Genomic DNA, 48,091 nt, shown 5'->3' on the forward strand with positions numbered 1-48,091 from the left:
CCGCCTTGGGGCGGCCCGGCGGCGGACCAGGCCCCCACGCTCCCCCACTTCGCGTGGGTCGCTGCCCCCCGAGGGGTGCGGTCCGCCTTGGGGCGGCCCGGCGGCGGACCAGGCCCCCACGCTCCCCCACTTCGYGTGGGTCGCTGCCCCCCGAGGGGGTGCGGTCCGCCTTGGGGCGGCCCGGCGGCGGACCAGGCCTTGGTTTCGGCCCGCCCACCGCCATCCGCGCCGCCCGCATCAAATAGGGCCAAAAATATCAACAATCCCGGTCCCCGGGTCGCCGACGCCGCTCACGGCTTTTGGGTACATTTTCTGCCATGACAACCACTTCCCAGCCGCTCAGCATCCAGCGGGTGCTCATCTGCGGCGCCCTCATCGTCACCCTGTCGATGGGCGTTCGCCATGGCTTCGGGCTGTGGCTGCAACCGATCACCCAGGACCAGGGCTGGACCCGCCAGGCCTTCTCGCTGGCGCTCGCGATCCAGAACCTTTCATGGGGCATCGTCGGCGTCTTCGCCGGCATGCTGGCCGACAAGTTCGGCGCGCTCAAGGTCATGGTCGCCGGTGCCGTCTTCTATGCGCTGGGGCTGGCCGGCATGGCGCTCTCGCACACGCCGCTGATGTTCGCCCTGACCGCCGGCGTCCTGATCGGCGCCGCCCAGGCCGGTACCACCTACGCGGTGATCTACGGCGTCATCGGGCGCCAGATCCCGGCCGAGCGCCGCTCCTGGGCGATGGGCGTCGCGGCCGCGGCCGGCTCCTTCGGCCAGTTCCTCATGGTGCCGGTCGAGGGCCAGCTGATCGCCCGGCTCGGCTGGCAGACCGCCCTGCTGGCGCTGGCGGCCCTGGCGCTGCTGATCATCCCGCTGGCCTTCTCCCTGCGCGAGCCGCGGCTCGCCGCCGCCAGCGGCAAGCGCGACCAGACCATCCTGCAGGCGGTGCAGGAAGCCTTCAAATACCCGAGCTTCGTGCTGCTGATGGCGGGCTACTTCGTCTGCGGCTTCCAGCTGGCGTTCATCGGCATCCACATGCCGAGCTACCTGCGCGACAAGGGGCTCTCGCCCGAGGTCGCCAGCTACGCGCTGGCCCTGATCGGCCTGTTCAACATCTTCGGCACCTACACCGCCGGCGCGCTCGGCGCCCGGCTGGCCAAGCGCAAGCTGCTGGCGGCCATCTATCTGAGCCGGGCAGCAGCCATCGCGCTGTTCCTGCTGGTGCCGCTGTCGCCGCTCACGGTCTATGTGTTCGCCGCGGCGATGGGCTTCCTGTGGCTCTCGACCGTGCCGTTGACCAGCGGCATCGTGGCCCAGATCTTCGGTGTCGCCCACCTCTCGATGCTGGGCGGCTTCGTCTTCCTGAGCCACCAGGTCGGCTCCTTCCTCGGCGTCTGGCTCGGCGGCTACCTGTACGACCGCCTGGGCAGCTACAACCTGGTCTGGTACCTCGCGATCGCGTTCGGCGTCATGGCGGCGCTGGTCAACCTGCCGGTCAAGGAAAGCGCGATCGCGCGGCCCCGGCTCCAGCCCGCCTGAGCCATGTCCAGGTCCACCCGCGATCGTCTGGTCCATGCCGCCTGGCTGGGCGCCGCTGCGCTGGCGCTGGCCGGCGTCTTCGCGCTCTATGTGCGCCCGACCTTCCTGGTCACGCTGGTCGACCAGATCTGGGCCTGCTTTTGAATCACGCCAGCCTCACCCCCTCGCCCTGGATCGTCCGCTGGTCTCACCTGCTGGCGCCCGGCGCCGGCGTGCTCGACGTGGCCTGCGGCAGCGGCCGCCACATGCGCTGGTTCGCCGAACGGGGCCATGCGGTGACCGGCGTCGACCGGTCGCCGGATGCGGTCGATGCCGCGGCGGCCTTCGGCCATGCCGTGCTGGCCGACATCGAGTCGGGGCCCTGGCCTTTCGAGGGCCAGCGCTTCGGCGCGGTGGTCGTCACCAACTACCTCTGGCGCCCGCGACTGGCGGACATCGTCGCGGCGGTCGCGCCCGGCGGCGTTTTGCTCTATGAAACCTTCGCCGCGGGCAACGAGCAGGTGGGAAAGCCCTCCCGGCCCGATTTCCTGCTCCAGCCCGGCGAATTGCCGGCCGCCTGCGCCGGGCTGCGGGTGGTGGCGTACGAGGACGGCTTCCTGTGCGATCCCGAGCGTTTCGTCCAGCGGATCGCCGCCGTCCGCCCGCAGGCCGCCTCTGCAATGCCGCCCCGACATCTCCTCCAAGCCCCCTAGCGGGGCCCGCCCGTACCGGAGGACGGGCCCAGGTCAGTAGAATGGCTGCTTTTCGGGCAACCCACAAAGAGATTCCCTTGGAGCAACTGACAGGTAGCATCGTTGCGCTCGTCACGCCGATGCATGACGACGGCAGTGTCGACTATCCCGCCCTGCGCCGGCTGATCGACTGGCACATCGACGAAGGCACCGATTGTCTCGGCGTCGTCGGCACCACCGGCGAATCGCCGACGGTCGACGTCGAAGAGCACTGCGAGATCATCCGCGTCTCGGTCGAGCAGGCGCGCGGCCGCGTGCCCGTGATGGCCGGCTGCGGCGCGAACTCCACCAAGGAAGCGATCGAGCTCGCCAAATACGCCCGCGGCGTGGGCGCCGATTGCCAGCTCCAGGTCGTGCCCTACTACAACAAGCCGACCCAGGAAGGCCAGTACCAGCACTTCAAGGCGATCGCCGAAGCGGTGGGCGACCTGCCGACGGTGCTCTACAACGTGCCCGGGCGGACCGTCGCGGACATGGCGCACGACACCGTGCTGCGTCTGGCGCAGGTGCCCGGCATCATCGGCATCAAGGAAGCCACCGGCAACATCGAACGGGCCCAGTGGCTGATCCGCGAACTGCCGAAGAATTTCGCCGTCTATTCCGGTGACGACCCGACCGCGGTCGCGCTGATGCTGTGCGGCGGCCAGGGCAACATCAGCGTCACCGCCAACGTCGCGCCGCGCAAGATGCACGAGCTGTGCGTCGCGGCGATCGCCGGCGACGTCCGGCGGGCCATGCAGATCCAGTTCGAACTGATGCCGCTGCACCGCAACCTGTTCGTCGAACCGAATCCGATTCCCGTCAAGTGGGCGATGGCACGGCTGGGGCTGTGCGGCGGCGCGCTGCGGCTGCCGCTCACCGAACTCGCCGAAGGCGGCCGGCCGGCGGTCGAAGCCGCGCTGCGCGCCAGCGGCCTGCTCAAGGATTGACCCCACCTTTACAAGCCGGCGTTCGCGGACGCCGGCAACCTTTTGCCCGGAGCCCGCTCAGAGAGAGCGGGCGCGTGCCCACCGATAGAGCTCAACATTCCAAAAGGAAGTAGACGTTGAAAACAATTTCGCGATTCGCATTGCTGGCCCTGGTCGCCGGTCTCGCCGCCTGCTCGGCCCTCGAGAGCGAAAAAATCGACTACAAGAGCGCCGGCAAGGCCCCGACGCTCGAAGTCCCGCCCGATCTCACCCAGCTGTCGCGAGACAACCGCTACGCAGTGCCGGGCGGCGCGGTCACGGCCAACGCCTACCAGGCCGGCCTGGCCAATGCGCCCGGCCTGCCGACCGCGGTCAGCTCGGTCGGCGACGTCAAGATGGAGCGCGCCGGCACGCAGCGCTGGCTGGTCATCAACCGCCCGGCCGACCAGCTCTGGGAACCGGTGCGCGACTTCTGGCAAGAAAGCGGCTTCCTGCTGACCACCGACCAGCGCAATCTCGGCATCATGGAAACCGACTGGGCCGAGAACCGCGCCAAGCTGCCGCAGGACATCATCCGCGGCACCATCGGCAAGCTCATGGACTCGCTCTACTCGACCGGTGAACTCGACCGCTTCCGCACCCGCCTCGAACGCACCCCCAACGGCACCGAGATCTTCATCAGCCACCGCGGCATGGAAGAGGTCTACAGCAGCTCGCGCAAGGACCAGACGGTCTGGCAGCCGCGCGCCAGCGACCCCGAACTCGAAGCCGAATTCCTGCGCCGCCTGATGGTCAAGCTCGGCGTCTCGCAAGAACAGTCGAAGGTCATCGCCGCCGCCGGCGCCGCGCCGCAGACCGCCAAGGTCGCCAATGTCGGCGGCCAGCCGATGGTGCAGATCAACGACAACTTCGAGCGCGCATGGCGCCGCGTCGGCCTGGCGCTCGACCGCACCGGCTTCACGGTCGAAGACCGCGACCGCACCGCCGGCACCTACTTCGTGCGCTACGTGCCGCCGAATCCGAACAAGTCGGACCCGAGCTTCTTCTCCAAGCTGTTCAGCTCGGGCAAGACCGAGGCGCCGCTCAAGTTCCGCATCCTGGTCAAGGGCCAGGGCGAAACCAGCACGGTCTCGGTGCTGAACGAAGCCGGCGCGCCGGACAGCACGGCCAATGCGCAGCGCATCGTGCAGGTCATCGCCGACGACCTGAAGTAAGCCGGACCCGATGCTGCGCTTCCGCAGTCTGGGCAGCGGCAGCACCGGCAACGCCACGCTGGTCGAGGCGACGAGCGGCGGCCGCGTCACGCGGCTGCTGATCGACTGCGGCTTCGCGCTGCGCCACCTCGACGCGCGGCTGGCCGCCGCCGGCCTCGCGGCCGCCGACATCGACGCCGTCTTCATCACCCACGAGCATGGCGACCACATCGGCTGCGCGCGGGCCTTGTCGCGCCGTGAGCGGATCCCCGTGTGGATGAGCGAAGGCACCTGGCTGGCGACCGGCGGGCACGACTACGAGGGCCTGCTGCAGCTGGCGCGCGACGGCATCGACATCGAGGTCGGCGACCTCTGCATCCAGCCCTTCACGGTGCCGCACGACGCGCGCGAGCCGCTGCAGCTGCGCTGCACCGACGGCGCGCGCCACCTCGGCGTGCTCACCGACCTCGGCCATGCCACCCCGCACGTGCTGGCCCGCCTGATGGGCCTGGATGCCCTGCTGCTGGAGTTCAACCACGACAGCGACCTGCTGGCCGGTTCCGCCTATCCGCCTTTCCTCAAGCAGCGTGTCGGCGGCAACTACGGGCATCTGTCGAACAGCGCTGCCGGCGCCATCGCGCGCGCAGTGCACCACGGTGGCCTGCGCCACCTGCTGGCGGCGCACCTGAGCGAGCAGAACAACCGGCCCGACATCGTGCGCGAGGCGATGGCGGCGGCGCTGGGCGCCAGCGCCGACGAGATGCTCACGGCCACGGCAGCCGAAGGATCGCCCTGGCTCGACCTCTGAGCCCATGAAAAAGGCCGCCCGAGGGCGGCCCGCAACGAAATGCGCCCTGCCCTCAGGGCTTGGCCGGTGGCGTCTCGGCGTTCTTCTTCGCAGCCTCGGTCGCCGCATTGGCGGCATCGAGCGCGGACTGCGCATTGGGCGCCGGTGCCGGCGCAGGTGCGGGTGCCGGCGCGGCCGGCGGCGTCACGACGACGGGTGCCGGCGCGACGACCGCGGGCGGCTCATCCTTCTTTCCGCAGGCCGTCAGCGCGGCGGCAGCCATCAGGGCAGCGATCAACAGGGACTTCTTCATTGGGGACTCCTTTGGATGAAGACAGCAAGGAAAAAATTCTAGACCTGTCCTCCGGTCCCGCGCCCCGATCCGGTGCGATTCGCGGCTTTGGCTTACAAGCCCAGCGTGCTCGCCGGAAAGGCCGGCCGCGCATGCCGCAGGCATTCGTCGATCCGCTCGCGCAGTGCGCGCCGCGCCTCGGGCGTGCGCCCGCAGGTGCCGCGCACTTGTTCGAGGTCGACGCGATGCAGGAACCAGCCCGGCGTCCAGATAGCGCTGGGCACCGGCGGCAAGCCCGGACCCTGGCAGGCCCGAGCATCGATGATGTGGCTCCACATGCGCCGCCAGTGCACGAAGCGTGCATGTTCGCGCGCGAAGATGTCGAAACGCTGCGCCAGCAAGACCATGCTTCGGCCGGCCGCGGACCACGCCTGCAGCGCCTCGACGGTGCTGCGCTCGCCCAGCGGCCAGTCGACGAAGTCGGGGTCGGACAGCACGATCTCACGCCAGTTCTGGCGCGCCGCGGCGCCGAGCGCGGCCTGCAGATGGTCATGAAAAGCTCGGCGGCCGTCGAAGGCGCCGTCGGGCAGGTCGACCGCGGTCACGTCATCCGGCATGCAGCCACCCCGCTTCGCACCAGTCGCTCAGCAGGGCCAGCGCATCGTCGCTGGCCCCGGCCAGTTCGCGCGGCCCGAGTGCACGTTGGTCCGCGAGCTTGCGCATCAGCGTGGCGTCGCGGCCGCCGGCACGAAAGCTCTCGCCGTTGATGTAGAGGTGGCGCGCGTCGTAGAGCATGCGGGTGCGGCGATCCAGCATGACGGCGTTCCACTGCCCGGGCGCCTCGCCGGCATCGAACCAGACCGTCGGCTTCGGCTCGGTCATCGACTCGCCGAGCGCGCGGTCGATCACCTCGCCGTCGCGCACCGCGGCCAGCACCGCTTCGCGCGCAAAGGCCTGCAGCGCCGGCGGCATCGCGGCCGGGTTCGCGAGCGCGTCCTGCGTGGGGTCGCGGTAGTGCACGGCGGCCCTCGCCGGTTCGTCCTGGAGCGCGTCGGCATGGGCCTCGGCGATGCGCGCCAACAGGTCGGCCCCGAGCGGAGCGGCAGCCGGCGAGCGCAGGCCGATCGAGCAGGTCATGCAGTCGTCGCCGACCGCCACGCCGTCGTGCGCATAGCGCGGCGGCAGGTAGAGCATGTCGCCGGGCTCGAGCACGAAGCTCTGCTCGGCCTCGAAGTTCGAGAGGATCTTGAGCGGCACGCCGGGCTGCAGGCTCAAGTCGCGCTGTTTGCCGATCGACCAGCGGCGGCGCCCCTGAGCCTGGAGCAGGAACACGTCGTAGCTGTCGAAATGCGGACCGACGCCTCCGCCGTCGCTGGCGTAGCTGATCATCAGATCGTCGAGCCGGGCGTCGGGCACGAAACGGAACTGTTGCAACAGATCGTGAACCCCCTGATCATGCAGGTCGACGCCTTGCACCAGCAGGGTCCAGCCGGGTTGGTGCAGGCCCGGTAGCGCACGGCGCGCGAAGGGCCCGTGTTTCAGGGCCCAGCCGGACTTGCGATGGCGGACCAGGCGCGACTCGACCTCGTCGCGCGCCGCCAGGTCGAACAGCGCGGGCCGTGCGATCGGTGGCACCATGCCGGGCACGGCCTGGCGAACGAGCAGCGGCTTCTTCTGCCAGTGGCGTCGCATGAACTGGCGGGCGCTGAGGCCGCCGAGCAGAGGCAGGGGTAGATCAATCTCCATGGGAGAATTGTCCAATGGAAATCACTGAACAATGCGTGGTGGGACTGACCTGGACGCTGAAAGATACGCTGGGCGAAGTCCTTGACGTGCTAGACGACCCGGTGGAGTTCCTGGTCGGCGGCGGCGACCTCTTCGATGCCATCGAAGCCGCCCTGCTCGGCCACGAACCCGGCGCCCGGGTGCAATTGCAGCTCGAACCCGAACAGGCCTTCGGGGACTTCAACGACCAGTTGCTGTTCCTCGAGCCGCGCTCGCTGTTCCCGCCCGAAACCGAAGAAGGCATGACCTTCGACGGCGCGGCGCTGCCCAAGGGCGTCAACCCCGACATGCCCAAGGACGTGCTCTACACCGTGAGCGAGATCTACCCCGAGCACCTGGTGCTGGACGGCAACCATCCGCTGGCCGGCATCGCGATACGGCTCGACATGACCGTGAAATCGGTGCGCGACGCCACCGAGGACGAGGTCGGCCGCGGCACCGCAGGCACCGGCTTCTTCAAGATCCCGCCCTCCGCTCCGGGCAACGACCTGCTCCACTGAAGCTGTTTGCGGACGACAAAAAGCCGGGCATGCCCGGCTTTCTGCTTGGTCGCGCGGTCGCTCAGAAGCGGGAGATCTGGCCGTTGTCGATCCGCACGCGGTCGCCGATGCGCAGGTCGCCCGGGCTCGGCACGTCGAAGGCGCGGTAGCCGCCGTTGTCGGTCTGGACCGAGACACGATAGCTCTGGTAGGCGCGCGGCGCTCTGTTGTTCGACTCGACCGCATTGCCGATCAGGGCACCGCCCACGGCACCGGCAATGGTCGCGGCGGTGTTGCCGCGGCCGCTGCCGACCTGGTGGCCGAGCACGCCGCCGACCACGCCACCGGCCACCGCGCCGACGCCGCTCGGGGCCGCGCCCGCACTCTGGCTTTGGACGACCTCGATGTTGGCAACCCGGCCGTATTCCACATAGGGACCCTGCTGCACCGGCTGCGGCGCCTGATAGGGGTAGCTGGAGGTCTGGTAGACCGGCGCCGGCGCGACGCAGGCGGTCAAGGTGGCGAGTGCCAGCATCGAAGCGCTGACGGAAATGAATCGAAATGGGATCTTCATGATGTTGTGCTCCTCAAGCAAATCTATCTGTTCAACGCGGCACAGGCGCGCCGGATGACCTGAAACCGATCGTCGCCGATTGGAGCGCCGCGGCCATGGCCGGTTCCGGTCTTTACGTGTGAGCAACAAATGCCAATCGTTGAAGGCGCCGCCCTACAAGGCGGTGCAGGCGTCAATGCTTGCCGGTCGAACCGTAGCCGCCCTCGCCCCGCTCGCTGGGCGCGAACTCGGCCACCACCTCGAACGTCGCCTGCACCACCGGCACGATCACCAGTTGCGCCAGCCGTTCCATGGGCTGCAGCACGAAGGGCGTGTCGCTGCGGTTCCAGGCGCTGATCTTCAGCTCGCCCTGGTAGTCGCTGTCGATCAGGCCGACCAGGTTGCCGAGCACGATGCCGTGCTTGTGGCCCAAGCCCGAGCGCGGCAGGATCAGCGCCGCGAAACCCGGGTCGGCCAGGTGGATGGCGATGCCGGTGCCCACCAGTTGCCAGCCATTGGGCTCCAGCGTGACCGGCGCGTCGAGGCAGGCCCGCAGGTCCAGCCCGGCGCTGCCGGGGGTGGCGTAGGCGGGCAGTTGGTCCTGCATGCGGGGATCGAGGATGCGAACGTCGACTTTCAATTCGTGTGACCTGTTGCATGAGATGAAAACGAGCCGGCTCAACGCGAGCCGGCGGAAGGAAGGCGGGCCGCGATCTCGGCCACCAGGTCGCGCGCCAGCGTCAGCTTGGGGGCGCGCGGCAGTTCGCGCACACCCTGGGCGTCGACCAGCAGCAGGCTGTTGTCGTCCTGGCCGAAGGTGAGCGGGCCGATGTTGCCGACCAAGAGCGGGATGCCCTTGCGTTCGCGCTTGGCCTTGGCATGGGCCTCGAGATTCTCGCTCTCGGCGGCGAAGCCGACGCAGAACAGCTGGCCGGCCTTGGCGCGTGCGCCCTGGGCCACGGTCAGCAGGATGTCGTCGTTCTCGACGAAATGCAGCACCGGCGGCTTGCCGCTGCCGTCCTTCTTGATCTTCTGCGCGCTGTGCGACGCCGGGCGCCAGTCGGCGACCGCCGCGGTGGCGACGAAGACCGAAGCCGATTGCGTGGCCTGCAGCGTGGCGTCGAGCATGTCTCGGGCCGATTGAACGTCGACCCGGCGCACGCCGCGCGGCGTCGGCAGGTGCACCGGGCCAGCCACCAGCGTGACCTCGGCGCCGGCATCGTGCGCGGCCCGGGCGATGGCGAAGCCCATCTTCCCGGACGAATGGTTGGTGATGCCGCGGATCGGATCGAGCGCCTCGAAGGTCGGCCCGGCGGTGACCACGACCTGCTGGCCGGCCAGCACCTTGGGCTGGAATTGCGAGATCACTTCCTCGAGCAACTGCTGTGCCTCCAGCATGCGGCCGTCGCCGGTCTCGCCGCAGGCCTGCCAGCCGTTGCCGACGCCGAGCACGCGCGCGCCGTCTGCATCGACTTGGCGCAGATTGCGCTGGGTCGCGGGATGAACCCACATCTCCCGGTTCATGGCCGGAGCGATCAAGAGCGGCACCCGCTCGGCCGGCCGTGCGAGGCACAGCAGGCTCAGCAGTTCGTCCGAGCGCCCCTGCACCAGGCGGGCGATGAAATCGGCACTGGCGGGCGCCAGCAGGATCGCATCGGCCTCGCGGCTCAGGTTGATGTGCGGCATGTTGTTGGGTTCGCGCGCATCCCACTGCGAGCCGTAGACCGGGCGCCCCGAGAGCGCCTGCATCGTGACCGGCGTGATGAACTGCTCCGCCGCCTCGGTCATGACCACCTGCACCGTGGCGCCGGCCTTGACCAGCAGCCGGCACAACTCGGCCGACTTGTAGCAGGCGATGCCCCCCGTGAGCCCCAGAACGATGTGTTTTCCGCCAAGTTCTTCCATGGCCGGCAGTGTATCTGTCGCCCCCTGGCTGCGTCACTGCGTGACTTGCTGCCCCCCAAGGGGGTCGGCCGCTTGGGGCGGCCCTGCGCCGGCCGGGGGCACGGGGCGCCACCTATAATCCCTATTTCCCACTTCCCGGATCTGCGTCCGGAACTGGCATGACCAAATTCGTCTTCGTCACCGGCGGTGTGGTGTCTTCCCTGGGCAAGGGAATCGCCTCCGCCTCGCTCGCCGCCATCCTTGAATCGCGCGGCCTCAAAGTCACCCTCATCAAGCTCGATCCGTACATCAATGTCGACCCCGGCACGATGTCGCCGTTCCAGCATGGCGAGGTGTTCGTCACCGACGACGGCGCCGAAACCGACCTCGACCTCGGCCACTACGAGCGCTTCATCACGACGCGCATGCGCCGTGCCAACAATTTCACCACCGGCCAGATCTACAAGTCCGTGCTCGAGAAAGAGCGCCGCGGCGACTACCTCGGCAAGACGGTGCAGGTGATCCCGCACATCACCAACGAGATCCAGGAGTACGTCAAGCGCGGTGCCGGCATCGGCACCGCCCACGAGGTCGACGTCGCGATCGTCGAGATCGGCGGCACGGTCGGCGACATCGAGTCGCTGCCCTTCCTCGAGGCGGTGCGCCAGATGAGCCTGCGCATGGGCCCGAACAACTCGGCCTTCGTGCACCTGAGCTACGTGCCGTGGATCGCCGCGGCCGGCGAGCTCAAGACCAAGCCGACCCAGCACACGGCCAAGGAGCTGCGTGCCATCGGCATCCAGGCCGACGCCCTGCTGTGCCGCGCCGACCGCCCGATCCCCGACGACGAGCGGGCCAAGATCTCGCTGTTCTCGAACGTGCCCGAATGGGGCGTGATCTCGATGTGGGACGTCGACACCATCTACAAGGTGCCGCGCATGCTGCACGAGCAGGGCCTCGACGGGCTCATCTGCGACAAGCTGCGCATCAACACGCCGCCGGCCAAGCTCAAGCGCTGGGACGACCTGGTCTACGAGGTCGAGCACCCGAAGAAGGAAGTCACCATCGCGATGGTCGGCAAGTACGTCGACCTGTCGGACAGCTACAAGTCGCTCAACGAGGCGCTGCGCCACGCCGGCATGAAGAACCATGCCCGCGTCAAGATCGACTACATCGACTCCGAGACCATCACGCCGCAAGACGTGGCCCGGCTCGGCAAGTACGACGCCATCCTGGTGCCGGGCGGTTTCGGCCAGCGCGGCGTCGAGGGCAAGATCGCTGCCGCCCGCTTCGCCCGCGAGACCAAAGTGCCCTACCTGGGCATCTGCCTGGGCATGCAGGTCGCGACCATCGAATACGCACGCAACGTGGCCGGACTCAAGGGCGCCAACAGCACCGAATTCGACCCCGAGACCCCGACCCCCGTGATCGCCCTGATCACCGAGTGGAAGGACAACGACGGCACGGTCAAGACCCGCGACGAGAAGTCCGACCTGGGCGGCACCATGCGCCTGGGCGCGCAGAGCTCCGATGTCGCGCCCGGCACGCTGGCCCACAGCATCTACGGCGACGTCGTGACCGAGCGCCACCGCCATCGCTACGAGGCCAACGTCAACTACCTGGACGAGCTGCGTCGCGCCGGCCTGGTGATCTCGGCGCTGACCCAGCGCGAGCACCTGACCGAGATCGTCGAGTTGCCGAACGACGTGCACCCCTGGTTCATGGGCGTGCAGTTCCACCCCGAGTTCAAGTCCACGCCCTGGGGCGGTCATCCGTTGTTCAATGCATTCATCGCCGCGGCGCTCGAGCATCAAGGCGCGGACAAGAAGGCACTGAAGGTGGTCGCATGAGCGCAGCGCAGGGCCGCCCCAAGCAAGCTCGCACCCCCTCGGGGGGCAGCGCAGTACACGAAGTGACCAGCGAGGGGGTCGTATGAAACTCTGCGGATTCGACATCGGGTTGGACAAGCCCTTCTTCCTGATCGCGGGACCCTGCGTCGTCGAGTCCGAGCAGCTTCAGATGGATACGGCCGGCACGCTCAAGGAGATCACCGCCGCGCTCGGCATCCCGTTCATCTTCAAGAGCAGCTTCGACAAGGCCAACCGCTCGTCGGGCACCAGCTTCCGCGGCCCGGGCCGCGACAAGGGCCTCGAGATCCTGGCCAAGGTCAAGCGCGAACTCGGCCTGCCGGTGCTGACCGACGTCCACACCGAAGAAGACATCACGGCGGCGGCGAAGGTGGTCGATGTGCTGCAGACGCCGGCCTTCCTGTGCCGCCAGACCGACTTCATCCGCGCAGTGGCGCAGTCGGGCAAGCCGGTCAACATCAAGAAGGGCCAGTTCCTCGCGCCGCACGACATGAAGAATGTCATCGACAAGGCGCGCGCGGCCGCCAAGGAAAAGGGCCTGCCCGAAGACAGCTTCACGGCCTGCGAACGCGGCGCCAGCTTCGGCTACAACAACCTGGTGTCGGACATGCGCTCGCTGGCGATCATGCGCGAGACCGGCGCCCCGGTGGTGTTCGATGCCACGCACTCGGTGCAGCTGCCGGGCGGCCAGGGCACCAGCTCGGGCGGCCAGCGCGAGATGGTGCCTGTGCTGTCGCGGGCCGCGGTCGCGGTCGGCGTCGCGGGACTCTTCATGGAGACCCATCCGGATCCCGCCAAGGCGCTGAGCGACGGCCCCAACGCCGTGCCGCTCAAGCACATGAAGGCGCTGCTCGAGACGCTGCTGGCGCTCGACCGCGTCACCAAGAAAAACGCATTCCTGGAGGACATCTTCCAACAATGAGCAGTGCTTACATCATCGCCAACGTCGAGGTGACCAACCCGACGCAATACGAGGACTACAAGAAGTGGTCCTCCGAAGCCATGAAGGTCCATGGCGCCGAAGTCTGCGTGCGCGGCGGCCAGGTCGAGGTGCTCGAGGGCGACTGGCATCCCGAGCGCATCGTGATCCTCAAGTTTCCGAGCGTCGAGCAAGCGAAGAAATTCAACGACTCGCCCGAGTACGGCAAGGCGCGCGCGGCGCGTCAGGGCGCGGCGATCATGCGCATGATCGTCGTCCAAGGTATCTGAACCTAGAGAAAGAGCAAAGATGAGTGCAATCGTAGACATCGTCGGGCGCGAAATCCTCGACAGCCGCGGCAACCCCACCGTCGAATGCGACGTGCTGCTCGAATCGGGCACCATGGGCCGCGCGGCCGTGCCCTCGGGCGCATCGACCGGCTCGCGCGAAGCGATCGAGCTGCGCGACGGCGACAAGGGCCGCTACCTGGGCAAGGGCGTCCTCAAGGCGGTCGAGAACATCAACACCGAGATCTCCGAGTCGGTGCTCGGCCTGGACGCCAGCGAGCAGGCCTTCCTGGACCGCACGCTGCTCGACCTCGACGGCACCGAGAACAAGGCCCGCCTGGGCGCCAACGCCACCCTCGCGGTGTCGATGGCCGTGGCCCGCGCCGCGGCCGAAGAATCCGGCCTGCCGCTGTACCGCTATTTCGGCGGCATGGGCGGCATGCAGCTGCCGGTGCCGATGATGAACGTCATCAACGGCGGCGCCCACGCCAACAACAGCCTCGACCTGCAGGAGTTCATGATCATCCCCGTGGGCGCCAAGAGCTTCCGCGAATCGGTGCGCTATGGCGCCGAGGTGTTCCATGCGCTCAAGAAGATCCTCGGCGACCGCGGCATCAGCACGGCGGTCGGCGACGAAGGCGGCTTCGCCCCCAGCGTCGAAAGCCACGAGGCGGCCATCCAGCTGATCCTCGAGGCCATCGACAAGGCCGGCTATGTGGCCGGCGAGCAAATCGCCCTGGGCCTCGACTGCGCGGCCAGCGAGTTCTACAAGGACGGCAAGTACGTGCTGGCCGGCGAGAACCTCAGCCTCACGGCCGAGAGCTGGACCGACATGCTCGCAAGCTGGGTCGACAAGTACCCGATCATCAGCATCGAAGACGGCATGCACGAAGGCGACTGGGACGGCTGGAAGCACCTGACCGAGCGCCTCGGCAAGCGCGTGCAGCTGGTCGGCGACGACCTGTTCGTCACCAACACCAAGATCCTGCAAGAGGGCATCGACAAGGGCATCGCCAACTCGATCCTGATCAAGATCAACCAGATCGGCACCCTGACCGAGACCTTCGCCGCGATCGAGATGGCCAAGCGCGCCGGCTACACCGCCGTCATCAGCCACCGCTCGGGCGAGACCGAGGACAGCACCATCGCCGACATCGCGGTGGGCACCAATGCCGGCCAGATCAAGACCGGCTCGCTGTCGCGTTCGGACCGCATCGCCAAGTACAACCAGCTGCTGCGCATCGAGGAAGACCTCGGTGATGTCGCTTCGTACCCGGGCCGCGGCGCCTTCTACAACCTGCGCTGATCCTCCGGCGGACCGGCGCCATGCGCTCACGCATCGTACCGATCATCCTGGTCCTGCTGCTGCTGATCCTTCAGTGGCAGCTCTGGACCGGGCGCGGCAGCGTGCGCGACGTGGCGCAGCTGCAAGAGAAGCTGGCCGACCAGAAGGAGGCCAACGCCAAGGCGGCGATCAACAACGAGCGGCTCTCCGCCGAGGTCAACGACCTCAAGGAAGGGCTCGAGATGGTCGAGGAGCGGGCCCGCCAGGAGCTCGGCATGGTCAAGCCCAACGAAGTGTTCGTACAGATCACGCACTGAGGGCCGGCGCGGCCGACCGCATGACGCCCAACCTCCCCGCAGGCAGCACGATCGCCCTGATCGGCGCCGACGGCACCGGCAAGACAGCGCTGGCGGATGCGCTCGCGCAACGGCTGCGACAGCGAGGCATCGCGGTCGTCGACGGCCCGTCGATCCCCATGGCGCTGCCGCGCGGTTGCGCCTTCACGCTGCTGATGGGGCTGGATCTCCCTGTGGCCGACGCCGAAACCCTGCAGCGACGGGAGCAGGCGGACGCGCTGCTGCGCGCTGCGCTGGCCGCGGCCCGACTGCCTTTCGCCGTCGTTCACGGCCGCGGGCCCGAGCGCCTCGCCAGCGCCCTTCGGGCGCTCGGCCTCGGCAGCGCGGAGCCAAGCCGCAGCGCGGCCGCCTGGTCGTGCGAAAAGTGCTCCGACCCGGCGTGCGAGCATCGGCTGTTCACCGACCTGCTTCGCCGGCGGGCCGAAGCCGGCACCGATTCATGAAGACAACGGGGAAGACGCAATGAGTGACAAGATCCTGGTGTTCTACGGCTCGTACCGTTCGGACCGGATGGGCATCCGCCTGGCCGACTACCTGGTCGCCGGCCTCCGGGCGCGGGGCGCCGAGGCCGAACTGGTCGACGCCATGCAAGTCGGTCTGCCCATGCTCGACCGCATGTACAAGGAATACCCGAAAGGCAGCGCGCCGGCGCCCATGGAGGCCCTGGCCGAAAAGATCCGCAATGCCGACGCCTTCGTCTTCGTGACCGGCGAATACAACTGGGGCCCGCAACCCGGCCTCAAGAACCTGACGGACCACTTCCTCGAAGAGTGGTTCTGGCGCCCGGCCGCGGTCGCCAGCTATTCGGCCGGGCGCTTCTCGGGCGTTCGCTCGGGCACCGTGTGGCATTCGATCCTGTCCGAGATGGGCATGGTCGTCGTGTCGAGCACCCTCGCGGTCGGTCCGATCTCGCAGACGCTCGATGCCGACGCCAGGCCGACCGGCGGCGCGGGCGAAGCGCTCGATCGGTCGTTCGTGCGTTTCGCCGACGACCTGGCGTGGTGGACCGAGGCGGCGCGCGCGCAGCGGGCGAAGAAGGCGCCGCCGTACTAGCTGCCACCGGCCGCTGCAGCCGCTCCCGCACGTGACAGGATGTCAACGCTGTCCACCGGGGCCGCCGCCGGGACGTTAGGACTAACATGGGCGTTTTCGCGCCCCTTCCGGAGACTTCCTTGATCTTTCATCGCGCCGCATTCGCCAACCGGGTCGCTTCGGCCGCCGTCGTGGCCGCCGCCCTGTCGCTGGCCGCGGCCGCCCATGCCGAAGTCAATTTTTCGATCGGCGTCGGCGGCCCCGTCTATGAACAACCGGCGCCGGTCTACGTGAATCCGCCGCCGGTCTACTACCAGCCCGCCCCGCCCGTGTACTACCAGCCCGCGCCGCCGGTGTATTACCAGCCGGCGCCCCCGGCGTACTACCAGCCGCCGCCGCCGGCCTACTACCGCCCGGCGCAGCCCTACTATCCGCCGGCGTCCGCGGGACGTCCGAGGCTCAGCGACATGCAGCAGCGCGCGCTGGACAACTGCAGCCTGCTGGCCCCGCGCGAGCAGGGAAGGTGCCGGGCCACGGTCCTGTCGACCACCCGCTAGCGCCCTACTGAACCACCGCGCTTCCCGGCATCTGGTCGCCCGGCGCCGTGAAGATCTGCGCCGCATCGACCGCGTCGAAGCGGTACTGCTTGCCGCAGAAGTCGCATCCGACCTCGATCTCGCCGCGCTCGGCCAGGATGCCCTCGGCCTCCTCGATGCCGAGCCCGCGGATCATGTTGGCGACCCGCCCACGGCCGCAGGTGCAGGCGAAATGCGGTCCCAGCAGGCCGGCCTGCGGTTCGAAGCGCAGCAGTTTTTCTTCCCAGAACAGCCGCCGCAGGATGGTGTCGACATCGAGCGTGAGCAGTTCTTCGCGGGTCAGGCTGGACGCCAGGATCGAGATCCGGTTGTAGTCCTCGTTGCGCCCGATCTGGTCCTCGTTGGCCTGGTCGTGGTCGCTGGCCGAAGTGCCTTCGAGATTGCCCTCGCCCTTGACCGGCAGGCGCTGGATGAGCAAGCCCGCGGCCACCTTGTCGTCAGCGGCCAGCACCAGCGTGGTGTCGAGCTGCTCGCTTTGCAGCATGTAGTGCTGCAGCACCTCGCTCAGGCGCCCGAGCTTCTCGCCCTGGTCGCCGAACAGCGGCACCACGCCCTGGTAGGGGGTGGCGCCCGGCAGCTTGTCCTTGGGGTCCAGCGTGATCGCGCAGCGCCCCTTATTGCTGGCGTTCACCATCTCGGGCAGCCGGGCATCGGCCGGCAGGTCGCCGACCACCTTGGCGGTGGCGCGCAGGCTCAGGTCGGGCTTGGCCTCGGCCACCGCGATCTTGACCGGGCCGTCGCCGAAGATCTGCAGGATCAGCGCCCCGTTGAACTTGATGTTGGACTGCATCAGCGCAGCCGCCGCCGTCATCTCGCCCAGCAGTTCGGCCACCGGCGGCGGATAGGCGCCGGTGGTGGTGTTCGACGCCCGCCGCGCCAGGATTTCCTGCCAGGCGTCGGTCAGGCGGACGATCATGCCGCGCACCGGCATGCCGTCGAACAGGAACTTGTGCAACTCAGACATTGCGTGACACCCCCATGCGCCTTCGGCGCTCCCCCTCAAGGGGGCGCACCCAGTGGCCCGGCGAAGCCGGTTCCACGGGTGCCCTGGCCAGGGAAACGGGGAAGGAACAGGGAGTGAGCTTCATTCAGGCGATCTTCTTCAGGCCCTTCGCGAAGCGATGGGCGTTTTCAACATAGTGCTCGGCGCTCTGCCGCAGCTTGGCGGCGGCCGCATCGTCGAGCGTGCGAACCACCTTGGCCGGCGAGCCGATGATCAGCGAGTTGTCCGGAAACTCCTTGCCCTCGGTCACAACGCTGCCGGCGCCAACGATCGAATTGCGGCCGATCTTCGCGTTATTCAAGACCACCGCCTGGATCCCGATCAGCGAGTTGTCGCCGACGGTGCAGCCGTGCAGCATGACCTGGTGCCCCACCGTCACGTTGTCGCCGATGGTCAGCGGGCAGCCGACGTCGGCATGCAGCACCGACAGGTCCTGGATGTTGCTGTTGCGCCCGATGCTGAGCACCTCGGTGTCGCCACGTATCACGGCGCCGAACCAGACGCTGGCGTTCTCGGCCAGCTTGACGTTGCCGATGACCTGGGCGCTGTCGGCGACCCAGGCGCCGTCGGCCAGTTGCGGCGCCACGCCGTCGAGTTCGTAGAGGGCCATCGCGAGTGTCTCCAAATGAACGAAAACTAGAATTGTAGGGATGCATCCCCGTCTTGGCGCCCTGGCCGCGCTGCGCCTCACCGATCCAGAAGCCAAGGTGGCAGCCACGCGCGCGACCTTCGCCGGCCTCGGCGCGCAGCCGCTGGATCTGCGAGCGCTGCGCACCGGCAACGACGAGGGCGGCGTGCCCGGGCGGCCCGAGCGCCCGCTGCGAGTCTCGGCCACCGCGGTCGGGAAGCGCTCGCCGTTCACGCCCGAGGGGCGCGCCGCGCTGATCCATTCGATCTGCCACATCGAATTCAATGCGATCAACCTGGCGCTCGATGCGGCCTGGCGCTTCGACGGCATGCCCGAGGATTTCTACCGCGACTGGCTGCGCGTGGCCGACGAGGAGGCGCAGCACTTCACGCTGCTGCATGACCACCTGCAGGCGATGGGCCACCGCTACGGCGACTTCACCGGCCACGACGGGCTGTGGTCCATGTGCGAGAAAACCAGCGACGACATCGTGGCCCGGATGGCGCTCGTGCCGCGAACGCTCGAAGCGCGCGGCCTCGATGCCACGCCGCTGATCCAGGCCAAGCTGCGTCGCGTGAACACACCCGACGCGCTGGCGGCCTGCGCCATCCTCGACATCATCCTGCGCGACGAGATCGGCCACGTGGCGGTCGGCAATCGCTGGTACCGCTGGCTCTGCGAGCGCGACGGGCTCGATCCGATCGCGCACTACCGCGCGCTGTATCGCCGCCACGAGGCGCCGCGCCTGAAGGCACCCTTCAATCTCGAGGCCCGGGCCCTCGCGGGGTTCAGCGACGAAGAACTCGGCGCGCTTCAGCAGCCTTGAAGGCGCTCAGGCCGGCCGCCGCGACACCACCAGCTTGGGCGAGAAGCGCTGCACCACTTCGCCCCGCTGGTTGAGGGTGTCGCAGCGCATCTGCACCATGCCGCGCTCGGGCTTCGAGCGCGATGGCGTCACCTCGACCACTTCGCTTTCGACATGCAGCACGTCACCCGGCCGGGTCGGCCGCGGCCAGCTCAGTTCGCCGCCCGAGCCGATCACGCCGTCGGCCAGCGGGATGCCGCTGTCGACCAGCAGCCGCATCGTGATCGCGGCCGTGTGCCAGCCACTGGCCGCCAAGCCCTGGAAGAAGGTGCGCTTGGCCGCCTCGGGGTCCAGGTGGAAGGGCTGCGGGTCGAAGCGGGTCGCGAAGTCGATGATCTGCGCCTCGTCCAGCGCATGCTCGCCGCTGGTGAAGCGGTCGCCGGGCTTCAGGTCTTCGAGGTACAGCTTCGGGGCGTCGGTGGCGGGCATGTCGGTCTCCAATGTCGTTGCAGCGGCCGGTGTTCAGACCCGTTCGAGCACGGTCGCGATGCCCTGCCCGCCGCCGATGCACTGGGTGGCCAGCGCATAGCGGCCATTTTCACGCACCAGCAGCGATGCCGCCTTGCCGGTGATCCGGGCGCCGGTGGCACCCAGCGGATGGCCGATCGAGAGGCCGCCGCCGTCGAGGTTGACCTTGGCCGGGTCGAGCCCGAGATCGCGGATGCAGGCCAGCGCCTGGGACGAGAAGGCCTCGTTGATCTCGATCACGTCGAGGTCCGCCACCGCGAGACCGGCGCGCGCCAGCGCCTTGCGCGTGGCCGGGATGGGGCCGATGCCCATCACCGCCGGATCGACGCCGACCGACGCGAACGACCGGATCCGCGCCAGCGCCTGCAGGCCATGCCGGGCGGCGAAGGTGTCGCTCGTGACCAGCACCACGGCGGCGCCATCGGTCAGCGGCGACGAGGTGCCGGCCGTGACCACGCCGTCGGGCCGGAACGCCGGACGCAAGGCAGCCAGCGCCTCGGCCGAGGTCGTGGGCCGGATGCAGCCGTCGACCGTGACGCTGTCGCCGTTCGGCAGGGCGATGGCGACGATTTCGCCGGCCAGCCGGCCCTGCTCGCGCGCCTCGGCAGCCTTGCGGTGCGACTGCACAGCCAGCGCCTCCTGGTCGCCACGGCTCACGTTCCAGCGCTGTGCCACGTTCTCGGCGGTCTCGCCCATCGAGATATAGGCGTCGCTGCCGGCCAGCAGTTCGGGGTTGGGCGAGAAGTTGAAGCCGCCCTGGGGCACCATCGTCATCGATTCGACCCCGACGCACAGGAAGGCGTCGCCCATGCCGGCCTCGATCTGCGCGGCCGCGATGTGCACCGCCTGCATCGACGAGCCGCAGAAGCGGTTGACCGTCATGCCGCCGACTTCGTGCGGCAAGCCGGCCAGCAGTCCGACGATGCGCGCCAGGTTGTTGCCCTGGGCCGCTTCGGGGTAGGCACAGCCGAGGATCACGTCCTCGATCAGCGCCGGGTCGAGATCGGTGCGCGCGAGCAGGCCGCCCACCACCTGCGCGGCCAGGGTGTCGGGCCGGACCTCCGCCAGCGCACCCTTGCGGGCGAAATGAAAGGGGGAACGGGCATATCCGGCGATGACGGCTTTCATGGACTTTTCTCCGATTTACTACCAACCAATAGGTAGTTTTGATTGACAAAAAAGAGGCACGCCTGGCGTGCCGCGACCCACGCTCGCGGCTCAGGCCGCCAGCAGTGACACCCTCAGTTGCTCGATGGCCTCGTCGAATTCGTCGACCCGCCCGGTCATGCGCGCCGAGAGCAGCGCCCCCTGGCAGACGGCGAACACGTAGGCCGCCGACGCCGCCGCGCGGCCGCCCGGCGACAAGGCACCCAGCACGCCGCTGAGCCACAGGATCTGCGTGCCGCGCAAGTCGCGCACGGCGCCCCGCAGTTCCTCGTCGATGCAGTCCCAGCCCGGCGCCAACGCGCCCGCCGGGCAGACACTCTCGCCGGCGCGCAGGCCGTTGCGGTACATCCGGAAGTAGGCCTCCAGCGCAGCCTGCGGCGTGCGCGGCTTGGCGGCCGTCCAATCCTTGAAGGCCTGGGTCGCGGTGCGCAGCACCTCGACGCCGAGCGCCTCCTTGGTCGGGAAGTGGTGATACAGGCTCGCCTTGCGGATGCCAACCTGGTCGGCCACGTCCTGGAAGCTGAAGCCGAGGTAGGAACGGGTCTGGATCAGCTCCCGCGCGACCTGCAGGATCTGCTCGCGGGTGGTGGCACCGGCCAGGGTATTTGCTGCGATCATCTACCTACTATAAGGTAGGCGATCCAGGAAATCAAGCCGCGCCGGGAAAGGCTCAGTCCGACCGGATGCCCGCCGCCTTCACGATCTTGCCGTTGTTCGCGTACTCGCTCGCGATCTCGTCGGCGAAGGTGTCGGCCCGGCCACCGGTCGGCACGTTGTCGGTCGCCAGCAGCTTGGCGCGCAGGTCGGGGCTGGCCAGTGCCTTGTTGATCTCGACGTTGTACTTCTCGATCAGGATGGCCGGCGTGCCGGCCGGCGCGAAGACACCGAACTGCGACGACAGGTTGGCCGCCGGATAGCCCAGTTCGGCCAGCGTCGCGACCTTCGGCAGGGTCTCGAGGCGCGCCGGGGCGCCGACCGCCAGCGGCCGCAGCCTGCCGGTCTGGATCTGCGCCGAGACGGTCGGCCCGGCATTGGTCGACAGCACCTCGAACTGGCCGCCGAGCGCGTCGTTGAGCTGTTGGCCGCCGCCCTTGTACGGGATGTGGGTGATGTCGACCTGGGCCGCCGCGCGCAGCTGTTCGAGCACGATGTGGCCGAGCGATGCCTGTCCGGACGTGGCCCAGCGAACCGCACCCGGACGCGCCCGGGCGTCGTCGAGCAGGCTGCGCAAGTCGCGCATGCCGGTCGCCGGCGTGGCCAGCAGCAGCACCGGCGAATACATCACGCTGGCGACCGGCGCGATGTCCTTGATCGGGTCGAAGGGCGAGCGGCCCAGGTGCGGGTTCAGCACCAGCGGGCTGATCGCCGAAAAGCCCAAGGTGGCGCCATCGGGTGCCGCCTTGGCGACCGCGTCCATGCCGATCGTGCCGCTGGCGCCGGCCTTGTTCTCGACCACCAGCGTGCTGCCGAGCTGGGCCGCCAGCTTGTCGGCCAGCGCCCGCGCGACCACGTCGCTGACGCCGCCCGAGGGATAGGCGACCACCAGCCGGATGGTCTTGGGAACCACCTGAGCCGGCGCGGCGACCGAGGCCAGCATCAGGCCCAGCGCCGCGACGAGCGCTGCAGGACGCAACTTCAGAGACATCGTGAAAACTCCTGGATTCATCCTGCGCATTGTCGTTTCAGCCTCGCGGGTGGTGCCGGGCGTGCATCTGCTTGAGCCGCTCGCGCGCCACGTGGGTGTAGATGGTGGTGGTCGAGATGTCGGCATGGCCCAGCAGCAGCTGGACCGCGCGCAGGTCGGCGCCATGGTTCAGCAGGTGGGTGGCGAAGGCATGCCGCAGCGTGTGGGGCGACAGCGGCACGTGGATGCCGGCCGCCAGGGTGTACTTCTTGACGATGATCCAAAACATCACGCGCGTCATGCCGGCGCCGCGGGCGGTCACGAACAGATCGGGCGTCTGCTGACCGTCGAGGATCAGCGGCCGGGCATCGTGCAGGTAGCGCTCGATCCAGCGTCTCGCCTCGCCGCCGAAGGGCACCAGCCGCTCCTTGCTGCCCTTGCCGAGCACCCGGATCACGCCGTCGTTGAGACTCAGCTCGAACACCCTGAGGGACACCAGCTCGCTGACCCGCAGGCCGCTCGCATACATCAGCTCGAGCATCGCGCGGTCGCGCAGGCCCAGCGGCGTGTCGATCTCTGGCGCGGCCAGCAGGTCGTCGACCTGCTTCTCCGACAGGGTCTTGATCGCCCGCGGCATCTGCCGGGCCGGCGCCAGCCGCAGGCTCGGGTCGGCCGCGATGCGGTGCTCGCGCAGGGCCCATCGGTAGTAGCGCTTGAACACCGTGAGCCGACGGTTGGCCGAGGTCGCCTTGCCCCGGTCGGACAGGCGCGCGCCCATGTAGGCCTGGAGGTCGCTTTCCAATGCCGCGTTCAGCGGCTTGCCGCGCTGGGCATGCAGCCAGTGGGCGAACAGCGCGAGATCGCGCCGGTAGGCGGCCAGCGTGTTCTTCGACAGGCCGTCCTCGAGCCACAGCGCGTCGACGAAGTCGTCGATCTCGGGGGTCTCCGGGGGTGCTTCGATGGCCTCGCTCATGGCGTGCAAGATAACAAAAAAGAAAAAGCCGCCCGGATGCCGGGCGGCTTTGGCCTGAATGCAGCGAAATCAGTCGAGTTGCAGCTTTTGCTTGACGACGACCTGCTTGTAGACCTCGTATTCGGCCTTGATCTGGGCCGCGAACTGCTCGGGCGTGTTGGCCACGATCAGCGAGCCGGTGTCCTCGATGCGCTTGCGCACGGCCGGGTCCTCGACCGACTTCTTGACGCCGGCGTTGATCTTGTCGACCACCTCCTTCGGCAGGCCCTTGGGGCCCAGGATGCCGTAGTAGGCCATGCGGTTGACCGGCTCCAGGCCGACTTCCTTGAAGGTCGGCACGTTCGGCAGCGCGGCCAGGCGCTGCGGTGCCGACACCACGATCGGCACCAGCTTGCCGCTCTGGATGAACGGCAGCGCCGACGGGATGTTGTCGAACATGATCGCCACCTGCCCGGCCACCACGTCGTTCAGCGCCGGGCCGGCGCCGCGGTAGGGAATGTGCGTGACGTAGGTGTTGGTCAGGCTCTTGTAGAGCTCCATGAGCAGGTGGCCGATGCCGCCCGTGCCCGAGGACGCGTAGGAATACTTGCCGGGATTCTTCTTGAGTTCGGCCACGAACTCGGCGTAGTTCTTGGCCGGGAAGCTCGGGTGCACCGCGATGATGTTCGGCGTCGCCGCGATGTTGACGATCGGCGTGAAGTCGTTGATCGGGTCGTAAGGCGTCTTCGGGTTGATGGCCGGGTTGGCGGCGGTGCTGGACACCGTGGCCACGCCGAGCTTGTAGCCGTCCGGGGCGGCCCGCGCCGTTTCGGTGGCGCCCACGATGCCGCCGCCGCCGGCTTTGTTGATCACGATCACGCTCTGGCCGAGCGCCTTGCCGAGCGGCTCGGAAATGACGCGCGCCACGATGTCCGTGGTGCCGCCCGGTGCGAACGGCACCTGCAGTTCGATCGGCCGGGTCGGGTAGCCCTGCGCCCAGCTGGAACCGGCGAGCGCGAACAGCGCGGCAGCGCCTGCGAGCGCGCTCCATTGACGACGTTGCATTGAATAGCCTCCTCGGGCCGAGAAACGAAAAGGCGGATGCTAACGGGTGACGGCCGCCGCCCACCCCGTGGATAACCCATGGACGACACGGATATCCTCGAAGCGGTGAACTATGCCCAGCTCCTCTTCCCCGACTTCTCCCTCATCGCCTGTGGCTGGCTGCTGTGCCGCTACACCCCCCTTGACCGCCGCGTCTGGGACCAGGTCGAAAGCCTGGTCTACTACTTTCTTTTTCCGGTGCTGCTTTTCCACTCGATCGTGCGCAGCCCGCTCGACTTCGGCGCCACCTCGAACCTGCTGACCGCGGGCGTGGGCGTCGGCCTGTGTGGGATCGCGCTTTCCTATGCCCTGCCCTTCCTGCCCGGCATCGGCGCCCATATCGACCGCCGCGACCATGCCGCCAGCGCGCAGATCGCCTTCCGCTTCAATTCCTTCATCTGCCTCGCCCTGGCCGACCGGATCGCGGGGCCCGAGGGCCTGCTGATGATCGCGGTGCTGATCGGCGTCTGCGTGCCGATGTTCAACATCGCGGCGGTCTGGCCGATGACGCGGCACGCCCAGACCGGCCTGGCGCGCCAGCTGCTGCGCAACCCGCTGATCATCGCCACCGTCACCGGGCTCATCGCCAACCTGCTGGGGCTGGGCGTGCCGACCTGGCTCGAGCCGACGCTGTCGCGCATCGGCGCGGCCTCGCTGGCGCTGGGCCTGATGGCCGCCGGCGCCGGCATGCAGTTCGCGACGATCGCGCGCGGCAAGGTGCTGGCGCTGTCGGTGCTGACGATCCGGCACCTGCTGCTGCCCTTGATCGGCTGGTGGCTCGCGGTGGTGCTCAAGCTTCATCCGGCCCAGGCCGCGGTGCTGCTGACCTTCTCGGCCGTGCCGACCGCCTCGAGCGCCTATGTGCTGGCGGCGCGCATGGGCTACAACGGCCCCTACGTCGCCGGGCTGGTGACGCTGTCCACCTTGCTGGGCGTGGCCAGCCTGCCATTCGCGCTGGGGCTGATCCGCTAGGACCCGCTACGATGCAGCGATGCGCTACCCGCTCCTGGCCGTCCTTGCCGCATCGTCGCTGACGATAGCGGTCCAGGCGCAGGAGTACACCCGCTACCAGGGCAGCTGGAGCGGGCCCTTCCTGTTCTACGTGGCGCAGCAGGACACCGGCACCCAGGGATCGCCCGAGGTCTTCGCGGGCACGCTGCAGATCGAGATCGACGGCGCGGTGCGCGGCGCGGTGCCCGACGCGGCCTGCACCCTGGCGGGTTCGAGCATGGACTACATCACGCCGGCCAATGCCTCGATCGACCTGGTGGCGAGCGGCTGCCGCGATGCGCGGTTCAACGGCCACTTCGTCGGCAAGCTGATCCTCAACCCGCAGCTGAAGTACGCCTCGATCCGGCTCAGCTCGATGCGTTCGCTGGACGCCGGCACCGCCCAGATCTCGGCCATCATCCGGCACTGACCGCCAGCGCCCACGCCACGTGTTCTCGGACCAGCGCGCTGGCATCATCGCTGCGGCTGGCCAGCGCGGCACGGGCGCCCGCGTCGCCGGCACGCAATGCGTTGCCGAGCGCCACCGCCACGTTGCGCAGCCAGCGCTCGTGGCCGATGCGGCGGATCGGACTGCCTTCGGTGAAGCGCAGGAAATCGGCCTCGGTCCAGGCGAACAGCTCGGCCAGCTGCCGGCCGGTGAGGCCGTCGCGGGCATCGAAATCGGGCAAGGCGCTCTTCTTTGCGAACTTGTTCCAGGGGCAGGCCAGCTGGCAGTCGTCGCAGCCGTAGATGCGGTTGCCGATCAGCGGCCGCAGCTCGAGCGGAATCGGCCCGGCATGCTCGATCGTCAGGTAGGAGATGCAGCGCCGGGCGTCGAGCCGGTGCGGCGCGACGATCGCGCGGGTCGGGCAGATGTCGATGCAGGCGCTGCAGCTGCCGCAGTGCGGCGTCACCGGCTCGCTCGGCGGCAGCGCCATGTCGACGTAGATCTCGCCGAGGAAGAACATCGAGCCGGCCTCGCGGTCGAGCACCAGCGTGTGCTTGCCGCGCCAGCCCTGGCCGCTGCGCGAGGCCAGCTCGGCCTCGAGCACCGGTGCCGAATCGGTGAAGGCGCGGTGGCCGAAGGGCCCGACCTCGTCGGCGATGCGCTCGGCCAGCTTCGCCAGCCGCGAGCGCAGCACCTTGTGGTAATCGCGGCCGCGGGCATAGAGCGAGACGATGCCTTCGGCGGGCCGCGCGAGCCGCGCGAATTCGATCGCCTGCCAGTCGTCCGGCGTCGCGCGCGGCAGGTAGTCCATGCGCGCCGTGATGACCGAGACCGTGCCCGGCACCAGCTCGGCCGGCCGCGCGCGGCGCGTGCCGTGGGCGGCCATGTAGTGCATGTCGCCGTGGAAGCCTTCGGCCAGCCATTGCATCAATCCGGCCTCGGCGCTCGACAGGTCGACACCGGCGATGCCGATTTGGGAGAATCCGAGCTCCCGGGCCAAGGCCTGAATCCTGTTGACGATTTGATGGCTGCCGATCACCTGCCGATTGTAGAAACGCACAGCGCGACCCAGGTCTGGCGCACCGAGGCCGACACCGAGGCCCTGGCGCTGGCGCTGGCGCGCTCGCCTGCGCTGCGCGACGCCTTCGTCTCGCTGCAGGGCGACCTCGGCGCCGGCAAGACCACCTTCGTGCGCCACCTGCTGCGCGCGCTCGGCATCGCCGGGCGCATCAAGAGCCCGACCTACGCGGTGGTGGAGCCACACGAGGCACCCGATGGCCTAGCGATCTTCCATTTCGACTTCTATCGCTTCAGCGATCCGCGCGAATGGGAGGACGCCGGTTTCCGTGACATCTTCGCGGGCCCGGGCCTCAAGCTGGCCGAATGGCCCGAAAACGCGGCCGGGCGCATTCCTCTTGCGGACCTCGCTATTAAAATCGAAGCAATGACCGACGACACCCGCACCGTGACACTGCGCGCCCACACCGAGCGAGGCACGCGCCTGCTCGCGGCCACTGCATGAAGGCGAGCGGACTGAAGCGGCGCGTGCTGCTGCAAGGCGGCAGCGTGGCGCTGCTGCTGGGCCTGCACGAGATCGCCCGCGGTGCCACCATCATGGCGGTGCGGGTATGGCCCGCGGCCGACTACACCCGCGTCACGATCGAATCCGACGGCCGCCTCAGTTCGCAGCAGCTGGTGGTCGGCAGCCCGCCGCGGCTGGCGGTCGACATCACCGGCATCGAGCTCAATCCGGCCCTGCGCGAGCTGGTCGGCAAGATCAAGCCCGACGACCCCTTCATCAACGGCCTGCGCGTCGGCCAGTTCGCGCCCGGCGTGGTGCGCATCGTCTTCGACCTCAAGCAGGCGGTGGCGCCGCAGGTGTTCTCGCTGGCGCCGGTGGCAGCCTACCGCGACCGGCTGGTGCTCGACCTGTATCCGCAGCAGGCGACCGACCCGCTCGAGTCGCTGATCGCCGAACGCATGCGCGAGGCGCCCAAGGCGGCGCCCCCCGACGCGGCGACGGCATCGTCGCCGCCGCCCGCCGCCGGCCCGGTCGACCCGCTGGGCGACCTGATGGCCCAGCAGGCCGCGCGGCCGCCCTCGCGCGGCGCGCCGCAGGGTTCGCCGCCGCAGGTGTCGGTCTCGCAGGCCAATCGCCCCTCGGCCCCGGTCGGCCCGATGCCGATGCCGATGCCGCCCCTGGCCAGCGCGCCGCCGCCGGCCGAGCCAGCGACCCGGGGCGCGACCGCCAGCCAGACCGATCGCATCATCATCGTCGCGCTCGATCCGGGCCACGGTGGCGAAGACCCCGGCGCCATCGGCTCCAACGGCACGCGCGAGAAAGACATCGTGCTGCAGATCGCGCACCGGCTGCGGGCCCRAATCAACGCCAGCAGCGTCAACGGCAATCCGATGCGCGCCTTCCTCACCCGCGATGCCGACTTCTTCGTGCCGCTGGGCGTGCGCGTGCAGAAGGCGCGGCGGGTGCAGGCCGACCTCTTCGTCAGCATCCATGCCGATGCCTTCACCACGCCCGACGCGCGCGGCGCCAGCGTGTTCGCGCTGAGCCAGGGCGGCGCGTCGAGCAGCGCCGCGCGCTGGCTCGCCAACAAGGAGAACCAGGCCGACAAGGTCGGCGGCGTCAACGTCGGCAACCACGAGGTGCAGGTGCAGCGCGCGCTGCTCGACATGAGCACCACGGCGCAGATCAACGACAGCCTCAAGCTCGGCGGCGCGATGATCGGCGAGATCAAGGGCATCGGCGCACGGCTGCACAAGGGGCAGGTCGAGCAGGCCGGCTTCGCGGTGCTCAAGGCGCCCGACATCCCGAGCGTGCTGGTCGAGACCGCGTTCATCAGCAATCCCGAAGAAGAAGCCAAGCTGCGCAGCACCGCCTACCAGGAAGAGCTGGCCGATGCGCTGATGCGCGGCATCCAGCGCTACTTCGCGCAGAACCCGCCGCTGGCGCGCAGCCGGCAGCTGTAGCGCGGGCGCGCTTACTCGGCCTCGATCCCGGCCGCCTTGACGATGCGGCCCCACTTCTGAGATTCGGCGGCCTGAAACTTCGCCAGCTCCTCGGGCGAGCTGGTGAAGACCTCGGTGCCGGTGGGTTCGTAGAACGCGGTCTTCGCGGCCTCGCTCCTTGCGGCCTTCACCAGCAGTTCATTGAGGCGCTTGACCACCGCGGGCGGGGTCTTCGCCGGGGCGTAGGCCGCGAACCAATAGCCCATCTCGTAGCCCTTCACGCCGGCCTCGGCGATGGTCGGCACATCGGGCGCCAGCGGCGAACGCTTGGCGCCCGAGACGCCGAGCGCGCGCAGCTTGCCGGCCTTGACCTGCGGCAGGCCGGTGGCGGTGTCGGTGATCATCATGTGGATCTGGCCGCCCAGCAGGTCTGTCACGGCCAGCGTGTTGCTCTTGTAGGGCACGTGCAGCAGCTGGATGCCGGCCATCTGCTGCAGCAGCTCGCCGGCCATGCGGCTCGACGAACTGCCGCTGCCGAAGCTGTACTTGCCCGGGTCCTTCTTCGCCAGCGCGATGAACTCGGCGACGCTCTTGGCCGGAAACGAGGGATTGACCACCATGATCTGCCCGCCCTTGCCGAGCGCGGCGACCGGCGCGTAGTCCTTCACCGGGTCGTAGGGCAGCTTCTTGAACAGGTGCTCGTTGGCCGCGTGGGTGGTGTTGGTGGTGATCAGCACGGTGTAGCCGTCGGCCGGGGCCTTGGCGACCTGCTGCGAGGCGATGAAGCCGCTGGCGCCGGCCTTGTTGTCGATCACCACCGGCTGCTTGGTCTCTGCCGTGATGCCGTTGCCCAGCGCGCGCGCGATCTGATCGGTCGCGGTGCCGGCAGCGAACGGAACCACGAAGGTGATGGCCTTGTCGGGGAAGGCCTGGGCCTGGCCCAGCATGGGCGCAAGGGCCAGGGCGGCGGCGACCAGCACGGTTGGTTTGAGGCTTTTCATTGTCTGTCTCCGGGAAGTTGGAATGGTTCGAAAGCGAGAAGAATCAGTCACTCAGGGCGGCGCCTGGCCGACAAGCTCCCGGGCCAGCGACGGCGGCACCTCGATCGGCATGTCGAGCAGCAGGAAGGACAGCGCCTTGCCGTGCGTGTCGAGGTTCAGCGCATCGTTGACGCCGCCGTCGAGCACGCCGTCGAGAACGAAGTTCATCGCCTGCAGCTTCGGCAGCAGGAAGCGCTGGACCCGGCTCGGCGAGCGATGGCGGAAGCAGGCCGCCACGCGCTCCGGCGTCAGCTGCGCCACCAGCAGCGGATACAGCGAGGGGTGCCAGGCGATGACGCTGATGTTGGAGCGGTCGCCCTTGTCGCCGGTGCGGCCGTGGGCGGCCCGGTAGAGCGGGACCGTGATGTCGTGGCTCATTGTGCTGGCTCCTCGAGCATTTCAAAACCCACCGGCACCGCCTCCCGCGGCAGCAGGCACGAGAGCGTGTTGAGCCGCGGCGTGAGCGTGGTGCGGACACCGCCGCCGCCGGCCGGCCCGCAGGTGTAGAGCGCCATGACCTCGCGCCCCAGCCGCTCGGCCTGGGCCCGCTCGGCATGGGTCGCGGCGACGCGCAGGCGGATGTCGCGCAAGCCCGAATCCGCGGTGGCGGCGAGCGCATGGCCGGCGTCGTCGCCCAGGATGCTGAGCGCGCCGATCAGGTCGACGCGCAACGCGAGGCCGTCGAGCCGCTGCCTCAGCACATCGGCCGCGAGCCGGGCGCGCGCCTCGGCGCGCGGGCCGGCATAGGAGATCTCGCCCTCGGCCAGCCAGCCGCCCTCATGGCAGACATTGACCTTGTAGTGGCTCGGCCGCGCATGGCCGCGCACGCCGCGCAGCGCCACCCGGTCGGGTCCCACCGCCTCGACTTCGGCTTCGGCGATGTCGGCCACGACGTCGGGTGTCAGGTAGCCGGCGGGATCGTGCACCTCGTAGAGCAACTGCTCCTTCACGGTGGCCTCGGTCACGAGGCCGCCGGTGCCACCCGCCTTGCCGATGACGCAGCGGCCGTCGGCATCGATCTCGGCGATCGGGAAGCCGACCTGCGCCAGGCCCGGCACGTCCTTGTAGCCCGGATCGGCGAAGTAGCCGCCGCACACCTGCGCGCCGCATTCCAGCAGATGGCCCGCCATCGTGGCGCGGCCGAGCTTGTCCCACTCGTCGCTGCGCCAGCCGAAGTGGGACATCGCCGGACCGACCGCGAGCGATGGATCGGCCACCCGGCCGCAGACCACCACCTGCGCCCCCGCGTCGAGCGCGGCGGCGATCGGCTCGGCACCGATGTAGGCGTTGGCACTGACCAGCCGGATGCCGTCCATGCGGTCGCCGAACTCACGCCGCAGCAGCGCGAGCTGCGCGGGCGCCGAGAGGTCGTCGCCCTGCACCACCGCGATCCTTGGCGGCGCGATGCCGAGCTCGCGCGCCAGCCGGGCGATGTGGCGGGCCGCGGCGCGCGGATGGGCGGCGCCGAAATTGCTCACGATGCGGATGCCATGCGCGAGGCAGCGCGCCAGCACCGGGCGCAGCATGGCGTCGAGCAGGGGCTCGTAGCCGGCCTCGGGGTCGGCGCGGCGCCGCAGCTGCGCCAGCGCCAGCGTGCGCTCGGCCAGGGTTTCGAAGATCAGGAAGGCGCGCTGGCCGGCGGGGCCTTGCGCCAACCGCGCGATCAGCGTGTCGACGACCGGGCCGGCCGCGTCGGTGCGGTCGCCGGAGAAGCCGGCTGCACAGCCGATCAGGAGCGCGGGGTGGTCGATGCGGTTCATGGTGGTCGCACTTTAGTCCTGACAAAATCATCCGTGAAATCGAAAGTTCGGATAGATTCATCCAGGATTCAAATGAAACACCCGGACCTCTCCAGCCGACAGCTGCGCGCCTTCCTGACACTGGCCGACCAGCGCAATTTCACCCGTGCCGCCCAGGCCAGCCATTTGTCGCAGCCCGCCTTCAGCACCTTGATCCGCACGCTCGAAGAGGCGCTGGGCACCCGGCTGTTCGACCGCGACACGCGCAGCGTGCAGCTGACGCCCGAAGGCCGGCTGTTCGAAGGCCCGGCGCGGCGCCTGCTGGACGACATGGGCAGCGCGCTGGCCGACCTGGCCGACCACGTCGAACGACGCACGGGCCGGGTGCGGGTGGCGGCCCTGCCCTCGCTCGCGGCGGGCTGGCTGCCGGCGATCTTCAAGGAGTTCCAGCAGCGCTGGCCCGGCATCACGCTGGAACTCGACGACGCGCTGTCCGACGCCTGCATCGCGCTGCTGCGCGGCGGCCGGGTCGATTTCGCGCTTGCCGCCTCGGACGCGGGCACCGCATCGGCCAGCGACCTGGTGGCGCGCCGGCTCTGCAGCGATCGCTTCCACCTGGTCTGCCGCGCCGACCATCCGCTGGCCACCGAGCCGCGCCTGACCCTGAAGAAGCTCGCGCCCTGGCCCTTCATCCAGATGACGCGCAACAGCAGCGTGCGCCAGTCGATCGACGCGGTGCTGCACCCACTGCGGCTCAACGCCACCTTCGAGGTCGAGCATCTCGCGACCGTGATGGGGCTGGTCGAGGCCGGCCTGGGCATCAGCGCGGTGCCGGCGCTGACGCTGTTCCATTTCCGGCGCGAGACCCTGGCCACGCGGCCGCTGGTCCATGCGGCGCTGCAGCGCACGGTCCACATCGTGCGGCGGCGTGAAGGCAGCCTTTCGGTGGCGGCGCAGGCCCTGCACGACCTGATCGTCGCGCGGCTGGGCGGCCTCAAGCCCGGCTGAAGGGGCGCTTGTCGCGCACGTGGCGACCGCACATTCGGGCAAGACACCGGGGCCGGCTCCTACATGCGCAGCGCCGTTTCCTCGAACAATGAATCCACCCAATCACTGAAAGGTGGACATCATGAAGACGAGACTCTGGATCGTGGCCGCAGCGGCCACCGGCATCATGACCCTGGCCGGCTGCGCCGGCGGCCCCAACCAGCAACTCGGCACCGCGGGCGGCGCGGTCGGTGGCGCCTTGGTCGGCAATGCAATCGGCGGCAACACCGCGGCCACGGTCGGTGGCGCGGCGGTCGGCGGCCTGATCGGCAACCAGGTCGGCAAGAGCGTCGACGAGCGCAACTACCAGCGCCGCTACTACCCGCAGAACAGCTACTACCCGAACAACGGCCCAAGCTACTGAGCCGCCCGATCCTGGTGAACGAAAGGCGCGCCCACGGGTGCGCTTTTTCATGCGCCGTCAACGGCACGTATAAACGCGGCATGAGACAACTGACATCGCTTTTCAGCGTCGCCGCGGCGCTCGTGCTCGGTGCATGCGGATCGCCCGCACGCGCTCCGGCAACCTCAGGCATCGCCGCGCCGTCGAGCACCGCCTGCCCTGCCGGCATGCCTGCCAATACACGCTGCTACAGCGGGCAGGACAGCGCCGGTGCCTTCTTCTGGGTCGCGATCCCCGCCGACTGGAACCGCGTGCTCGTGATGCACGCGCATGGCGGCCCCGAGCTCGGCGCACCGACGCTGGAGCGTGCCACCGAGGACCTGCAGCGCTGGGCCGTCACGGTCAAGGCCGGCTATGCCTGGGCCGGCTCGACCTACCGCCGCGGCGGCTACGGCGTCACGATGGCGGCCGAGGACACCGAGCGCCTGCGCGCCTGGTTCGTGCAGAACTTCGGCACCCCGCGGCGCACCATTCTCCACGGCCAGAGCTATGGCGCCGGCGTTGCCACCAAGGCGGCCGAGCTCTATGCCCGGGTCGACAGCGGCAAGGGCCCGTACGACGGCCTGCTGCTGACCAGCGGCGTGCTGGGCGGCGGCACCCAGGCCTACGACTACCGGCTCGACCTGCGCGTGGTCTATCAATACGTCTGCAACAACCATCCGTTGCCGACCGAGCCCGCCTACCCGCTCTGGCAAGGCCTGCCGCGCGACTCGACATTGGGCCGCGCCGAACTGGCGCGGCGCATCGACGCCTGCACCGGCGTGCGCAAGCCCGCCACCGAGCGCAGCGCGCAGCAAAGTGCCAACCTGCAGGCGATCCTCTCCACCGTCAAGATCCCGGAGCGCTCGCTGGTCGCCAACATGAACTGGTCGACCTTCCTGTTCCGCGACCTGGTGCAGGAGCGGCTCGACGGCGGCAATCCCTTCGGCAACATCGGCGCCGTCTACAGCGGCTCGCGCGACGACCCACTGCTCAACACCGCGGTGCTGCGCTATCGGGCCGACCCGGCGGCAGTGGCCAGGCTGGCGGCCGACAGCGACCCGACCGGCCGGGTCGACATTCCGACCTTGAGCCTGCATGCCATCGACGACCCGACGGCGTTCGTGGAACTCGAATCGGCCTACCGCACGGTACGCGAACGCGCCGGCACGGCCGACTTGCTGGTACAGACCTTCAGCCGCGAATCGGAGCACAGCTATCTGAGCGATGCCGAATACCCGGCGCTGTTCGCTGCGCTGCTCGACTGGATCGACCACGGCACGAAGCCGACGCCGGCCGACGTCGCGGCCCGCTGCACGAGCTTCGAGCCGGCCTTCGGCAAGGGTTGCCGCATCGATCCGGCTTACGCGCCGCAGCCGCTGTCGGCGCGCGTGCCGGCGCGCCAGCGGCCGTAGCGAGACTTCAGCGGACGGCCGAAGTGCGGCGGGCGCGCCAGGCGCCGAACAGCGCGATCAGCCCCGGCACCAGGATCAGCGCCCAGATGACCTTCTCCAGGTTGTCCTTGACGATCGGAAGGTTGCCGAAGAAGAAGCCGATGGTGCACAGGCCCACCACCCACAGCAGCGCACCCGCGATGTTGAACAAGGTGAACTTGGTGCGCGTCATGTCGGCCACCCCCGCCACGAAGGGCGCGAAAGTGCGGATGAAGGGCAGGAAGCGGGCCGCGATGATGGTCACGCCGCCGTAGCGCTCATAGAACGCGTGCGCCTGGTCGAAGGCCCGGCGGTTGAAGAAGCGCGAGCTCTCCCACTGGAACACCTTGGGCCCGAAGAAGCGACCGATGCTGAAGTTGCACTGGTCGCCCAGGATCGCCGCCGCCAGCAGGATCGGCACCGCCAAGCCGAAGCTCATCAGGCCCGCGCCGCACAGCGCACCGACGATGAACAGCAGCGAATCGCCGGGCAGGAAGGGCATCACCACCAGCCCGGTCTCGACGAACACGATCAGGAACAGCAGCGCGTAGACCCAGGTGCCGTAGGCGATGACGAAGGCTTCGAGATGTTTGTCGACATGCAGGATGAAGTCGATGAGAAAGCTGATGATTTCCATGGCGCGCATTATCCCGGTGCGGCGCGACAGGCCCTTCTAGAATATCCCCGTGAGTGCTCTCCCCTCTTCCCTCGCCCCCGCCGAGCGGCGCCCGATCCGCGAACTCCCCGACGAACTGATCAGCCAGATCGCGGCCGGTGAAGTGGTCGAGCGGCCGGCCTCCGTGGTGCGCGAACTGCTCGACAACGCGCTCGATGCCGGGGCCCGGCAGATCACGGTGCGGCTCTCGGCGGGCGGCGTGCGGCTGATTTCGGTCGAGGACGATGGCCTCGGCCTGCCGCGCGAAGAGTTGCCGCTGGCGCTGCGCCGCCACGCCACCAGCAAGATCGCCAGCCTGAACGACCTCGAGACCGTCGGCACGATGGGCTTTCGCGGCGAGGCGCTGGCCGCCATCAACGCGATCGCCGAGCTCAGCGTGCTGTCGCGCTTCAGCGGTGCCGACGGTGCCTTCGCGCTCGACGGCCGCACCGGCGAACTGCGCCCGGTGGCACGCGCCACGGGCACCACGGTCGAGGTCCGCGAATTGTTCTTCGCCACGCCGGCACGGCGCAAGTTCCTGAAGACCGATGCCACCGAACTGGCCCACTGCATCGAGGCGGTCCGTCGCCACGCGCTGGCACGCCCGGAGGTGGGCTTCTCGATCTGGCACGACGGCCGCCTGGTCGAGCAGTGGCGCGCCGCCACCGGGCGCGACCAGCGCCTGGCCGACACGCTCGGCGACGACTTCGTGAAGCACAGCGTCGTGGTCGAGCGCGAAGGCGGCCCGGTGCGGGTCAGCGGCCGCGCCGGCATTCCGGACGCGGCCCGCTCGCGCGCCGACCAGCAGTTCTTCTACGTCAACGGCCGCTTCGTGCGCGACAAGGTGCTGGCCCACGCGGTGCGCAGCGCCTACGAGGACGTGCTGCACGGCCAGCGCCAGCCGGTCTACGCGCTGTACCTCGAGATCGACCCGGCGCGGGTCGACGTCAACGTCCACCCGACCAAGATCGAGGTGCGCTTCCGCGACGGCCGCGAGGTGCACCAGGCGGTGCGCCACGCGATCGAGGACGCCCTGGCCGCACCGCGGGCCGGCGACGCGGTGGCGGCACCGGCCGAGCCGTTCTTCAAGCCCCGGCTGGCGCCGGCCTCGGCGTCGTGGACGCAGCCCGGCATGCAGTTCGGTGCCGAACGCGGGCTGGGCGACGCGGCGGCGATGTGGCCGGCCGAGCGGCGCGAAACACCCGCCGCGTTTCCGCAACCCGTTGTCGCCTCGGAGCGCGCTCCCGAGCTGGCGGCGCAGCCTGCAGGCGCCCAGCCTCGGTCCGAACCCGCCAGCGCCGAAGCCTGGCCCCTGGGCCGCGCCCTGGCCCAGTTGCAGGGCATCTACATCCTGGCCGAGAACAGCCAGGGGCTGGTCATCATCGACATGCACGCCGCCCACGAGCGCATCGTGTACGAGCGCCTGAAGACCCAGCTCGACGGCGCGGCCATCAGCAGCCAGCCGCTGCTCATCCCCGCCACTTTCGCCGCCACCCCTCAGGAAGTGGCGACCGCCGAGGCCTGCGTGGCGGTGCTGCCCGCACTCGGACTCGAGATCACGCCGTTCTCGCCGCGCACCCTGGCGGTGCGCGCCGTGCCTGGCACCCTCGCCGACGGCGACCCGGTCGAGCTGGCGCGCAGCGTGCTGGCCGAACTGGCGCTCCACGACGCCAGCACCGTGGTCCAGCGGGCCCAGAACGAGTTGCTGTCCACCATGGCCTGCCACGGCGCGGTGCGCGCCAACCGCAAGCTGACGCTCGACGAAATGAACGCGCTGCTGCGCCAGATGGAGGCCACCGAGCGCTCCGACCAGTGCAACCACGGCCGGCCGACCTGGCGCCAGTTGTCGGTCCGCGAGCTCGACGCGCTCTTCCTGCGCGGGCGCTGAGCAAGCTTTTCCTCCGCTTACATTTCGCGGAAACAAGTCGGAAAGCAGCCAAAAGCGTTACAAATACTAGGGTTTACCGGGTCATCGACCCGGTCGGCACGACCGTTGCATAGGGTCTGTTGTTGAACTTTCGGGCTCACCGCCTGTCCTTCAGCCTTCTATGAAATCCTGGTCACTCGTCGCCTCCGCCACTGCCCTGGTCGCCCTGCTGGCCGGCGGCTGTTCGACCCTCGACGAGCGCCAGCGCGAATGGATCTTCCAGCCGAGCGACCGCAGCTGGGGCAATTCGGAAGCCATGAGCCAGGGCATGGACGACGTCTGGATCGATTTCAAGTCGTCGCTCACCGGCGAGCCAGCGCGCCTGCATGGCCTGTGGCTGGGCGGCGCGCCGGAATCGGCCGACACGCCGGTGCTGCTCTACCTGCACGGCGCACGCTACAACGTCGCCGGCTCGGCGCCGCGCATGCGCCGCATGCACGAACTGGGCTTCTCGGTGCTGGCCATCGACTACCGCGGCTTCGGCAAGAGTTCCGCCGGCCTGCCCTCGGAGGACTCGGCGCGCGAGGATGCGCTGGCGGCATGGACCTGGCTCGCCGCCCACCATCCGAAGCAGCGGCGCTACATCTTCGGCCACTCGCTCGGCGGCGCCATCGGCATCGACCTGGCCTCGCGCGTGAACGACGAGAGCGGCACCATCGTCGAAAGCACCTTCACCTCGATCGCCGACGTGGCCAGCAGCTTCAAGTGGGGCTGGCTGCCCGTCAGGCCCTTCATCACCCAGCGCTTCGAGGCCATCAGCAAGGTCAAGGACATCGGCGCCCCGCTGCTGGTGGTGCACGGCGCGGCCGACAGCCTGATCAACCCGACCCTGGGCCGCAAGCTCTACGACGCCGCGACCGTGCCGAAGATGTTCGTGCTGGTCGAGGGCGGCTCGCACCACAACGCCAATTCGATCGGCCAGGCGCAATACCGCGCGGCCCTGTCTCAGCTCTTTCGCATGAAGGAGCCCCCGACCGAGACGGCCGTCCAGGGCGGCGAAACGCCGATGCCGCCGGCGGCGCTGCCGTCGCCGCCGACACCCACGCCCGCGGAAACCACCGCGCTGCGCCCGCACCCACCCACGCCGGCGATCTGAGCCGCCTCGGCGGCGCGTTTGTTAACCTCGGGCGCATGCCGCCTCCTGCCGCCACGGCCCTTCCCCGCACCGCTCCGTCCAACTCGGGCGCCCTGCGCTACGTGGCGCTCGCCGGACCGACCGCCGCGGGCAAGACCGCGGCCGCCCTGGCGATCGCGCGCCGGCGGCCGGTCGAGATCGTCAGCGTCGACTCGGCGCTGGTCTACCGCGGGATGGACATCGGCACCGCCAAGCCCAGCGCGGCCGAGCGGGCCGAGGTGCCGCACCACCTGATCGACATCCGCGACCCGCGCGAGGCCTACAGCGCGGCCGCCTTCGTCGCCGACGCCCGGCGCCTGATCGCGGATATCTCGGCGCGCGGCAAGCTGGCGCTGCTGGTGGGCGGCACGATGCTCTACTTCAAGGCGCTCGCCGACGGCCTCGACGCCATGCCCGCGGCCGACCCGGCGCTGCGGCGGCAGCTCGAGGCCGAGGCCGCAACGCTGGGCTGGCCCGCGATGCACGCGCGGCTGGCCGAGGTCGACGCGGTCACGGCAGCGCGGCTGTCGCCCAACGACGGCCAGCGCATACAGCGCGCGCTCGAGGTCTGGCATGCGAGCGGCCGAGCGCTCGCTAGCTTTCATGCCGCGACGCAGTCCGGCGGCGGAACGCCGGCCACCGCCCTGTTCTCGCTCGAGCCCACCGAGCGCGCCTGGCTGAATGCGCGCATCGAGGCCCGCTTCGACGCCATGCTCTCCGACGGCTTCATCGCGGAGGTGCAGGCGCTGCGCGCCCGCGGCGACCTGGTGGCCGACCTGCCGTCGATGCGCTGCGTGGGCTATCGCCAGACCTGGGAAGCGCTCGACGGCGCGTGGCCGATCACCGAACTGCGCGAGCGCGGCATCGCCGCCACACGCCAGCTCGCCAAGCGCCAGATGACCTGGCTGCGCAGCATGCCGGGGCGCCATGTGATTGCGGCCGAGGCACCGGATGCGATCGCGCAGGTGGTCCGCCAGGTGCTCGAGATCGCATGACGCTGCGCATCACCGACCTGGGCAAGCGCTATGCAGAGACGCCGGTGTTCGAGCACGTCACGCTCGAGGTCGCCGACGGCGAGTTCGTGGCGATCGTCGGCGAGTCGGGCGTCGGCAAGTCGACCCTGCTCAACTGCATGGCCGGCCTCGACAGCTGGGACGCCGGCCGCGTGGTTCACGACGGCACCGACATCGGCACGCTCGACGCCGATGCGCGCGCGCTCTGGCGGCGCCGGCATGTCGGCTTCGTGTTCCAGGCCTTCCATGTGCTGCCGCACCTGGACGTGGCGCAGAACGTCGCGCTGCCGCTGATGCTGCTGGGGCGCAATGACCCGCCGCGGGTGGCCGGCATGCTCGACGCCGTCGGCCTCGCCGGCCTCGGCCCGCGCCTGCCGCAGCAATTGAGCGGCGGCCAGCTGCAGCGGGTCGCGATCGCCCGCGCCTTGATCCATGCGCCCGCGCTGCTGCTGGCCGACGAGCCCACCGGCAACCTCGACCCGGGCACCGCGGCGCGGGTGATGGACGTGCTGCTGGCCCAGACGCGCGCCCAGGGCGCGTCGCTGGTGCTGGTGACCCACTCCGAAACCGCGGCGGCGCGCGCCGACCGGGTGCTGCACCTCAGCGCTGAGGGAATTCGGATCTAGGCGTGTCCAACCTGGCTGCCGGCGAGCAGCGCCGCGTAGCGAGCCAGATCGACATTGCCCCCGCTCACGATCACGCCGACCCGCTGTCCGCGGATCGCCTCGCCGGCTGCACAGGCTGCCGCGAAGGCCAGGCAGCCGGTCGGCTCCACCACCATCTTCATGCGCTCGGCAAAGAAGCGCATGCCGTCCACCAGCTGCGCGTCGCTGACCGTGAAGATGTCCGTGACGTCGCGCCGGATGATGCCGAAGGTGTATTCGCCCAGGTGCTGGGTCTGGGCGCCGTCGGCGATGGTCTTCGGGGTCTCGATGTGGACGATGCGGCCAGCCCGCAGCGACTGCTGGCCGTCGTTGCCGGTCTCGGGCTCGACGCCGTAGACCTTGCAGCCGGGCGCCAGCGCGCGCGCCGACAGCGCCGAGCCGCTGGTCAGGCCGCCGCCGCCCAGGCAGACGTAGAGCGCATCGAGCGCACCGACCTCCTCGATCAGTTCCTTGGCCGCCGTGCCCTGGCCGGCGATCACGTCGGGGTGGTCGTAGGGCGGGATCAGCGTCATGCCGCGCTCCTCGGCCAGCCGGCGGGTCAGGGCCTCGCGGTCTTCGGTGAAGCGGTCGTACTGCACCACCTCCGCGCCGTACTCGCGGGTCGCGGCGAGCTTGGCGGCGGGAGCGTCGTTCGGCATCACGATCACCGCCGGCATGCCCAGCAGGCGGGCCGACAGCGCCACCGCCTGCGCATGGTTGCCGGACGAAAACGCGATGGCGCCGGCGCGGCGCTGCGCCGCATCGAACTTGGCAAGGGCATTGAACGCGCCGCGAAACTTGAAGGCGCCCATGCGCTGGAAGTTCTCGCACTTGAAGAAAAACTGCGCGCCCCAGCGCGCGTCGGCGGTGGCGGAGCGCAGCACCGGCGTGCGGTGCGCCTGCCCTTCGAGCCGCGCGGCCGCGGCGATCACGTCGTCGTAGGTCGGGAGTGTGTGCATGGCGGCGAGCTTACTGCGGCGGCGGCGGAAAAAAACGCGTCGCCTGCCGCACACTGTCGAAACGCGCCCCGCTGCGCCGTCATTGCAGTGAGCGATCCTGCTCTTGCATCTTTMCCGGAGGTTCCATGCAATACATGCTGATGTTCTACCAACCCCAGTCCGAGTTCGACCAGCGCGACGAGGCGGCGGCCCAGGCTTACCGTGCCGGCTGGATGGACTACGTGGGCGCGATCCGCCAGGCCGGCGTGGTGCAGAACGGCCACGGCCTGCACCCGCCGCTGACCGGCACCACGCTGCGCGTGCGCGGCGACAAGCGCCAGGTGCAGGACGGCCCCTTCGCCGACAGCAAGGAGCAGCTCGGCGGCTACTTCGTGATCGACGTCCCCGACCTCGACGCAGCCCTCGAATGGGCCGCGCGCGCGCCCTGCGCGAGCACCGGCGGCGTCGAGGTGCGCCCGGTGTTCACGGCCCCGACGATGTGACGGACGACCCGCTGCACGCAGCGCACGCGGCCGCCGAAGGCGCGGCCCGCCGGTCCTATGGCCGGCTGGTCGCCATCCTGTCGGCGCGCACCCGTGACATCGCGGCCTCGGAAGACGCGCTCGCCGATGCCTTCGCGCGGGCGCTCGAACGCTGGCCGGTCGACGGCGTGCCGGCGCAGCCGGAGGCCTGGCTGCTGCAGGTGGCGCGCCACCGGACGCTCGACGCCTGGCGGCATAGCCGGGTGCAGGACGAGGCCGCGCAGACCCTGCTGCTGCTGGCCGACGAGGTCGGCGACGACCCGGCCTTCAGCGAGACGGTGCCCGACGAACGGCTGCGCCTGTTCTTCGTCTGCGCCCATCCGGCCATCGATGCCGCGGCGCGCGCCCCGCTGATGCTGCAGACCGTGCTCGGGCTCGACGCCGCCCGCATGGCCGGCGCCTTCCTCAGTGCGCCGGCGACGCTGGGCCAGCGCCTGGTGCGGGCCAAGGCGCGCGTGCGGGCGGCCGGCATCCCCTTCGAATTCCCGCGCGCGCCCGACCTGCCGCAACGTCTTCAGGACGTGCTCGACGGCATCTACGCGGCCTACGGCACCGGCTGGGACGACGTCGACGGCGCCGATGCCTCGCAGCGCGGCCTCACGGCCGAGGCGATCGAACTCGGCCGCATCCTCTGCGGCCTGATGCCGGCCGAAGCCGAGCCACTGGGCCTGCTGGCCCTCATGCTGTTCTGCGAAAGCCGCGCCGCCGCCCGGCGCAGCGCCGACGGCGTCTACGTGCCGCTGGACGCGCAGGACATCGCGCGCTGGAACCTGCCGCTGCGCGACCAGGCCGAGCAGGCGCTGCGGCAGGCCGCCGCCCTCGGCGCCTTCGGCCCCTACCAGATCGAGGCCGCGATCCAGTCGGCTCACTGCGCGCGCCGCCTCGGTGCGCAGGTCCCCCCCGATGCCCTGGTGGCGCTCTACGACGGCCTGCTCGCCCTGCGCCCCAACACCGGCGCCCGGGTCAGCCGGGCCTGCGCGGTGGCCGAGGCCCGGGGGCCGGCCGCGGGCCTGCGCGAGCTCGATGCCATGCCGGCCGCCGAGATCGCGAGCTACCAGCCCTTCTGGGCCGCGCGCGCCCACCTGCTGGGCCACGACGGCCAGGCCGCCGAGGCGCGCCTGGCCTATGCCCGTGCGGCCGGGCTGAGCGCCAGCCCCGCCGTGCGGGCCTGGCTGGCCGCCGCGTCGGAGCGGCTCTGACTTCGCCCAGCCGGCGCATCGCGCAGAATGAGCCGCGATGAAGGCCTTGCTGCTCACCTTCTCCTGGCAGGAGCTGCGCCACCACCCGTGGCGCAACGCGGCCGCGGTCGTCGCCGTCATGCTGGGCGTCGCGCTGGCCTTCTCGGTGCAGCTGATCAATGCCTCGGCGCTCGATGAATTCTCGAGTGCGGTGCGCTCGGTCAACGGCCAGCCCGATCTCGAATTGCGCGCCGCCCAGGGCAGCTTCGACGAAGCCCTGCTCGGGCAGGTCGCGCGGCATCCGCAGGTCGCGCTGGCGAGCCCGGTGCTCGAGCTGCCCAGCGTCGCCCAGGTCGGCGATCGCCGGCTGCCGCTGCGGGTCGTCGGCATCGACGCGCTGGCACTGCCGACCATCGCACCGGCCCTGATGCCAAGGCTGGCCGACGGCGCCGACCGGTTCTCGCTGTTCGCGCCCGGCCAGGTGTTTCTCAACGCCGCCGCGCGCAAGGCCATCGGCGACCAGGCCACCCAGCTGCAGCTGCGCGCCGGCACCCAATGGCACCCACTCCAGATCGCCGGCCAGGTTGCGGCCGGCGGCCCCGCGCTGGCCGTGATGGACATCGGCGCCGCGCAGGACCTGTTCGGCCGCGGCGGCCAGCTCACGCGCATCGACCTGCGGTTGGCACCGGGCACCGGGCACGCGGACTTCATCCGTTCGCTGCGGCAGTCGCCGGGCTGGCCAAGCGGCATCCAGGTCGCCGAACCGGGCGATGCCGCCGAACGCGTGAGCAACCTGTCGCGCGCCTACCGCGTCAACCTCACGGTGCTGGCCCTGGTGGCCCTGTTCACCGGCGCCTTCCTCGTGTTCTCGGTGCTCGCGCTCAGCGTCGCCAAGCGCGCGCAGCAGTTCGCGCTGCTCGGCGTGCTGGGCCTGACGCCGCGCGAGCGGCTGCGGCTGGTGCTGGCCGAATCGCTGGTGCTCGGGCTGATCGGCAGTGCGGCCGGCATCGCCCTCGGCGCGACCTTGGCCGAGCTGGCGCTCAAGCTGCTGGGCGGCGACCTGGGCGGCGGCTATTTCGATGGCGTCGCGCCGACCCTGCGATGGAGCGCGCCCGCGGCGCTGACCTACGGCGCACTGGGCGTGCTGGCGGCGGGCGTCGGCGGCTGGTGGCCGGCGCGCGCCGCCCAGGCGCTGCCCGAGGCGCAGACGCTCAAGGGCCTGGGCACCGCGGCGGCAGGCGGCGGGACGCACCGTGTCGCACTGCTGCTGATCGCCGCCGGCGGCGCGCTGGCCATGGCACCGGCGATCCACGGCATTCCGATCGCGGCCTATCTGTCGGTCGGCTTCCTGCTGGTCGGCGGCATCACGGCGCTGCCATGGCTGATCGCTTGTGTCTACGACCGCCTTGCGCCTTTGGCCGCGAATCGTTTACTGCCGCTGCTGGCGATCGAGCGCGCCCGCCGCATGCGCGGCACCGCCGCGGTGGCGGTCAGCGGCGTGGTCGCGAGCCTGAGCCTGGCGGTGGCCCTGACCGTGATGGTCGCGAGCTTCCGGGACTCGGTCACGCGCTGGCTCGATGTCGTGCTGCCGGCCGACCTGTACCTGCGCAGCGCCGCCGGGCCCGGCGGCGAGCCGGCCCTGTTCCCGCAGGCCTTCGTTCAGGCGCTGGCGCAACTGCCCGGCGTGGCCCGCACCGGCACGCTGCGCACGCGGCCCCTGCTGATCGATCCGTCGCGGCCCGCGGTGACGCTGATCGCGCGCAGCCTCGACACCGAGGTCGGGCGCTCGATGCCGCTGCTCGGCGCCGCCCTGCCGGTGCCCGCCGGGCAGACCGGCATCTACGTCAGCGAGGCGATGGTCGAGCTCTACGGCGCCCGGCCCGGCGCCGCCTTCGAGCCGCTGGCGCGCGCCTGGGGCCCGGTGCCCGGCGGCCGGCCACCGGTCTTCTTCGTTGCCGGCATCTGGCGCGACTACGTGCGGCAGTTCGGCGCCATCACCATGGACGCCCGCGACTTCGAGCGCCTGACCGGCGACGCCGGCGCCAGCGACGTCGCGCTGTGGCTGGCGCCCGGCGCGGCCGAGGGCCCGGTGCAGCAGGCGGTGCAGGCGCTGGCCGCCCGCGAGGCGGCGGCGGCCGAACCGGTCGAGATCTCGTCGGTGGCCCAGATCCGCGCCACCTCGCTGCGCATCTTCGACCGCAGCTTCGCGGTCACCTACTGGCTGCAGGCGGTCGCTATCGCGATCGGCCTGTTCGGCATCGCGGCCAGCTTCAGCGCCCAGGTGCTGGCGCGGCGCAAAGAATTCGGCCTGCTCGTGCACCTGGGCTTCACGCGGGCCCAGGTACTGGCGATCGTGGCCGGCGAAGGCGCGGCCTGGACCGCGATCGGCGCGGTCGCAGGCTTGCTGCTCGGGCTGGCGGTGTCGGTGGTTCTGGTTCACGTGGTCAACCCGCAGAGCTTCCACTGGACCATGGACCTGCTGCTGCCCTGGGCCCGGCTGGCCGCGCTGTGCGCCGCGGTGGTCGCCGCCGGCACGGTCACGGCCTGGCTGGCCGGCCGCGCCGCCGCTGGACGCGATGCGGTGCTGGCGGTCAAGGAGGACTGGTGAGCCGGTCCCCGATGCGTCCGGGCGGCGCCGCCGGGTGGTCGCGCCGCGCCCTGCTGCTCTCGGCGCTCGCGGCCCCCATGGCCTGGGCGCTGCCGGCGCGCACGCTGCAGTTCCCGCGCGACTACGGCAGCCACCCCGAGCTGCGCACCGAGTGGTGGTACATCACCGGCCATGCCCGCGCCGGTGCGCGCGAATTCGGCTTCCAGCTGACCTTCTTCCGCTCGCGAATCGATGCGACCCAAGCCATGCGTTCCGCCTTCGCGGCGAAGCAGTTGATCTTCGCGCACGCGGCCATCACCGATCTCGATGGCCGCAAGCTGTGGCACGACCAGCGCATCGCACGCGAAGGCTTCGGCATCGCCTCCGCTTCCGAAGCCGACACCGACCTGCGCCTGCGCGACTGGTCCTTGCAGCGCGACGGCGGCGGCTATGCGGCGCGGCTGCCGGCCACCGGCTTCGCGATCGACCTGCGCTTCGCGCCGACCCAGCCGGTGCTGCTGCAGGGCAGCGCCGGCTTGTCGCGCAAGGGGCCCGAGCCCGAACAGGCGAGCTACTACTACAGCGAGCCGCAACTCGCGGCCACGGGCAGCCTGACGGTGCAAGGGAAGCGCTTCGAGGTCCAGGGCCGCGCCTGGCTGGACCATGAATGGAGCGAGGCACTGATGCATCCCGAGGCCACGGGCTGGGACTGGATCGGGATGAACCTCTTCGACGGCGGCGCGTTGACCGCATTCCGCCTGCGGCGGCGCGACGGATCAGCCCTGTGGCACGGCGGCTCGCTGCGTACGGCCGACGGACGGCTGCAGGTGTTCGGGCCCGACGCGCTGCGCTTCGAGCCGCTGCACCGCTGGACCAGCCCGCGCACCCGCGCGGTCTATCCGACGCAATGGCGCATCCACACGCCGGCCGGTGTCTTCACGGTGCGCGCGCTGCTCGACGACCAGGAGCTCGACGGCCAGGGCTCGACCGGGACGGTGTACTGGGAAGGACTGAGCGAACTGCTCGATGCGGACGGCAAGCCGGTGGGGCGCGGCTACCTGGAGCTCACCGGGTATGCGCAGGCGTTGAAGCTCTGAGTTGTCAAGGCTTGGGGTGGGCTCACGGCGGTGGTTCTTCCTCGGCAGCACCCCACGGCGCTACCCGTGCCGAGGGCACCGGGTGGCCCCCGCAGCGAAGTAAAGGAGGAGCCGAAGGCGGGGGACATGAGCGAAGGGGGCCACCCGGTGCCCTCGGCACGCGCCCCAGACCACTGAACGGCGACCGCTCGGTCTGGCGCGACCACCTGGGGGTCTGATTCAGCCCTTCGCCACCCCGCGCCGCCGATCGATGAAGGCGATGATCTCGCCCATGATCCCGCGCCGGAAGGCCAGCACGCAGATCACGAAGATCAGGCCCGTGACCATGGTCACCGACTCGCCCAGCGTGTTGAACCAGTCGATGGTCGTGATGCGCGCCAGCAGGTGGCCCAGCTCGCCGATCTTGTTCTCGAGCAGCACCACCACCGCCGAGCCGACAAGCGGCCCCGACAAGGTGCCGAGGCCGCCGACCAAGGTCATCAGGATGACCTGGCCAGAGGCGCTCCAGTGCACGTCCGACAAGGTCGCGAAACCCAGCACCAGCGTCTTGAGCGAACCGGCGAGCCCCGACAGCGCGGCCGAGATCACGAAGGCCAGCAGCTTGAAGCGGCTGACGTCATAGCCCAGCGAGAGCGCGCGCGGCTCGTTCTCCTTGATGCCCTTCAGCACTTGGCCGAAAGGCGAATGGATGGTGCGCACGATCAGCAGGAAGGCGGCCACCACGATCACCAGCGTGACGTAGTACATCGTGAGGTCGTTCTGCARGTCGACCAGWCCGAAGAGCTTGCCGCGCGGCACGCCCTGCAGGCCGTCCTCGCCGCCGGTGAACTTGGCCTGCAGCGCGACGAAGAACACCATCTGCGCCAGCGCCAGCGTGATCATCGCGAAGTAGATGCCCTGGCGKCGGATCGCCAGCAGGCCGAAGATCCAGCCCAGGAAGGCGCCGGCCGCGGTGCCGGCGACGAGGCCGAGTTCGGGCGTCAGGCCCCAGACCTTCATCGCATGGCCGGCCACGTAGGCCGAGCCGCCGAGAAAGGCCGCATGGCCGAAGGACAGCAGGCCGGTGTAGCCCAGCAGCAGGTTGAAGGCCGAGGCGAACAGCGCGAAGCACATCAGCTTCATCACGAACACCGGATAGGCGCCGRCRAARGGTGCGAGRACGAGKGCGACGAGCAGCAGCAGGTAGATGACTGTGGAGAGCTTTTTCATGGGGCTGCCGTCTTACTTCTCTTTGCCGAAGAGACCGGCCGGGCGGATGAGCAGCACGATGACCATGATCACGAAGACCACGGTGGAGGATGCCTCGGGGTAGAACACTTTGGTCAGGCCTTCGATCACGCCGAGCCCGAGCCCGGTCAGGATGGCGCCCATGATCGAGCCCATGCCGCCGATCACCACCACCGCGAACACCACGATGATGAGGTTCTGCCCCATCAGCGGCGAGACCTGGATCACCGGCGCCGCGAGCACGCCCGCGAAGGCGGCCAGCGCCACGCCGAAGCCGTAGGTCAGCGTGATCATCAGCGGCACGTTGACCCCGAAGGCCTCGACCAGCCGCGGGTTCTCGGTGCCGGCGCGCAGGTAGGCGCCGAGCCGGGTCTTCTCGATCACGAACCAGGTCGCGAAGCAGACCGTCAACGAGGCCACCACCACCCAGGCCCGGTAGTTGGGCAGGATCATGAAGCCGAGGTCGGTGGCGCTGGCCAGCGCGTCGGGCGTGTCGTAGGCCAGGCCCGAAACACCGTAGATCGAGCGGAACACGCCTTCGATCAGCAGCGTGAGGCCGAGCGTCAGCAAGAGGCCATAGAGGTGGTCGAGCTTGTAGATCCAGCGCAGCAGCAGCCGCTCGATGACGATGCCGAACAACCCGACGATGACCGGCGCCACCGCCAGCATGACCCAGTAGTTGACGTCGAAATAGTTCATCGCCATCCAGGTCAGCACCGCGCCCAGCATGAACAGCGCGCCGTGCGCGAAGTTGATGACGTTGAGCAGGCCGAAGATCACTGCGAGCCCGAGGCTCAGGATCGCGTAGAACGACCCGTTGACCAGCCC

Annotated in this window: 54 protein-coding genes; 31 read left to right on the top strand and 23 right to left on the bottom strand. The window is 69.7% G+C overall.

Annotation, left to right across the window (positions count from 1 at the left end; genetic code table 11):
* Positions 1–317: 317 nt before the first annotated feature.
* The 6 genes from AC1DF3_RS30790 (at position 318) to AC1DF3_RS30815 (ending at position 5,172) form a co-directional block, all read left to right on the top strand.
* Entirely contained in the window at positions 318–1,532 is a 1,215-nt protein-coding gene (locus AC1DF3_RS30790) for an MFS transporter (protein WP_478141906.1), read from the top strand.
* Positions 1,533–1,535: 3 nt separating this feature from the next.
* Positions 1,536–1,676 (top strand): hypothetical protein, encoded by a 141-nt coding sequence (locus AC1DF3_RS30795; RefSeq protein ID WP_286532360.1) that lies wholly within the window; start codon positions 1,536–1,538, stop codon positions 1,674–1,676.
* Positions 1,673–2,224: a class I SAM-dependent methyltransferase gene (locus AC1DF3_RS30800; RefSeq protein WP_286532358.1), complete on the top strand. Its 552-nt coding sequence runs from the start codon at positions 1,673–1,675 to the stop codon at positions 2,222–2,224. The genes AC1DF3_RS30795 and AC1DF3_RS30800 overlap by 4 nt, the downstream gene beginning before the upstream one ends.
* A 41-nt stretch (positions 2,225–2,265) precedes the next feature.
* Positions 2,266–3,192, top strand: a complete 927-nt coding sequence (gene dapA, locus AC1DF3_RS30805; protein ID WP_286532356.1) for a 4-hydroxy-tetrahydrodipicolinate synthase — start codon at positions 2,266–2,268, stop codon at positions 3,190–3,192.
* Positions 3,193–3,308: 116 nt separating this feature from the next.
* The gene (gene bamC, locus AC1DF3_RS30810) at positions 3,309–4,385 is read left to right on the top strand and encodes an outer membrane protein assembly factor BamC (RefSeq protein WP_286532352.1); all 1,077 of its coding nucleotides are present in this window, start codon (positions 3,309–3,311) and stop codon (positions 4,383–4,385) included.
* A 10-nt stretch (positions 4,386–4,395) separates the two neighbouring features.
* Positions 4,396–5,172, top strand: coding sequence for an MBL fold metallo-hydrolase (locus tag AC1DF3_RS30815; protein ID WP_478141907.1), 777 nt, complete (start codon positions 4,396–4,398; stop codon positions 5,170–5,172).
* A 52-nt stretch (positions 5,173–5,224) separates the two neighbouring features.
* Here the strand turns inward: AC1DF3_RS30815 and AC1DF3_RS30820 are convergent, their stop codons facing one another.
* The 3 genes from AC1DF3_RS30820 to AC1DF3_RS30830 all read right to left on the bottom strand — a co-directional run bounded on the left by AC1DF3_RS30820 (position 5,225) and on the right by AC1DF3_RS30830 (position 7,189).
* A complete protein-coding gene (locus AC1DF3_RS30820; RefSeq protein WP_286509878.1) occupies positions 5,225–5,464 on the bottom strand; it encodes a hypothetical protein in 240 nt (79 codons plus the stop codon).
* A 92-nt stretch (positions 5,465–5,556) separates the two neighbouring features.
* Positions 5,557–6,060 carry a hypothetical protein gene (locus tag AC1DF3_RS30825; RefSeq protein WP_478141908.1) on the bottom strand — a complete coding sequence of 168 codons (504 nt, stop codon included), beginning with the start codon at positions 6,058–6,060 and terminating at the stop codon, positions 5,557–5,559.
* Positions 6,050–7,189, bottom strand: a complete 1,140-nt coding sequence (locus tag AC1DF3_RS30830; RefSeq protein ID WP_478141909.1) for a JmjC domain-containing protein — start codon at positions 7,187–7,189, stop codon at positions 6,050–6,052. Before AC1DF3_RS30830 ends, AC1DF3_RS30825 begins: the two co-directional genes overlap by 11 nt.
* Positions 7,190–7,203: 14 nt before the next feature.
* Between AC1DF3_RS30830 and AC1DF3_RS30835 the strand changes: the two genes are divergently transcribed.
* Positions 7,204–7,728, top strand: coding sequence for an FKBP-type peptidyl-prolyl cis-trans isomerase (locus tag AC1DF3_RS30835; protein ID WP_286524790.1), 525 nt, complete (start codon positions 7,204–7,206; stop codon positions 7,726–7,728).
* Between the two features lie 61 nt (positions 7,729–7,789).
* Here AC1DF3_RS30835 and AC1DF3_RS30840 read toward each other — a convergent pair whose 3' ends face one another.
* The 3 genes from AC1DF3_RS30840 to coaBC all read right to left on the bottom strand — a co-directional run bounded on the left by AC1DF3_RS30840 (position 7,790) and on the right by coaBC (position 10,165).
* Positions 7,790–8,281, bottom strand: a complete 492-nt coding sequence (locus AC1DF3_RS30840; protein WP_286532345.1) for an outer membrane lipoprotein — start codon at positions 8,279–8,281, stop codon at positions 7,790–7,792.
* Between the two features lie 172 nt (positions 8,282–8,453).
* Positions 8,454–8,900, bottom strand: coding sequence for a dUTP diphosphatase (gene dut, locus AC1DF3_RS30845; RefSeq protein WP_478141910.1), 447 nt, complete (start codon positions 8,898–8,900; stop codon positions 8,454–8,456).
* A 38-nt stretch (positions 8,901–8,938) separates the two neighbouring features.
* Positions 8,939–10,165: a bifunctional phosphopantothenoylcysteine decarboxylase/phosphopantothenate--cysteine ligase CoaBC gene (gene coaBC, locus AC1DF3_RS30850; protein WP_286532341.1), complete on the bottom strand. Its 1,227-nt coding sequence runs from the start codon at positions 10,163–10,165 to the stop codon at positions 8,939–8,941.
* Positions 10,166–10,323: 158 nt separating this feature from the next.
* Here coaBC and AC1DF3_RS30855 point away from each other — a divergent pair, with 158 nt between their 5' ends.
* The 8 genes from AC1DF3_RS30855 to AC1DF3_RS30890 all read left to right on the top strand — a co-directional run bounded on the left by AC1DF3_RS30855 (position 10,324) and on the right by AC1DF3_RS30890 (position 16,448).
* Positions 10,324–11,994 carry a CTP synthase gene (locus AC1DF3_RS30855; RefSeq protein ID WP_286532339.1) on the top strand — a complete coding sequence of 557 codons (1,671 nt, stop codon included), beginning with the start codon at positions 10,324–10,326 and terminating at the stop codon, positions 11,992–11,994.
* Between the two features lie 82 nt (positions 11,995–12,076).
* Positions 12,077–12,934, top strand: a complete 858-nt coding sequence (gene kdsA, locus AC1DF3_RS30860) for a 3-deoxy-8-phosphooctulonate synthase (RefSeq protein WP_478141911.1) — start codon at positions 12,077–12,079, stop codon at positions 12,932–12,934.
* The gene (locus tag AC1DF3_RS30865; protein WP_301808491.1) at positions 12,931–13,221 is read left to right on the top strand and encodes a DUF1330 domain-containing protein; all 291 of its coding nucleotides are present in this window, start codon (positions 12,931–12,933) and stop codon (positions 13,219–13,221) included. Before kdsA ends, AC1DF3_RS30865 begins: the two co-directional genes overlap by 4 nt.
* A gap of 19 nt (positions 13,222–13,240) precedes the next feature.
* Positions 13,241–14,524, top strand: coding sequence for a phosphopyruvate hydratase (gene eno, locus AC1DF3_RS30870; protein WP_286524800.1), 1,284 nt, complete (start codon positions 13,241–13,243; stop codon positions 14,522–14,524).
* A 20-nt stretch (positions 14,525–14,544) separates the two neighbouring features.
* Positions 14,545–14,820, top strand: a complete 276-nt coding sequence (gene ftsB, locus AC1DF3_RS30875; protein ID WP_286509893.1) for a cell division protein FtsB — start codon at positions 14,545–14,547, stop codon at positions 14,818–14,820.
* Positions 14,821–14,840: 20 nt separating this feature from the next.
* A complete protein-coding gene (locus AC1DF3_RS30880) occupies positions 14,841–15,302 on the top strand; it encodes a hypothetical protein (RefSeq protein ID WP_478141912.1) in 462 nt (153 codons plus the stop codon).
* A 19-nt stretch (positions 15,303–15,321) separates the two neighbouring features.
* Positions 15,322–15,912, top strand: a complete 591-nt coding sequence (locus tag AC1DF3_RS30885; RefSeq protein ID WP_286532332.1) for an NADPH-dependent FMN reductase — start codon at positions 15,322–15,324, stop codon at positions 15,910–15,912.
* A gap of 119 nt (positions 15,913–16,031) precedes the next feature.
* Positions 16,032–16,448, top strand: a complete 417-nt coding sequence (locus tag AC1DF3_RS30890) for a hypothetical protein (protein WP_286524803.1) — start codon at positions 16,032–16,034, stop codon at positions 16,446–16,448.
* A 4-nt stretch (positions 16,449–16,452) separates the two neighbouring features.
* Here the strand turns inward: AC1DF3_RS30890 and hslO are convergent, their stop codons facing one another.
* Together hslO and AC1DF3_RS30900 are read right to left on the bottom strand one after the other, a co-directional pair.
* Positions 16,453–17,451, bottom strand: coding sequence for an Hsp33 family molecular chaperone HslO (gene hslO / locus AC1DF3_RS30895; protein ID WP_286532330.1), 999 nt, complete (start codon positions 17,449–17,451; stop codon positions 16,453–16,455).
* A 124-nt stretch (positions 17,452–17,575) separates the two neighbouring features.
* Positions 17,576–18,100 carry a gamma carbonic anhydrase family protein gene (locus AC1DF3_RS30900; RefSeq protein WP_286532328.1) on the bottom strand — a complete coding sequence of 175 codons (525 nt, stop codon included), beginning with the start codon at positions 18,098–18,100 and terminating at the stop codon, positions 17,576–17,578.
* Between the two features lie 40 nt (positions 18,101–18,140).
* Between AC1DF3_RS30900 and AC1DF3_RS30905 the strand changes: the two genes are divergently transcribed.
* Positions 18,141–18,944, top strand: coding sequence for a ferritin-like domain-containing protein (locus tag AC1DF3_RS30905; RefSeq protein ID WP_286532327.1), 804 nt, complete (start codon positions 18,141–18,143; stop codon positions 18,942–18,944).
* Positions 18,945–18,950: 6 nt separating this feature from the next.
* On the opposite strand, the gene AC1DF3_RS30910 is transcribed toward AC1DF3_RS30905, so the two are convergent.
* The 6 genes from AC1DF3_RS30910 to AC1DF3_RS30935 form a co-directional block, all read right to left on the bottom strand.
* Positions 18,951–19,412 carry a MaoC family dehydratase gene (locus tag AC1DF3_RS30910; protein WP_286532326.1) on the bottom strand — a complete coding sequence of 154 codons (462 nt, stop codon included), beginning with the start codon at positions 19,410–19,412 and terminating at the stop codon, positions 18,951–18,953.
* Between the two features lie 33 nt (positions 19,413–19,445).
* Positions 19,446–20,579: a thiolase family protein gene (locus tag AC1DF3_RS30915; RefSeq protein WP_286532324.1), complete on the bottom strand. Its 1,134-nt coding sequence runs from the start codon at positions 20,577–20,579 to the stop codon at positions 19,446–19,448.
* A gap of 90 nt (positions 20,580–20,669) precedes the next feature.
* Complete coding sequence (locus AC1DF3_RS30920) at positions 20,670–21,236, bottom strand: TetR/AcrR family transcriptional regulator (RefSeq protein ID WP_478141913.1); 567 nt, start codon at positions 21,234–21,236, stop codon at positions 20,670–20,672.
* A 52-nt stretch (positions 21,237–21,288) separates the two neighbouring features.
* A complete protein-coding gene (locus AC1DF3_RS30925) occupies positions 21,289–22,263 on the bottom strand; it encodes a Bug family tripartite tricarboxylate transporter substrate binding protein (RefSeq protein ID WP_436411569.1) in 975 nt (324 codons plus the stop codon).
* A gap of 37 nt (positions 22,264–22,300) precedes the next feature.
* The gene (gene xerD / locus AC1DF3_RS30930; protein WP_478141914.1) at positions 22,301–23,215 is read right to left on the bottom strand and encodes a site-specific tyrosine recombinase XerD; all 915 of its coding nucleotides are present in this window, start codon (positions 23,213–23,215) and stop codon (positions 22,301–22,303) included.
* 69 nt (positions 23,216–23,284) lie between these two features.
* Positions 23,285–24,259 (bottom strand): tripartite tricarboxylate transporter substrate binding protein BugE, encoded by a 975-nt coding sequence (locus tag AC1DF3_RS30935; RefSeq protein WP_286524819.1) that lies wholly within the window; start codon positions 24,257–24,259, stop codon positions 23,285–23,287.
* Positions 24,260–24,352: 93 nt separating this feature from the next.
* On the opposite strand from AC1DF3_RS30935, the gene AC1DF3_RS30940 reads away from it, so the two are divergent.
* Entirely contained in the window at positions 24,353–25,270 is a 918-nt protein-coding gene (locus AC1DF3_RS30940) for an AEC family transporter (RefSeq protein WP_286533102.1), read from the top strand.
* 19 nt (positions 25,271–25,289) lie between these two features.
* Positions 25,290–25,718, top strand: coding sequence for a hypothetical protein (locus tag AC1DF3_RS30945; protein ID WP_286532317.1), 429 nt, complete (start codon positions 25,290–25,292; stop codon positions 25,716–25,718).
* On the opposite strand, the gene queG is transcribed toward AC1DF3_RS30945, so the two are convergent.
* Positions 25,705–26,775: a tRNA epoxyqueuosine(34) reductase QueG gene (gene queG, locus AC1DF3_RS30950; RefSeq protein WP_286532315.1), complete on the bottom strand. Its 1,071-nt coding sequence runs from the start codon at positions 26,773–26,775 to the stop codon at positions 25,705–25,707. The genes AC1DF3_RS30945 and queG overlap by 14 nt on opposite strands.
* On the opposite strand from queG, the gene tsaE reads away from it, so the two are divergent.
* Both tsaE and AC1DF3_RS30960 read left to right on the top strand, forming a co-directional pair.
* Entirely contained in the window at positions 26,761–27,258 is a 498-nt protein-coding gene (gene tsaE / locus AC1DF3_RS30955) for a tRNA (adenosine(37)-N6)-threonylcarbamoyltransferase complex ATPase subunit type 1 TsaE (RefSeq protein ID WP_286532313.1), read from the top strand. The two genes, queG and tsaE, sit on opposite strands and share 15 nt — an antisense overlap.
* Positions 27,255–28,721 (top strand): N-acetylmuramoyl-L-alanine amidase, encoded by a 1,467-nt coding sequence (locus AC1DF3_RS30960; protein WP_478141915.1) that lies wholly within the window; start codon positions 27,255–27,257, stop codon positions 28,719–28,721. Before tsaE ends, AC1DF3_RS30960 begins: the two co-directional genes overlap by 4 nt.
* An 11-nt stretch (positions 28,722–28,732) precedes the next feature.
* Here the strand turns inward: AC1DF3_RS30960 and AC1DF3_RS30965 are convergent, their stop codons facing one another.
* The 3 genes from AC1DF3_RS30965 to AC1DF3_RS30975 are packed head-to-tail and all read right to left on the bottom strand — an operon-like array spanning position 28,733 to position 31,500.
* Positions 28,733–29,701 (bottom strand): Bug family tripartite tricarboxylate transporter substrate binding protein, encoded by a 969-nt coding sequence (locus AC1DF3_RS30965; RefSeq protein ID WP_478141916.1) that lies wholly within the window; start codon positions 29,699–29,701, stop codon positions 28,733–28,735.
* 51 nt (positions 29,702–29,752) lie between these two features.
* Entirely contained in the window at positions 29,753–30,118 is a 366-nt protein-coding gene (locus tag AC1DF3_RS30970; protein WP_286532307.1) for an AtuA-related protein, read from the bottom strand.
* Positions 30,115–31,500, bottom strand: a complete 1,386-nt coding sequence (locus AC1DF3_RS30975; protein ID WP_286532306.1) for an acyclic terpene utilization AtuA family protein — start codon at positions 31,498–31,500, stop codon at positions 30,115–30,117. Before AC1DF3_RS30975 ends, AC1DF3_RS30970 begins: the two co-directional genes overlap by 4 nt.
* 72 nt (positions 31,501–31,572) lie before the next feature.
* Here AC1DF3_RS30975 and AC1DF3_RS30980 point away from each other — a divergent pair, with 72 nt between their 5' ends.
* The 3 genes from AC1DF3_RS30980 (at position 31,573) to AC1DF3_RS30990 (ending at position 34,323) form a co-directional block, all read left to right on the top strand.
* Complete coding sequence (locus AC1DF3_RS30980) at positions 31,573–32,487, top strand: LysR family transcriptional regulator (RefSeq protein ID WP_286532303.1); 915 nt, start codon at positions 31,573–31,575, stop codon at positions 32,485–32,487.
* A 121-nt stretch (positions 32,488–32,608) separates the two neighbouring features.
* Positions 32,609–32,890: a glycine zipper domain-containing protein gene (locus AC1DF3_RS30985; protein ID WP_286524841.1), complete on the top strand. Its 282-nt coding sequence runs from the start codon at positions 32,609–32,611 to the stop codon at positions 32,888–32,890.
* An 80-nt stretch (positions 32,891–32,970) separates the two neighbouring features.
* On the top strand, positions 32,971–34,323 hold the full coding sequence (locus AC1DF3_RS30990) for an alpha/beta hydrolase (protein ID WP_478141917.1): 1,353 nt from the start codon (positions 32,971–32,973) through the stop codon (positions 34,321–34,323).
* Between the two features lie 7 nt (positions 34,324–34,330).
* On the opposite strand, the gene AC1DF3_RS30995 is transcribed toward AC1DF3_RS30990, so the two are convergent.
* The gene (locus AC1DF3_RS30995; RefSeq protein WP_286532296.1) at positions 34,331–34,978 is read right to left on the bottom strand and encodes a DedA family protein; all 648 of its coding nucleotides are present in this window, start codon (positions 34,976–34,978) and stop codon (positions 34,331–34,333) included.
* A 49-nt stretch (positions 34,979–35,027) separates the two neighbouring features.
* Between AC1DF3_RS30995 and mutL the strand changes: the two genes are divergently transcribed.
* On the top strand, positions 35,028–36,884 hold the full coding sequence (mutL, locus tag AC1DF3_RS31000) for a DNA mismatch repair endonuclease MutL (RefSeq protein ID WP_478141918.1): 1,857 nt from the start codon (positions 35,028–35,030) through the stop codon (positions 36,882–36,884).
* A gap of 172 nt (positions 36,885–37,056) precedes the next feature.
* Here the strand turns inward: mutL and AC1DF3_RS31005 are convergent, their stop codons facing one another.
* Entirely contained in the window at positions 37,057–37,251 is a 195-nt protein-coding gene (locus AC1DF3_RS31005; protein WP_353506696.1) for a hypothetical protein, read from the bottom strand.
* Positions 37,252–37,347: 96 nt separating this feature from the next.
* Here AC1DF3_RS31005 and AC1DF3_RS31010 point away from each other — a divergent pair, with 96 nt between their 5' ends.
* Genes AC1DF3_RS31010 through AC1DF3_RS31020 form a run of 3 tightly spaced genes read left to right on the top strand, consistent with a single transcriptional unit; the run spans position 37,348 to position 39,676 of the window.
* Positions 37,348–38,019: an alpha/beta hydrolase gene (locus AC1DF3_RS31010; RefSeq protein WP_478141926.1), complete on the top strand. Its 672-nt coding sequence runs from the start codon at positions 37,348–37,350 to the stop codon at positions 38,017–38,019.
* A 35-nt stretch (positions 38,020–38,054) separates the two neighbouring features.
* On the top strand, positions 38,055–39,032 hold the full coding sequence (gene miaA / locus AC1DF3_RS31015) for a tRNA (adenosine(37)-N6)-dimethylallyltransferase MiaA (RefSeq protein WP_478141919.1): 978 nt from the start codon (positions 38,055–38,057) through the stop codon (positions 39,030–39,032).
* Positions 39,029–39,676 (top strand): ABC transporter ATP-binding protein, encoded by a 648-nt coding sequence (locus AC1DF3_RS31020; RefSeq protein WP_478141920.1) that lies wholly within the window; start codon positions 39,029–39,031, stop codon positions 39,674–39,676. The genes miaA and AC1DF3_RS31020 overlap by 4 nt, the downstream gene beginning before the upstream one ends.
* On the opposite strand, the gene AC1DF3_RS31025 is transcribed toward AC1DF3_RS31020, so the two are convergent.
* The gene (locus AC1DF3_RS31025; RefSeq protein WP_478141921.1) at positions 39,673–40,653 is read right to left on the bottom strand and encodes a threo-3-hydroxy-L-aspartate ammonia-lyase; all 981 of its coding nucleotides are present in this window, start codon (positions 40,651–40,653) and stop codon (positions 39,673–39,675) included. The genes AC1DF3_RS31020 and AC1DF3_RS31025 overlap by 4 nt on opposite strands.
* Positions 40,654–40,778: 125 nt before the next feature.
* Between AC1DF3_RS31025 and AC1DF3_RS31030 the strand changes: the two genes are divergently transcribed.
* Genes AC1DF3_RS31030 through AC1DF3_RS31045 form a run of 4 tightly spaced genes read left to right on the top strand, consistent with a single transcriptional unit; the run spans position 40,779 to position 46,036 of the window.
* A complete protein-coding gene (locus AC1DF3_RS31030) occupies positions 40,779–41,135 on the top strand; it encodes a YciI family protein (protein ID WP_286532279.1) in 357 nt (118 codons plus the stop codon).
* Entirely contained in the window at positions 41,132–42,373 is a 1,242-nt protein-coding gene (locus tag AC1DF3_RS31035) for an RNA polymerase sigma factor (RefSeq protein ID WP_478141922.1), read from the top strand. Before AC1DF3_RS31030 ends, AC1DF3_RS31035 begins: the two co-directional genes overlap by 4 nt.
* Before the next feature lie 37 nt (positions 42,374–42,410).
* Positions 42,411–44,960, top strand: coding sequence for an FtsX-like permease family protein (locus AC1DF3_RS31040; RefSeq protein WP_478141923.1), 2,550 nt, complete (start codon positions 42,411–42,413; stop codon positions 44,958–44,960).
* Positions 44,961–44,971: 11 nt separating this feature from the next.
* A complete protein-coding gene (locus AC1DF3_RS31045; protein ID WP_478141927.1) occupies positions 44,972–46,036 on the top strand; it encodes a lipocalin-like domain-containing protein in 1,065 nt (354 codons plus the stop codon).
* A gap of 219 nt (positions 46,037–46,255) precedes the next feature.
* Here the strand turns inward: AC1DF3_RS31045 and AC1DF3_RS31050 are convergent, their stop codons facing one another.
* The gene (locus tag AC1DF3_RS31050) at positions 46,256–47,245 is read right to left on the bottom strand and encodes a branched-chain amino acid ABC transporter permease (RefSeq protein ID WP_478141924.1); all 990 of its coding nucleotides are present in this window, start codon (positions 47,243–47,245) and stop codon (positions 46,256–46,258) included.
* 12 nt (positions 47,246–47,257) lie between these two features.
* A partial coding sequence (locus tag AC1DF3_RS31055; RefSeq protein WP_478141925.1) for a branched-chain amino acid ABC transporter permease occupies positions 47,258–48,091 on the bottom strand: 834 nt, incomplete at its 5' end.

This window comes from Variovorax sp. 10N432 (assembly GCF_056394465.1).

What these genes read in the sequence shown, in the direction of transcription:
- AC1DF3_RS30790 (WP_478141906.1), top strand. Translation starts at nt 318, where the DNA reads ATGACAACCACTTCCCAGCCGCTCAGCATCCAGCGGGTGCTCATCTGC.
- AC1DF3_RS30795 (WP_286532360.1), top strand. Translation starts at nt 1,536, where the DNA reads ATGTCCAGGTCCACCCGCGATCGTCTGGTCCATGCCGCCTGGCTGGGC.
- dapA (WP_286532356.1), top strand. Translation starts at nt 2,266, where the DNA reads ATGGCTGCTTTTCGGGCAACCCACAAAGAGATTCCCTTGGAGCAACTG.
- AC1DF3_RS30815 (WP_478141907.1), top strand. Translation starts at nt 4,396, where the DNA reads ATGCTGCGCTTCCGCAGTCTGGGCAGCGGCAGCACCGGCAACGCCACG.
- AC1DF3_RS30820 (WP_286509878.1), bottom strand. Translation starts at nt 5,464, where the DNA reads ATGAAGAAGTCCCTGTTGATCGCTGCCCTGATGGCTGCCGCCGCGCTG.
- AC1DF3_RS30825 (WP_478141908.1), bottom strand. Translation starts at nt 6,060, where the DNA reads ATGCCGGATGACGTGACCGCGGTCGACCTGCCCGACGGCGCCTTCGAC.
- AC1DF3_RS30830 (WP_478141909.1), bottom strand. Translation starts at nt 7,189, where the DNA reads ATGGAGATTGATCTACCCCTGCCTCTGCTCGGCGGCCTCAGCGCCCGC.
- AC1DF3_RS30835 (WP_286524790.1), top strand. Translation starts at nt 7,204, where the DNA reads ATGGAAATCACTGAACAATGCGTGGTGGGACTGACCTGGACGCTGAAA.
- AC1DF3_RS30840 (WP_286532345.1), bottom strand. Translation starts at nt 8,281, where the DNA reads ATGAAGATCCCATTTCGATTCATTTCCGTCAGCGCTTCGATGCTGGCA.
- coaBC (WP_286532341.1), bottom strand. Translation starts at nt 10,165, where the DNA reads ATGGAAGAACTTGGCGGAAAACACATCGTTCTGGGGCTCACGGGGGGC.
- AC1DF3_RS30855 (WP_286532339.1), top strand. Translation starts at nt 10,324, where the DNA reads ATGACCAAATTCGTCTTCGTCACCGGCGGTGTGGTGTCTTCCCTGGGC.
- kdsA (WP_478141911.1), top strand. Translation starts at nt 12,077, where the DNA reads ATGAAACTCTGCGGATTCGACATCGGGTTGGACAAGCCCTTCTTCCTG.
- AC1DF3_RS30865 (WP_301808491.1), top strand. Translation starts at nt 12,931, where the DNA reads ATGAGCAGTGCTTACATCATCGCCAACGTCGAGGTGACCAACCCGACG.
- eno (WP_286524800.1), top strand. Translation starts at nt 13,241, where the DNA reads ATGAGTGCAATCGTAGACATCGTCGGGCGCGAAATCCTCGACAGCCGC.
- ftsB (WP_286509893.1), top strand. Translation starts at nt 14,545, where the DNA reads ATGCGCTCACGCATCGTACCGATCATCCTGGTCCTGCTGCTGCTGATC.
- AC1DF3_RS30880 (WP_478141912.1), top strand. Translation starts at nt 14,841, where the DNA reads ATGACGCCCAACCTCCCCGCAGGCAGCACGATCGCCCTGATCGGCGCC.
- AC1DF3_RS30885 (WP_286532332.1), top strand. Translation starts at nt 15,322, where the DNA reads ATGAGTGACAAGATCCTGGTGTTCTACGGCTCGTACCGTTCGGACCGG.
- hslO (WP_286532330.1), bottom strand. Translation starts at nt 17,451, where the DNA reads ATGTCTGAGTTGCACAAGTTCCTGTTCGACGGCATGCCGGTGCGCGGC.
- AC1DF3_RS30900 (WP_286532328.1), bottom strand. Translation starts at nt 18,100, where the DNA reads ATGGCCCTCTACGAACTCGACGGCGTGGCGCCGCAACTGGCCGACGGC.
- AC1DF3_RS30905 (WP_286532327.1), top strand. Translation starts at nt 18,141, where the DNA reads ATGCATCCCCGTCTTGGCGCCCTGGCCGCGCTGCGCCTCACCGATCCA.
- AC1DF3_RS30910 (WP_286532326.1), bottom strand. Translation starts at nt 19,412, where the DNA reads ATGCCCGCCACCGACGCCCCGAAGCTGTACCTCGAAGACCTGAAGCCC.
- AC1DF3_RS30915 (WP_286532324.1), bottom strand. Translation starts at nt 20,579, where the DNA reads ATGAAAGCCGTCATCGCCGGATATGCCCGTTCCCCCTTTCATTTCGCC.
- AC1DF3_RS30920 (WP_478141913.1), bottom strand. Translation starts at nt 21,236, where the DNA reads ATGATCGCAGCAAATACCCTGGCCGGTGCCACCACCCGCGAGCAGATC.
- AC1DF3_RS30925 (WP_436411569.1), bottom strand. Translation starts at nt 22,263, where the DNA reads ATGTCTCTGAAGTTGCGTCCTGCAGCGCTCGTCGCGGCGCTGGGCCTG.
- xerD (WP_478141914.1), bottom strand. Translation starts at nt 23,215, where the DNA reads ATGAGCGAGGCCATCGAAGCACCCCCGGAGACCCCCGAGATCGACGAC.
- AC1DF3_RS30935 (WP_286524819.1), bottom strand. Translation starts at nt 24,259, where the DNA reads ATGCAACGTCGTCAATGGAGCGCGCTCGCAGGCGCTGCCGCGCTGTTC.
- AC1DF3_RS30945 (WP_286532317.1), top strand. Translation starts at nt 25,290, where the DNA reads ATGCGCTACCCGCTCCTGGCCGTCCTTGCCGCATCGTCGCTGACGATA.
- tsaE (WP_286532313.1), top strand. Translation starts at nt 26,761, where the DNA reads ATGGCTGCCGATCACCTGCCGATTGTAGAAACGCACAGCGCGACCCAG.
- AC1DF3_RS30965 (WP_478141916.1), bottom strand. Translation starts at nt 29,701, where the DNA reads ATGAAAAGCCTCAAACCAACCGTGCTGGTCGCCGCCGCCCTGGCCCTT.
- AC1DF3_RS30970 (WP_286532307.1), bottom strand. Translation starts at nt 30,118, where the DNA reads ATGAGCCACGACATCACGGTCCCGCTCTACCGGGCCGCCCACGGCCGC.
- AC1DF3_RS30975 (WP_286532306.1), bottom strand. Translation starts at nt 31,500, where the DNA reads ATGAACCGCATCGACCACCCCGCGCTCCTGATCGGCTGTGCAGCCGGC.
- AC1DF3_RS30980 (WP_286532303.1), top strand. Translation starts at nt 31,573, where the DNA reads ATGAAACACCCGGACCTCTCCAGCCGACAGCTGCGCGCCTTCCTGACA.
- AC1DF3_RS30985 (WP_286524841.1), top strand. Translation starts at nt 32,609, where the DNA reads ATGAAGACGAGACTCTGGATCGTGGCCGCAGCGGCCACCGGCATCATG.
- AC1DF3_RS30990 (WP_478141917.1), top strand. Translation starts at nt 32,971, where the DNA reads ATGAGACAACTGACATCGCTTTTCAGCGTCGCCGCGGCGCTCGTGCTC.
- AC1DF3_RS30995 (WP_286532296.1), bottom strand. Translation starts at nt 34,978, where the DNA reads ATGGAAATCATCAGCTTTCTCATCGACTTCATCCTGCATGTCGACAAA.
- AC1DF3_RS31005 (WP_353506696.1), bottom strand. Translation starts at nt 37,251, where the DNA reads ATGCAGGCGCGCTGGCTCGCCGGTGAGCGACGACTTGAAATCGATCCA.
- AC1DF3_RS31010 (WP_478141926.1), top strand. Translation starts at nt 37,348, where the DNA reads ATGCGCCGCATGCACGAACTGGGCTTCTCGGTGCTGGCCATCGACTAC.
- miaA (WP_478141919.1), top strand. Translation starts at nt 38,055, where the DNA reads ATGCCGCCTCCTGCCGCCACGGCCCTTCCCCGCACCGCTCCGTCCAAC.
- AC1DF3_RS31020 (WP_478141920.1), top strand. Translation starts at nt 39,029, where the DNA reads ATGACGCTGCGCATCACCGACCTGGGCAAGCGCTATGCAGAGACGCCG.
- AC1DF3_RS31025 (WP_478141921.1), bottom strand. Translation starts at nt 40,653, where the DNA reads ATGCACACACTCCCGACCTACGACGACGTGATCGCCGCGGCCGCGCGG.
- AC1DF3_RS31030 (WP_286532279.1), top strand. Translation starts at nt 40,779, where the DNA reads ATGCAATACATGCTGATGTTCTACCAACCCCAGTCCGAGTTCGACCAG.
- AC1DF3_RS31040 (WP_478141923.1), top strand. Translation starts at nt 42,411, where the DNA reads ATGAAGGCCTTGCTGCTCACCTTCTCCTGGCAGGAGCTGCGCCACCAC.
- AC1DF3_RS31045 (WP_478141927.1), top strand. Translation starts at nt 44,972, where the DNA reads ATGCGTCCGGGCGGCGCCGCCGGGTGGTCGCGCCGCGCCCTGCTGCTC.